General features: G+C 67.3%; 63 protein-coding genes and 2 pseudogenes (1 of these 65 only partly in view). 58 read left to right on the top strand and 7 right to left on the bottom strand.

Going from position 1 to position 55,521, the window contains the following annotated elements; all coding sequences use genetic code 11:
• From VI480_RS01585 to VI480_RS15490, 34 genes and pseudogenes are all read left to right on the top strand, one after another.
• Positions 1 to 356: the 3' portion of an NADP-dependent oxidoreductase gene (locus VI480_RS01585; protein WP_323671065.1), read on the top strand. Its footprint begins 520 nt before the window's first position; only the last 356 of its 876 coding nucleotides appear in the window; its start codon lies beyond the left edge, outside the window; the stop codon is at positions 354 to 356.
• Positions 357 to 413: 57 nt separating this feature from the next.
• Positions 414 to 1,379 (top strand): sterol desaturase family protein, encoded by a 966-nt coding sequence (locus VI480_RS01580; protein ID WP_323671055.1) that lies wholly within the window; start codon positions 414 to 416, stop codon positions 1,377 to 1,379.
• Positions 1,376 to 3,085, top strand: coding sequence for a GH3 auxin-responsive promoter family protein (locus VI480_RS01575; RefSeq protein WP_323671054.1), 1,710 nt, complete (start codon positions 1,376 to 1,378; stop codon positions 3,083 to 3,085). Before VI480_RS01580 ends, VI480_RS01575 begins: the two co-directional genes overlap by 4 nt.
• A gap of 23 nt (positions 3,086 to 3,108) precedes the next feature.
• The gene (locus tag VI480_RS01570) at positions 3,109 to 4,239 is read left to right on the top strand and encodes a mandelate racemase/muconate lactonizing enzyme family protein (protein WP_323671053.1); all 1,131 of its coding nucleotides are present in this window, start codon (positions 3,109 to 3,111) and stop codon (positions 4,237 to 4,239) included.
• Positions 4,236 to 4,694 carry a hypothetical protein gene (locus tag VI480_RS01565; RefSeq protein WP_323671052.1) on the top strand — a complete coding sequence of 153 codons (459 nt, stop codon included), beginning with the start codon at positions 4,236 to 4,238 and terminating at the stop codon, positions 4,692 to 4,694. The genes VI480_RS01570 and VI480_RS01565 overlap by 4 nt, the downstream gene beginning before the upstream one ends.
• A 241-nt stretch (positions 4,695 to 4,935) precedes the next feature.
• A complete protein-coding gene (gene rplC, locus VI480_RS01560) occupies positions 4,936 to 5,610 on the top strand; it encodes a 50S ribosomal protein L3 (protein ID WP_323671051.1) in 675 nt (224 codons plus the stop codon).
• An 11-nt stretch (positions 5,611 to 5,621) separates the two neighbouring features.
• On the top strand, positions 5,622 to 6,284 hold the full coding sequence (gene rplD, locus VI480_RS01555; RefSeq protein ID WP_323671050.1) for a 50S ribosomal protein L4: 663 nt from the start codon (positions 5,622 to 5,624) through the stop codon (positions 6,282 to 6,284).
• Positions 6,281 to 6,571 (top strand): 50S ribosomal protein L23, encoded by a 291-nt coding sequence (gene rplW / locus VI480_RS01550; RefSeq protein ID WP_323671049.1) that lies wholly within the window; start codon positions 6,281 to 6,283, stop codon positions 6,569 to 6,571. The genes rplD and rplW overlap by 4 nt, the downstream gene beginning before the upstream one ends.
• Positions 6,572 to 6,581: 10 nt before the next feature.
• Positions 6,582 to 7,418, top strand: coding sequence for a 50S ribosomal protein L2 (rplB, locus tag VI480_RS01545; protein ID WP_323671048.1), 837 nt, complete (start codon positions 6,582 to 6,584; stop codon positions 7,416 to 7,418).
• Between the two features lie 4 nt (positions 7,419 to 7,422).
• Positions 7,423 to 7,701, top strand: coding sequence for a 30S ribosomal protein S19 (rpsS, locus tag VI480_RS01540; RefSeq protein WP_323671047.1), 279 nt, complete (start codon positions 7,423 to 7,425; stop codon positions 7,699 to 7,701).
• Between the two features lie 126 nt (positions 7,702 to 7,827).
• Positions 7,828 to 8,460, top strand: coding sequence for a 50S ribosomal protein L22 (rplV, locus tag VI480_RS15500; protein WP_416246616.1), 633 nt, complete (start codon positions 7,828 to 7,830; stop codon positions 8,458 to 8,460).
• 2 nt (positions 8,461 to 8,462) lie between these two features.
• Positions 8,463 to 9,350: a 30S ribosomal protein S3 gene (rpsC, locus tag VI480_RS01530; RefSeq protein WP_416246615.1), complete on the top strand. Its 888-nt coding sequence runs from the start codon at positions 8,463 to 8,465 to the stop codon at positions 9,348 to 9,350.
• The gene (gene rplP / locus VI480_RS01525; protein WP_323671046.1) at positions 9,350 to 9,766 is read left to right on the top strand and encodes a 50S ribosomal protein L16; all 417 of its coding nucleotides are present in this window, start codon (positions 9,350 to 9,352) and stop codon (positions 9,764 to 9,766) included. The genes rpsC and rplP overlap by 1 nt, the downstream gene beginning before the upstream one ends.
• Positions 9,766 to 10,122 (top strand): 50S ribosomal protein L29, encoded by a 357-nt coding sequence (gene rpmC / locus VI480_RS15495; RefSeq protein WP_416246614.1) that lies wholly within the window; start codon positions 9,766 to 9,768, stop codon positions 10,120 to 10,122. Before rplP ends, rpmC begins: the two co-directional genes overlap by 1 nt.
• The gene (gene rpsQ / locus VI480_RS01515) at positions 10,119 to 10,388 is read left to right on the top strand and encodes a 30S ribosomal protein S17 (protein WP_323671045.1); all 270 of its coding nucleotides are present in this window, start codon (positions 10,119 to 10,121) and stop codon (positions 10,386 to 10,388) included. Before rpmC ends, rpsQ begins: the two co-directional genes overlap by 4 nt.
• Positions 10,389 to 10,406: 18 nt before the next feature.
• Positions 10,407 to 10,775 (top strand): 50S ribosomal protein L14, encoded by a 369-nt coding sequence (rplN, locus tag VI480_RS01510; protein ID WP_323671044.1) that lies wholly within the window; start codon positions 10,407 to 10,409, stop codon positions 10,773 to 10,775.
• 43 nt (positions 10,776 to 10,818) lie between these two features.
• Positions 10,819 to 11,127 carry a 50S ribosomal protein L24 gene (gene rplX, locus VI480_RS01505; protein ID WP_416246619.1) on the top strand — a complete coding sequence of 103 codons (309 nt, stop codon included), beginning with the start codon at positions 10,819 to 10,821 and terminating at the stop codon, positions 11,125 to 11,127.
• On the top strand, positions 11,124 to 11,759 hold the full coding sequence (gene rplE, locus VI480_RS01500; protein ID WP_416246613.1) for a 50S ribosomal protein L5: 636 nt from the start codon (positions 11,124 to 11,126) through the stop codon (positions 11,757 to 11,759). The genes rplX and rplE overlap by 4 nt, the downstream gene beginning before the upstream one ends.
• Positions 11,760 to 11,804: 45 nt before the next feature.
• Positions 11,805 to 11,990, top strand: coding sequence for a type Z 30S ribosomal protein S14 (locus VI480_RS01495; protein WP_323671042.1), 186 nt, complete (start codon positions 11,805 to 11,807; stop codon positions 11,988 to 11,990).
• Between the two features lie 13 nt (positions 11,991 to 12,003).
• Positions 12,004 to 12,408, top strand: a complete 405-nt coding sequence (gene rpsH / locus VI480_RS01490) for a 30S ribosomal protein S8 (protein ID WP_323671041.1) — start codon at positions 12,004 to 12,006, stop codon at positions 12,406 to 12,408.
• Positions 12,409 to 12,417: 9 nt separating this feature from the next.
• Complete coding sequence (gene rplF, locus VI480_RS01485) at positions 12,418 to 12,999, top strand: 50S ribosomal protein L6 (protein WP_323671040.1); 582 nt, start codon at positions 12,418 to 12,420, stop codon at positions 12,997 to 12,999.
• Positions 12,996 to 13,349, top strand: a complete 354-nt coding sequence (gene rplR / locus VI480_RS01480; RefSeq protein WP_323671039.1) for a 50S ribosomal protein L18 — start codon at positions 12,996 to 12,998, stop codon at positions 13,347 to 13,349. The genes rplF and rplR overlap by 4 nt, the downstream gene beginning before the upstream one ends.
• A gap of 10 nt (positions 13,350 to 13,359) precedes the next feature.
• Positions 13,360 to 14,052: a 30S ribosomal protein S5 gene (gene rpsE / locus VI480_RS01475; protein WP_416246612.1), complete on the top strand. Its 693-nt coding sequence runs from the start codon at positions 13,360 to 13,362 to the stop codon at positions 14,050 to 14,052.
• Complete coding sequence (gene rpmD / locus VI480_RS01470; RefSeq protein ID WP_323671038.1) at positions 14,049 to 14,321, top strand: 50S ribosomal protein L30; 273 nt, start codon at positions 14,049 to 14,051, stop codon at positions 14,319 to 14,321. The genes rpsE and rpmD overlap by 4 nt, the downstream gene beginning before the upstream one ends.
• The gene (rplO, locus tag VI480_RS01465; protein WP_416246611.1) at positions 14,305 to 14,796 is read left to right on the top strand and encodes a 50S ribosomal protein L15; all 492 of its coding nucleotides are present in this window, start codon (positions 14,305 to 14,307) and stop codon (positions 14,794 to 14,796) included. The genes rpmD and rplO overlap by 17 nt, the downstream gene beginning before the upstream one ends.
• 9 nt (positions 14,797 to 14,805) lie before the next feature.
• Entirely contained in the window at positions 14,806 to 16,134 is a 1,329-nt protein-coding gene (secY, locus tag VI480_RS01460; RefSeq protein WP_323671037.1) for a preprotein translocase subunit SecY, read from the top strand.
• Positions 16,134 to 16,694: an adenylate kinase gene (locus VI480_RS01455; RefSeq protein WP_323671036.1), complete on the top strand. Its 561-nt coding sequence runs from the start codon at positions 16,134 to 16,136 to the stop codon at positions 16,692 to 16,694. The genes secY and VI480_RS01455 overlap by 1 nt, the downstream gene beginning before the upstream one ends.
• A 106-nt stretch (positions 16,695 to 16,800) precedes the next feature.
• Positions 16,801 to 16,914, top strand: coding sequence for a 50S ribosomal protein L36 (gene rpmJ, locus VI480_RS01450; protein WP_323671035.1), 114 nt, complete (start codon positions 16,801 to 16,803; stop codon positions 16,912 to 16,914).
• Between the two features lie 18 nt (positions 16,915 to 16,932).
• On the top strand, positions 16,933 to 17,310 hold the full coding sequence (gene rpsM / locus VI480_RS01445) for a 30S ribosomal protein S13 (RefSeq protein ID WP_323671034.1): 378 nt from the start codon (positions 16,933 to 16,935) through the stop codon (positions 17,308 to 17,310).
• A gap of 25 nt (positions 17,311 to 17,335) precedes the next feature.
• Complete coding sequence (gene rpsK, locus VI480_RS01440) at positions 17,336 to 17,728, top strand: 30S ribosomal protein S11 (protein WP_323671033.1); 393 nt, start codon at positions 17,336 to 17,338, stop codon at positions 17,726 to 17,728.
• Position 17,729: 1 nt separating this feature from the next.
• Positions 17,730 to 18,347, top strand: coding sequence for a 30S ribosomal protein S4 (gene rpsD, locus VI480_RS01435; protein WP_323671032.1), 618 nt, complete (start codon positions 17,730 to 17,732; stop codon positions 18,345 to 18,347).
• Between the two features lie 59 nt (positions 18,348 to 18,406).
• Entirely contained in the window at positions 18,407 to 19,420 is a 1,014-nt protein-coding gene (locus VI480_RS01430; protein WP_416246618.1) for a DNA-directed RNA polymerase subunit alpha, read from the top strand.
• Positions 19,421 to 19,422: 2 nt separating this feature from the next.
• Positions 19,423 to 19,773, top strand: a pseudogene (gene rplQ, locus VI480_RS01425) (50S ribosomal protein L17); the annotation flags it as partial.
• Positions 19,774 to 19,796: 23 nt separating this feature from the next.
• A complete protein-coding gene (locus VI480_RS15490; RefSeq protein ID WP_416246617.1) occupies positions 19,797 to 20,498 on the top strand; it encodes an RraA family protein in 702 nt (233 codons plus the stop codon).
• Between the two features lie 33 nt (positions 20,499 to 20,531).
• Here the strand turns inward: VI480_RS15490 and VI480_RS15485 are convergent.
• From VI480_RS15485 to VI480_RS01410, 3 genes and pseudogenes are all read right to left on the bottom strand, one after another.
• Positions 20,532 to 21,368 (bottom strand): annotated as a pseudogene (locus VI480_RS15485) (acyl-ACP desaturase); the annotation flags it as partial.
• Between the two features lie 140 nt (positions 21,369 to 21,508).
• Positions 21,509 to 21,913 (bottom strand): type II toxin-antitoxin system VapC family toxin, encoded by a 405-nt coding sequence (locus tag VI480_RS01415; RefSeq protein ID WP_323671061.1) that lies wholly within the window; start codon positions 21,911 to 21,913, stop codon positions 21,509 to 21,511.
• The gene (locus tag VI480_RS01410) at positions 21,913 to 22,137 is read right to left on the bottom strand and encodes a CopG family transcriptional regulator (RefSeq protein WP_323671028.1); all 225 of its coding nucleotides are present in this window, start codon (positions 22,135 to 22,137) and stop codon (positions 21,913 to 21,915) included. The genes VI480_RS01415 and VI480_RS01410 overlap by 1 nt, the downstream gene beginning before the upstream one ends.
• A gap of 278 nt (positions 22,138 to 22,415) precedes the next feature.
• On the opposite strand from VI480_RS01410, the gene VI480_RS01405 reads away from it, so the two are divergent.
• From VI480_RS01405 to VI480_RS01370, 8 genes are all read left to right on the top strand, one after another.
• A complete protein-coding gene (locus VI480_RS01405; protein WP_323671027.1) occupies positions 22,416 to 22,643 on the top strand; it encodes a CopG family transcriptional regulator in 228 nt (75 codons plus the stop codon).
• Complete coding sequence (locus tag VI480_RS01400; RefSeq protein ID WP_323671026.1) at positions 22,627 to 22,908, top strand: type II toxin-antitoxin system RelE/ParE family toxin; 282 nt, start codon at positions 22,627 to 22,629, stop codon at positions 22,906 to 22,908. The genes VI480_RS01405 and VI480_RS01400 overlap by 17 nt, the downstream gene beginning before the upstream one ends.
• A gap of 67 nt (positions 22,909 to 22,975) precedes the next feature.
• Positions 22,976 to 23,920 (top strand): DUF6361 family protein, encoded by a 945-nt coding sequence (locus VI480_RS01395; RefSeq protein WP_323671060.1) that lies wholly within the window; start codon positions 22,976 to 22,978, stop codon positions 23,918 to 23,920.
• Entirely contained in the window at positions 23,908 to 24,360 is a 453-nt protein-coding gene (locus VI480_RS01390) for a hypothetical protein (protein ID WP_323671025.1), read from the top strand. The genes VI480_RS01395 and VI480_RS01390 overlap by 13 nt, the downstream gene beginning before the upstream one ends.
• The gene (locus VI480_RS01385) at positions 24,357 to 26,495 is read left to right on the top strand and encodes a hypothetical protein (protein WP_323671024.1); all 2,139 of its coding nucleotides are present in this window, start codon (positions 24,357 to 24,359) and stop codon (positions 26,493 to 26,495) included. Before VI480_RS01390 ends, VI480_RS01385 begins: the two co-directional genes overlap by 4 nt.
• Positions 26,492 to 30,811 carry a helicase-related protein gene (locus tag VI480_RS01380; RefSeq protein ID WP_323671023.1) on the top strand — a complete coding sequence of 1,440 codons (4,320 nt, stop codon included), beginning with the start codon at positions 26,492 to 26,494 and terminating at the stop codon, positions 30,809 to 30,811. Before VI480_RS01385 ends, VI480_RS01380 begins: the two co-directional genes overlap by 4 nt.
• Positions 30,812 to 30,986: 175 nt before the next feature.
• Positions 30,987 to 31,253, top strand: coding sequence for a hypothetical protein (locus VI480_RS01375; protein WP_323671022.1), 267 nt, complete (start codon positions 30,987 to 30,989; stop codon positions 31,251 to 31,253).
• Entirely contained in the window at positions 31,250 to 31,672 is a 423-nt protein-coding gene (locus VI480_RS01370; RefSeq protein ID WP_323671021.1) for a hypothetical protein, read from the top strand. The genes VI480_RS01375 and VI480_RS01370 overlap by 4 nt, the downstream gene beginning before the upstream one ends.
• A gap of 24 nt (positions 31,673 to 31,696) precedes the next feature.
• On the opposite strand, the gene VI480_RS01365 is transcribed toward VI480_RS01370, so the two are convergent.
• The gene (locus VI480_RS01365) at positions 31,697 to 32,335 is read right to left on the bottom strand and encodes a superoxide dismutase (RefSeq protein ID WP_323671020.1); all 639 of its coding nucleotides are present in this window, start codon (positions 32,333 to 32,335) and stop codon (positions 31,697 to 31,699) included.
• A gap of 70 nt (positions 32,336 to 32,405) precedes the next feature.
• Between VI480_RS01365 and VI480_RS01360 the strand changes: the two genes are divergently transcribed.
• A complete protein-coding gene (locus tag VI480_RS01360; protein ID WP_323671019.1) occupies positions 32,406 to 32,798 on the top strand; it encodes a hypothetical protein in 393 nt (130 codons plus the stop codon).
• A 97-nt stretch (positions 32,799 to 32,895) separates the two neighbouring features.
• The gene (locus VI480_RS01355; RefSeq protein ID WP_323671018.1) at positions 32,896 to 35,925 is read left to right on the top strand and encodes a M16 family metallopeptidase; all 3,030 of its coding nucleotides are present in this window, start codon (positions 32,896 to 32,898) and stop codon (positions 35,923 to 35,925) included.
• 37 nt (positions 35,926 to 35,962) lie between these two features.
• Here the strand turns inward: VI480_RS01355 and truA are convergent, their stop codons facing one another.
• Positions 35,963 to 36,820 carry a tRNA pseudouridine(38-40) synthase TruA gene (truA, locus tag VI480_RS01350; RefSeq protein ID WP_323671017.1) on the bottom strand — a complete coding sequence of 286 codons (858 nt, stop codon included), beginning with the start codon at positions 36,818 to 36,820 and terminating at the stop codon, positions 35,963 to 35,965.
• An 88-nt stretch (positions 36,821 to 36,908) separates the two neighbouring features.
• On the opposite strand from truA, the gene VI480_RS01345 reads away from it, so the two are divergent.
• The 12 genes from VI480_RS01345 (at position 36,909) to tsaD (ending at position 50,924) form a co-directional block, all read left to right on the top strand.
• Positions 36,909 to 38,630, top strand: a complete 1,722-nt coding sequence (locus tag VI480_RS01345; protein WP_323671016.1) for an N-acyl-D-amino-acid deacylase family protein — start codon at positions 36,909 to 36,911, stop codon at positions 38,628 to 38,630.
• A 117-nt stretch (positions 38,631 to 38,747) separates the two neighbouring features.
• Positions 38,748 to 39,194, top strand: a complete 447-nt coding sequence (gene rplM, locus VI480_RS01340; protein WP_416246610.1) for a 50S ribosomal protein L13 — start codon at positions 38,748 to 38,750, stop codon at positions 39,192 to 39,194.
• A 59-nt stretch (positions 39,195 to 39,253) separates the two neighbouring features.
• Positions 39,254 to 39,646, top strand: coding sequence for a 30S ribosomal protein S9 (rpsI, locus tag VI480_RS01335; RefSeq protein ID WP_323671014.1), 393 nt, complete (start codon positions 39,254 to 39,256; stop codon positions 39,644 to 39,646).
• A 90-nt stretch (positions 39,647 to 39,736) separates the two neighbouring features.
• A complete protein-coding gene (locus VI480_RS01330) occupies positions 39,737 to 41,185 on the top strand; it encodes a hypothetical protein (protein ID WP_323671013.1) in 1,449 nt (482 codons plus the stop codon).
• 55 nt (positions 41,186 to 41,240) lie between these two features.
• Positions 41,241 to 44,930: an SIS domain-containing protein gene (locus VI480_RS01325; RefSeq protein WP_323671012.1), complete on the top strand. Its 3,690-nt coding sequence runs from the start codon at positions 41,241 to 41,243 to the stop codon at positions 44,928 to 44,930.
• A 12-nt stretch (positions 44,931 to 44,942) separates the two neighbouring features.
• Positions 44,943 to 45,311, top strand: a complete 369-nt coding sequence (locus tag VI480_RS01320) for a holo-ACP synthase (protein WP_323671011.1) — start codon at positions 44,943 to 44,945, stop codon at positions 45,309 to 45,311.
• A gap of 15 nt (positions 45,312 to 45,326) precedes the next feature.
• Complete coding sequence (locus VI480_RS01315; protein WP_323671010.1) at positions 45,327 to 46,781, top strand: NAD(P)H-hydrate dehydratase; 1,455 nt, start codon at positions 45,327 to 45,329, stop codon at positions 46,779 to 46,781.
• On the top strand, positions 46,778 to 47,989 hold the full coding sequence (gene alr, locus VI480_RS01310) for an alanine racemase (protein ID WP_323671009.1): 1,212 nt from the start codon (positions 46,778 to 46,780) through the stop codon (positions 47,987 to 47,989). The genes VI480_RS01315 and alr overlap by 4 nt, the downstream gene beginning before the upstream one ends.
• Positions 47,990 to 48,001: 12 nt before the next feature.
• The gene (gene tsaE / locus VI480_RS01305) at positions 48,002 to 48,505 is read left to right on the top strand and encodes a tRNA (adenosine(37)-N6)-threonylcarbamoyltransferase complex ATPase subunit type 1 TsaE (RefSeq protein ID WP_323671008.1); all 504 of its coding nucleotides are present in this window, start codon (positions 48,002 to 48,004) and stop codon (positions 48,503 to 48,505) included.
• Between the two features lie 57 nt (positions 48,506 to 48,562).
• Positions 48,563 to 49,261 carry a tRNA (adenosine(37)-N6)-threonylcarbamoyltransferase complex dimerization subunit type 1 TsaB gene (gene tsaB, locus VI480_RS01300; protein WP_323671007.1) on the top strand — a complete coding sequence of 233 codons (699 nt, stop codon included), beginning with the start codon at positions 48,563 to 48,565 and terminating at the stop codon, positions 49,259 to 49,261.
• On the top strand, positions 49,258 to 49,920 hold the full coding sequence (gene rimI / locus VI480_RS01295; RefSeq protein ID WP_323671006.1) for a ribosomal protein S18-alanine N-acetyltransferase: 663 nt from the start codon (positions 49,258 to 49,260) through the stop codon (positions 49,918 to 49,920). The genes tsaB and rimI overlap by 4 nt, the downstream gene beginning before the upstream one ends.
• Positions 49,917 to 50,924, top strand: coding sequence for a tRNA (adenosine(37)-N6)-threonylcarbamoyltransferase complex transferase subunit TsaD (gene tsaD / locus VI480_RS01290; protein WP_323671005.1), 1,008 nt, complete (start codon positions 49,917 to 49,919; stop codon positions 50,922 to 50,924). The genes rimI and tsaD overlap by 4 nt, the downstream gene beginning before the upstream one ends.
• Positions 50,925 to 51,050: 126 nt before the next feature.
• On the opposite strand, the gene VI480_RS01285 is transcribed toward tsaD, so the two are convergent.
• The gene (locus VI480_RS01285) at positions 51,051 to 51,542 is read right to left on the bottom strand and encodes a hypothetical protein (protein WP_323671004.1); all 492 of its coding nucleotides are present in this window, start codon (positions 51,540 to 51,542) and stop codon (positions 51,051 to 51,053) included.
• 91 nt (positions 51,543 to 51,633) lie between these two features.
• Positions 51,634 to 53,238: an ATP-binding protein gene (locus VI480_RS01280; protein WP_323671003.1), complete on the bottom strand. Its 1,605-nt coding sequence runs from the start codon at positions 53,236 to 53,238 to the stop codon at positions 51,634 to 51,636.
• A 243-nt stretch (positions 53,239 to 53,481) separates the two neighbouring features.
• Between VI480_RS01280 and groES the strand changes: the two genes are divergently transcribed.
• Positions 53,482 to 53,772, top strand: coding sequence for a co-chaperone GroES (gene groES, locus VI480_RS01275; RefSeq protein WP_323671002.1), 291 nt, complete (start codon positions 53,482 to 53,484; stop codon positions 53,770 to 53,772).
• 34 nt (positions 53,773 to 53,806) lie between these two features.
• The gene (gene groL / locus VI480_RS01270; RefSeq protein ID WP_323671001.1) at positions 53,807 to 55,456 is read left to right on the top strand and encodes a chaperonin GroEL; all 1,650 of its coding nucleotides are present in this window, start codon (positions 53,807 to 53,809) and stop codon (positions 55,454 to 55,456) included.
• Positions 55,457 to 55,521: the final 65 nt, after the last annotated feature.

Here is a 55,521-nt window from a genome sequence, read left to right as displayed (position 1 = left end):
ACTTCGACAACACGGGCGGCGAGATCCTCGGCTCGGCACTCTTCCGCATGGCCACGTTCGGCCGCATCGTGTGCTGCGGAGCGGTCTCGGCCTACGACACCGCCAGCCCCGATCCCAGTCCGCGAGGCATCCCGGGCTTGCTGGTGAACAACCAGGTGCGCATGCAGGGCTTCCTCGTGTTCTCTTACACCGGCCGCTACGAGGAGGCCCGCGCCCAGATGCGCGAGTGGATCGACGCGGGCTCGCTCGTGCCTCGCCATGTCACCTACGACGGGCTCGATGCTGCGGGCGGCGCCTTCGTCGACCTGCTTGCCGGACGCACCGTCGGCACCACCATCGTCCGCCTCGGCGACTGAACGCTCGCGCTCGGCTGTTTCATCGGACTCCAGCGCACCGAAACATAGGCTCGGCTCATGACGGCCGCCGATCCGCCCGAGCGAATTGAGGCCGAGCATCTGTCCCACTACCCGGAGCGGCCTACCGCAGCCGGCAGGTTGGCCGTCCGGCTCTCGTATCCGGCCGTGATCCTGTTGGGAGTCGGCATCTACGCAGTCGCAGGGTCGCTGGGGATGGCGGCCGTGACGGCGTCATACGTCGCCGTGCTCGTTGGGGCGGGGCTGGTCACGCTGCACGAGATCGCTCTGCCCTGCCGCACCGAATGGCGCCCCCAGGGTGCCGACGTACGAGCCGATGTGGCGTTCATGGTGGCCGTCCAAGTGGTGCTGCCGCTGCTGCTCTCGCTGGCAGCGACGGCGGCATTTGCCGGATGGCTGCGCGAGGGCGACCTGACCCTCGGGGGCCTGTGGCCGCACAGCTGGCCCGTCGCGCTGCAAGCGGCGTTGATGATGGCCGTGGCCGACTTCTTCCGCTACTGGCTGCACCGGGCGTTCCATGGCTCGGCCTTCATGTGGCGCTGGCACGCCGTGCACCACTCGCCGCACCGGCTGTACTGGCTGAACGTCGGCCGCTTCCACCCAGGGGAGAAAGCGGTCCAGTTCTGCGTCGACGCGTTGCCGTTTGTGCTGGTGGGCGTGGGAAGCGAAGTGCTCGCGGTCTATTTCGTGTTCTACGCGCTGAACGGCTTCTACCAGCACTCCAACTGCGATGTTCGCCTCGGGTGGCTCAACTACCTCATCAGCGGACCGGAACTGCACCGCTGGCATCACTCGGAACTGCCGGCGGAGTCGGATCACAACTTCGGCAACAACCTCATCATCTGGGACGTGCTGTTCGGCACCCGGTACCTTCCCGCCGACGCGGCGGTCGGGCGGCTCGGTCTGCTGAACCGCGACTACCCGGCAGGCTTCCTGGCCCAGATGCGCACCCCCTTGATTCGAGGACTCGACAAGCGAGCAGCCGGAACGGCGACGCCGTTGTGACGGGCAGATCGGCGACCGACGGCCTCAGCTATCGACTGCTACGGGCCGGGCTGGCCGCGGCCAGCGGGCGCACCTACCGCGGGCTCGTGCGTGCGTGCGCCGATCCGGGGGCGGTTCAGGATCAGGTGCTGCAGCGCATCCTCTCCGATAACGCCGGCTCGGTGTTCGGCACTGATCACCGCTTCGGCTCGATCGCCGGCTTCGAGGACTACCGCCGTGCCGTGCCGGTGCAGACCTACGAAGTCCTGAGGGAGGCGATCGAGCGGCAGGAAGCCACCGGCCAGCGGTGCCTCACTGCCGAGCAGCCGGTCTATTACAACCAGACCAGCGGCACCGTCGCCGAGCCGAAGAACATCCCGCTCACCAAGGCCGGCCTCGCCCGCATCCAGCGCTTGCAGCGACTCGCGGCCTACGCGCTGTCGCGGCGCACCGCCGCGCTTGGCGGCAAGGTGTTCGCCGTGACCGGTGCCGCGCACGAGGGCACCATGCCAGCAGGCACGCCGTACGGCTCAGCGTCAGGGCTGCTGTACGCGAGCCAGGGCAAGCTCCTGCGGCGCCGGTACGTGCTGCCAGCGCCGGTGTCGGACATCGCCGACTACGACGCCCGCTACTTGGCCATGGCGGTGCTGGGCGCCGCTGACGGCTCCGTGACCACGATGGCGACGGCCAACCCCTCGACGTTCATCCGGCTGATGGACGTGCTCAATGACTCGGCCGACGTGGTGCTCGACGCAGTGGCCGCCGGGCGGCTGCCCGCTGGCTGCAACGTGCCTGGGCGCGACGACCAGCTCGGACTCCGCGCAGACCCGAAGCGAGCGGCGGCGCTCGGTCGACGCCTGGAGGCCGCAGGTCGACTCACCTATGCCGACATCTGGAGCGACCTGCGTGCGGTCGTGACGTGGACCGGGGGGAGCTGCGGCTTGGCGATTGAGCGTCTCCAGCCGATGCTGACACTCGACTGCCCGGTCTTCGAGCTCGGCTATCTCGCCAGCGAGGTCAGCGGCACCGTCAACATCGATCCCATCGAAGGCTCCTGCGTCGCGACCCTGCAGGACAACTTCTTTGAGTTCGCAGAACGCGATGGGTGGGAGGCCGCTGCTGACGATGCCGACCGTGGCGAGCAGACCTGCACGCTTGCCGATCTCGAGGCCGGCCGCGACTACTACGTCATCGTGACCACGGCCGACGGTCTGTACCGCTACGACATGAACGACATCGTGCGGGTGACGGGCTTCGTTGACCGCACACCGGTCCTGTCGTTCGTCCAGAAGGGCAAGGGCGTCACGAGCATTACGGGCGAGAAGCTCTACGAATTCCAAATGATGTCGGCCGTGACCGCCGCGGTCGCCGAGTTCGGCACGGTGGCACCGTTCTTCATCATGCTGGCCGACGTCGCAGAGTCCCGCTACACGCTCAATGTGGAGCTGGCGAGCACACCGGCTGGCCCACAGGGGGTCGAACTTGCCGGCGCACTGTCAAGCAGTGTCGAAGAAGCACTGCGGCAGGCCAATGTCGAGTACGACCAGAAACGAGCCAGCGGCCGGCTGGCGGCGTTGCGCGTCCGGTTCCTCGCAGCGGGCACGGGCGATGAATTCAGGCGCCAGCGCGTCGCAGACGGTCAGCGCGACGTGCAGTTCAAGTACCTCCGGCTGCAATACAGCGCCGATTGCTCGTTCCGCTTCGACGACTTCGCAGCTCCGGCCTGAGCGAGCTTGGCCGAGGTGCATGCGTGCAGATACGCCGCCTGAAGACGTTCGCCTTCCCCGTGCCGTTCAAGCGCGTCTTCCGGCATGCCGCTGCCAGCCGCCGCCACGCCGAGAACCTCATCGTGGCGGCCCACGGCGACGACGGCATGATCGGCTACGGCGAAGGGTGCCCACGGCTGTACGTGACCGGGGAAACCGTCGGGGGTTGCGCCGCCTTCGTCAGCCAGCACGCCGCGTCATTCTGCGCGGAAGTCGGGAGCGTGGACGACTTGCGTTCCTGGATCGACGCCCATAGCGACGCCATCGACGAGAACCCGGCCGCGTTCTGCGCGATGGAGCTTGCCGCCCTCGACCTGCTGGGAAAGGTGGGCGGCTGCAATATCGAGCAGTTGCTGGGTGTTGCTTCTGGCCCGCGCGACGTGGCCTATACCGCTGTCCTGGGCGACATGCCGCTGCTGCTGTACCGATGGCAGCTGCGCGGATTTCGTGTTCGGGGCTTCACCGACTTCAAGGTGAAGCTCTCGGGTTCGCTGCGGCGTGACCGCGCCAAGCTGGTCCCATTCGTTTCCCGGGGGTCGAGCCCGGCGACGGTTCGCCTCGATGTGAACAACCTCTGGGAGACGCCCGAGCAGTGCGCAGTGCACTTGGATGCACTGGGCGACATCGCATTCGCCGTCGAGGAACCGTTGCAGGCGGGTGATGTCGACGGGTGCATGCGCGTCGCGCAGCAATGCCGGGTGAAGATCATCGCCGACGAGAGCTTGCGGTTCGCCCGGCAGCTCGAAGCGCTGGCGGAGCCGTCGGCGTGGATCGTGAACGTGCGCGTGTCGAAGATGGGCGGGATCGTCAGGTCGCTGGACGTGGTGGCTGCTGCCGCGCGCGCCGGCATTGACGTCATCGTCGGATGCCAGGTGGGAGAGACGAGCCTGCTCACCCGGGCGGCGCTCGCCGTGATCGCGAGCGCCCCGGGTGCCGTTGTGGGGGCCGAGGGCGCCTTCGGGACGCATCTGCTGGCCCGTGATCTCACCGATCGGACGATCATGTGGGGCTACGGGGGAATGCTGCGCGGACGCGATGTGCCTGATCGCAGCGGCGGCGGGCTTGGTCTGCGGCTCGATCCCGCAGCCGTCCTGGTGCCGCTGGAGGACACGTGAGCGACATCCGATTTGCTGCGGCAAGCCTTGTATTCGGCCTGGCATTCCTGGCCCGCGTCGCGGGCCAAGCAGTACAGCGCCGGTGGGACGTGGCCTTCCTGCCCTCCCAAGACGCCTGGCAGGGCAGCAGCCTGCCGTTCCCGGCGCTGTTCGCGGCCCAAGTGGTGATCTTGATGATCATCGCAACCGCGACGCTGCGAATGCGAGCTGGCCGGAACCTCTTCGGGCGGCGCTGGGTACGACCAGTTGCTTGGTTCGGCGTCCTGTACTTCGCTGCAATGGCGGCGCGTTTGGCAGTCGGACTCCTCGGCGATGCTGGGGCGTTCGGCGACGAGGGCATCGCTGCAGGGAAGTGGTTCACTGCCTACCTGCCGACGGCATTCCACCTGGTCCTGGCGAGCGAAGTGATGCTGTTCGCGGCCTATCAACGAGGGCGCCCCCGGCCCGCTGGTTGAACGGGCGCAAGGTTGGGGCGGTCGTGGGGGATCGGTAGCCTGCTTCATTCGCGGCGCGGACTTCCTGCGTCGAACTGACGTCCGGCAAGGCCGGATGCCTCCCCGCAATGGGTCGGGTGTTCGGAACCGGTCGGCACAACCTCCAGAACCGCTCCGCCGGCACAGCCGTGCGGAGCGTTCGCATGGCGGCCCGCTGGGCGGGCAGCGAGATGCACGGCGAAAGCACGAGAGAGACGCGCACATGGCCAACAGGGCGCTTGTCGCCACCAAGGTCGGCATGACACAGCTCTGGGATGACGACAACAGCGTCGTCCCGGTCACAGTGCTGCGCGTCGACGACTGCCGGGTCACCCAGGTGCGCACCAACGAGCAAGACGGCTATACCGCGGTGCAGGTCACCTACGGTCACCGCGAGGCGCGCAAGGTCAACAAGCCCACGAACGGCCACTACGAGCGAGCCGGGATCGACCCTGGCCTGAGGCTCGTAGAGCTGCGGCTCGACGATGTGAGCGAAGTATCGGTCGGCACCGAATTGGGTGCCGACCTTTTCAGTCCCGGAGAGCTTGTCGATGTGACAGCCACCTCCAAGGGCAAGGGTTTCGCCGGCACCATGAAGCGGCACAACTTCTCAGGCCAGCGCGCCAGCCATGGCGCGCACCGGGTCCACCGGGCCCCCGGCGCCATCGGCGCCTGCGCCACCCCCTCACGGGTGTTCAAGGGCACCCGCATGGCCGGGCGCATGGGCGGGGAGAAGGTCACCACGCTCAACCTCGCGGTTGTCGAGGCCGACGCCGAGCGGGGCCTGCTGCTGGTGCGTGGCTCCGTCCCCGGGCCCAAGGGCGGCACGGTCGTCGTCCGCAACGCAGTCAAAGCGCCGGAAGGCGCGTCAAACAGCACAGCATCGGCTGAGGTCTGAGGTCGATTCTGATGCCGCTCACGCTCGACGTTCGCACCCCCGACGGCGGCACTGCCGGCACCGTGGAGCTCGACGAGGCCATCTTCGGCATCGAGCCGAACATGGCGGCGCTGCACCAGGCCGTCACGGCCCAGCGCGCCGCCCGCCGGAGCGGGTCTCACAGCACCCTCACCCGTGCCGAGGTACGCGGCGGCGGCGCGAAGCCGTGGCGGCAGAAGGGCACCGGCCGGGCTCGCCACGGTTCGATCCGGTCGCCGCAGTGGGTCGGCGGCGGCGTGGCGCACGGTCCCAAGCCGCGCGACTACCGCCAGAAGGTGAACCGCAAGACCGTGCGGCTGGCGCTTCGCTCCGCTCTCAGCGACCGGGCTCGCAGCGAACGCGTCATGGTCATTGACGAGTGGAATTTTGCGCAGCCGCGCACGAAAGACGCCATCGCAGTGCTCGAGAACCTGTCCCTCTCCGGACAGGTTCTGCTGGTTCTGGGCGACAGCACGGCACACCAGACGGCCGATCGCAGTTTCCGCAACCTTCCGTCGGTGCACTCGGTCAGCGCAGCCGAGCTGAACGCCTACGACATCCTGCGCTCGGACTGGCTGGTCTTCACCCGCGACACGCTGCCCACCAGCACCGGGCCAGCCACGAACGGCGCAGCGAGCGAGGGGGATGACCAGTGAAGGATCCCCGCGATGTGCTGATCGCTCCTGTCATCTCGGAGAAGTCGTATGACTTCCTCGAAGAGGGCATCTACGTGTTCCGCGTCCACCCGTCTGCAAGCAAGCCAGAGATCCGCCAAGCGGTCGAGGAGATCTTCGACGTCAAGGTCGCCAAGGTCAACACGCTGAATCGCAAGGGCAAGAAGCGGCGCAACCGGCGCAACAACACCGTCGGCAAGCGGCCGGACACCAAACGGGCCATCGTCACCCTCGTCGAGGGCGACTCGATCCAGATCTTCAATTCCTAGGCGGGGCGTCATGGGCATTCGAGTACGCAAGCCGACCAGTCCCGGCCGAAGGTTCCAGACAGTTTCGGATTTTGCCGACATCACCGCGACCAAGCCCGAGCGCTCGCTCATTGCCAAGCAGCACTCCACCGGCGGCCGCAACAACCACGGCCGCAAGACCTCTCGTCACCGTGGCGGCGGTCACAAGCAGCGCTACCGGGTGGTCGACTTCCGGCGCAACAAGGACGGTGTGCCCGCCACGGTCGCCACCATCGAGTACGACCCCAATCGCAACGCGCGCATCGCGTTGCTGCACTATCACGACGGCGAGAAGCGCTACATCCTGGCGCCGGCAGGGCTGGAGGTGGGCGACAAGCTCGCCAACGGAGCCCAGGCGGAGGTGCGTGTCGGCAACGCCATGCCGCTGCGGTACGTGCCGGTCGGAACCACCGTGCACAACGTGGAGCTCAAGCCGGGCGCCGGCGGCCGCATGGCCCGTTCGGCCGGCGCCAGCGTGCAGCTCGTGGCCAAGGAGGGTGCGTACGCCACCTTGCGCCTGCCGTCCACCGAGATGCGCCGGGTGCCGATCGACTGCCGCGCCACCATCGGCTCGGTGGGCAACGCCGAGGCCGACCTCATCAAGATCGGCAAGGCCGGCCGGAACCGTTACAAGGGCGTACGGCCCCAGACCCGCGGCGTGGCCATGAACCCAGTCGACCATCCCCTCGGCGGCGGTGAGGGCAAGTCGTCGGGCGGGCGTCACCCGGTGTCGCCGTGGGGCAAGCCCGAAGGCCGCACCCGCTCCAAGAACCGCAAGTCCAACGACCTCATCGTCCGCCGCCGCCGGACGCGCGGGTCCCGGAGGTAGAGCGATGCCGCGCAGTCTCAAGAAGGGCCCGTTCGTCGACGACCACCTGCTCTCGAAGGTGGATGAACTCAACGAGAGCGGCGAGCGCAAGGTCATCAAGACGTGGAGCCGGCGCTCCACGATCATCCCCGAGATGATCGGTCACACCATCGCGGTTCACGATGGGCGCAAGCACCTGCCGGTGTACGTGACCGAGTCGATGGTGGGTCACAAGCTCGGCGAGTTCGCCCCGACGCGGACGTTCAAGTTCCACGCCGGCCAGGAGCGCGGAGGCAGGCGATGAGCGGGTTCGTCACAACGCAGACGTTCGAGCCTCGCGCCGGACGAGAGCAAGGCAGCAGGCGATGAGCGGGTTCGTCACAACGCAGACGTTCGAGCCTCGCGCCGGACGAGAGCAAGGCAGCAGGCGATGAGCGGGTTGATCGACCTCGACGTCATCGCAGGCGCGAAGGCGACGCACAAGTACGCACGCCTGTCCGCGTCGAAGGCGCGGGTGGTGCTCAACCTCATCCGCGACGAAGACTTGGCGCTCGCCCGCGACCGCCTGCGCTTCTGCGAGCGCGGCGCCGCCGAGGTGGTGTCCAAGGTGCTTGAGAGTGCAGTGGCCAATGCCACCAACAACGAGCAGCTCGACGCCGACGAGCTGTATGTGGCCGAGTGCTGGGCCGACGAGGGTCCGGTGCTCAAGCGCTGGCGCCCGAGGGCACGGGGCCGGGCCACGCGCATCTTCAAGCAGACCAGTCACATCACGGTGATCGTGGCGCAGCTCAGCCCGGAGGAACTCGAGATGCGCGAGGCCCGGCTGGCCGCTTCGGGTTCGCAAACTGCTGCAGCCGCCCGCGCCGCCCGCGTGGCCGCCAGCCGCGCAACCACCGACACCGGCGAGGCTGACGAGTCGGCGCCAGACGACGCTGACGACATCGTCGCGACAGCCGATGAGGCTGCCGAAGCGGCGATCGACGACACCGGCGAGGCCATTGCTGCCGAGGTCGATGCCGCCGACCCCGAAGAAGACGTTGCCGACCCAGAGGAACGGAACTGATCATGGGTCAGAAGGTCAACCCGTACGGCTTCCGCTTGGGAATCACCACCGACTGGAAGTCCCGTTGGTACGCCGACAAGGAGTATCAGGACTATCTCATCGAGGACTGGAAGATCCGCGACTTCCTGCGGACTGAGCTGCCGCATGCCGCGATCAGCCGTATCGAGGTGGAGCGAACCCGGGATCGCCTGCGCGTCGACGTGCATACGGCCCGGCCGGGCATCGTCATCGGCCGCAGGGGGAGCGAGGCCGATCGGCTCCGCACGAAGCTCGGCAAGATCTCGGGCAACCCCAAGGTCCAGTTGAACATCCAGGAGATCAAGCAGCCCGAGCTCGAGGCAGCGCTCATCGCTCAGGGTGTCGCGGATCAGCTCGCTGGCCGCGTCGCTTTCCGGCGGGCCATGAAGCGCGCCGTGCAGAACGCTCAGAAGGCCGGTGCGCTCGGCATCCGGGTGCAGTGCTCAGGCCGGCTCGGCGGCTCGGAGATGGCACGCACCGAGTGGTACCGCGAAGGCCGGGTGCCGCTGCACACACTGCGCGCCGACATCGACTACGGCTTCCGCGAAGCCCGCACCACGGCGGGTCGCATCGGCGTGAAGGTGTGGCTCTACAAGGGCGACATCCTTCCCTACAAGGTGTCCTCCGACGAGCGAATTCACCGTGAGGCGGCCATGGCCACTGGCCAGACGTCAGGCGACGGCGCACCTCCCGGAGGCGTCGTCTCCTCGGCCGGTCGCCGGGGCGATCTCGAGGATCTGCCCGAAGAACCCGTCCCGCTGCTGCGCGAGGCCGATCCCGAATTCGAGCGCCTGCTTGAAGAGGAGGAGCAGATCGAGCGGGCTACGCGCGATCAGTCCCAGACGCCCAACTTCAGGCCGGGAGACGACTGATGCTGATGCCTCGCAAGGTCAAGCACCGCAAGGCGCATCGCGGTCGCATGAAGGGCCGCACCAAGGGCGGCACAGCCGTGCACTTCGGCGACTACGGCATCCAGGCGCTGGAGCCCGGCTGGATCACGGCCCGCCAGATCGAAGCGGCCCGCATTGCCATGACCCGTCACGTCAAGCGCGGCGGGAAGGTCTGGATCAACATCTTCCCCGACAAGCCCGTGACCGCAAAGCCTGCGGAGACCCGCATGGGCTCGGGCAAGGGCAATCCGGAGAAGTGGGTGGCCGTGGTGAAGCCCGGCCGTGTGATGTTCGAGCTGGGCGGCGTGAACGCCGAGCTGGCCCGGGGCGCCATGGAACGCGCCATACAGAAGCTGCCCATCCGCGCACGGGTGATCTCCCGAGAGGAGGCCATCTGATGGCGAAGGCCGCGACGCTCCGGACCTTGTCGGACGATCAGCTGCTCGACGAACTGGACAGTGCCAAGAAGGAGCTGTTCAACCTGCGCTTCGCATTCGCGACCGGGCAGCTCGACAACTCCGCGCAGGTGGCCGCCACCAAGCGCGATATCGCCCGCATTCACACCGTGCTGCGCGAGCGTGAGATTGCAGCGGCCGATGTGCTGTTGGGCCCATCGGGTGGCCCCGTGCAGGGCTCGGCCGCTGATCTGGCCGGTGCCTTGCAGGGCTCGGCCACTGATCTGGCCGGCTCGTCGGATGACCCAGAGCAGGGCTCGGCCGCGAGCAGCGCAGCTTCCACAGGAGATCCGTCATGAGCACCGAGACTGTCGAGCGCAACCGGCGCAAGGTGCGCGAGGGCATCGTCACCTCCACCAAGATGGACCGCACGGCGGTCGTCTCGGTGACCGAGCGTGTGCGCCACCCCCGCTACTTCAAGACCGTTCAGCGCACCAAGAAGCTGTACGTCCACGACCCCGCTGGAGACACGCGTCCGGGCGACCGGGTGCGTGTCATGGAAACCCGGCCGATCTCGAAGACCAAGCGCTGGCGCCTGGTGGAGATCATCGAACGGGCCCGATGAGGTGAAGGCAGCGAGGTCATGATCCAGCAAGAGTCCCGACTCAAAGTCGCCGACAACTCCGGCGCCCGCGAGGTGCTGTGCATTCGCGTGCTCGGCGGCACGGGTCGGCGCTATGCCTCGATCGGCGACGTGTTCATCGCCACTGTGAAGGACGCCATCCCGGGCGCTGCCGTGCGCAAGGGCGAGGTGGTGCGCTGCGTCGTGGTGCGCACGCGCAAGCAGCGCAGGCGCCCCGACGGCAGCTATATCCGCTTCGACGAGAACGCCGCCGTGCTCGTCGACGACAACCGCCAGCCGCGTGGCACCCGCATCTTCGGCCCCGTCGGCCGCGAGCTGCGCGACAAACGCTTCATGCGCATCGTGTCGCTCGCCCCGGAAGTTCTGTGATGGGGGTGACGTGATGGCACGCCAGAAGAACCAGCTGCCGCGGCTGCGAGTCCGCAAAGGCGACACCGTGCGCGTGATCTCCGGCCCTGACAAGGGCCGGGAAGGCGAAGTCGTGTCGGTGGATCTGGCGCGCCGCCGCCTCACGGTGGAAGGCGTGAACGTGGGGCACAAGCACCAGAAGCCCTCCCAGCAGAACCAGGAGGGCCAGATCATCGACTACCTGCTGCCGATCGACGTGTCGAATGTGTCGGTGGTGTGCCCGCGAACGGGCCAGCCCGGCCGGGTCGGTTTCCGCTTCGAGGGCGGCCGCAAGGTGCGTTACCACCGTGTCTCGGGGGAGGAGCTGCCATGAGCGTGACCGAGGCCCAGACCGATGCCCAGACCGATGCCGCCTCCCTCGCTCCGTCCGACACCGGCGGCAACGAGCGGCCCGAGCCCCGGATGAAAGTGCTCTACCGCGACACCGTCCGCGCGCAACTGCGGGACGAGCTCGGGCTCGCGAACGTGATGCAGGTGCCCACGCTGACGAAGATCAGCGTGAACATGGGCGTCGGCGCTGCGCTGACGAACCGGGGCCTGCTCGAGGGCGCCATCGACGACCTCAGCCGCATCTGCGGTCAGCGGCCGGCGATCACCCGGGCGAAGCAGTCGATCGCAGGGTTCAAGCTGCGCGAGGGCAACGCGATCGGTGCCCGCGTCACCATGCGCCGTGACCGGATGTGGGAGTTCTACGACCGTCTCGTGTCGTTGGCCATCCCTCGTATCCGCGACTTCCGGGGTCTCTCGCCGCGCAGCTTTGACGGCCACGGCAACTACACGTTCGGCCTCACCGAACAGCTGGTCTTTCCCGAGATCGACTACGACAGCGTCAACCAGATCCGCGGCATGGACATCACCCTCGTGACGTCAGCCGTCGACGACGAGGGCGGACGTGCCCTGCTGGTTGCGCTCGGCTTTCCATTCCGCCAGAACCCAACGACCTAGCGCCCGGCTATTTCACCAGGCCCCTATTCAACAAAGGCAGTACCGATGGCCAAGAAGGCACTCGTCAACAAGCAGCAGCGCACCCCCAAATTCAAGGTGCGCGCCTACACGCGCTGCCGCGTGTGCGGCCGACCGCGGTCGGTATACCGCAAGTTCGGGCTGTGCCGAGTGTGCCTGCGAGAGATGGTCCATGCCGGCGAGGTGCCCGGCGTGACGAAGGCCAGCTGGTGAGGGAGGTGCGCACATGTCGATGACCGACCCCATTGCGGACATGCTCACCCGCATTCGCAACGCCAACATGGTGTTCAAAGACGAGGTGGCCATGCCGTCCTCCAAGCAGAAGGAGCGCCTGGCGGCGATCCTCAAGCGCGAGGGCTACGTGAGCGACTACCAGGTGAGCGACGGCACCGACAGCCCCGCCCGGACGCTCACCATCAACCTGAAGTACACCGGTGACCGGGACCGCACCATCTCGGGGCTGCAGCGCATCTCCAAGCCCGGGTTGCGGGTGTACACCAAGTCCGACAAGGTTCCCCGCGTGCTCGGCGGCCTCGGCATAGCCGTGCTGTCAACGAGCCGGGGCCTGATGACCGATCGCGAAGCTCGCCGCAACCGCATGGGCGGCGAGATCCTCTGTTACGTCTGGTAGGAGGCGGCGATGTCACGCGTGGGCAAGACGCCCATCTCGATTCCCGACGGGGTGACGGTGACGGCCGAACCAGCCCCCGATGTCGCCGGTTCCGTGGCTGGCGACGTGGTGACCGTCCGCGGACCGGGAGGCGAGCTCCAGCGGGAGTTGGCCGCGGGCATCCGTGTGCGCGTCGACGACCCGGAAGGCGGCGGCCAGGTCGTCGTGGAGCGCGCCGATGACAGCCGCTCGCAGCGGTCGCTGCACGGCCTGAGCCGGGCACTGGTCGCCAACATGGTGCAGGGGGTGTCGCAGGGCTTCTCCAAGGAACTGCAGATTGTCGGCGTGGGATACCGCGCAGCAGCCCGCGGGTCATCGGCACTCGAGCTGTCGCTGGGATTCAGTCACACCGTGCCGGTGACGGCACCCGACGGCATCAGCTTCGAGGTGCCGAACCAGACGTCCATCATCGTGAAGGGCATCGACAAGCAGCTCGTCGGGCAGGTCGCGGCCAACATCCGTGCGCTGCGCAAGCCCGAGCCCTACAAGGGCAAGGGCATCCGCTACGTCGACGAGCGCGTGCTGCGCAAAGCCGGAAAGGCGGCGAAGTGAGTGCTCCCACGAAGGCGGCCCGGCGTGATCGGCGCCGCCGTCGCGTCCGCAAGAAGATCGCCGGCACCGCAGCGCGCCCGCGCCTGGCAGTGCACCGGTCCAACCGGCATATCAGCGCCCAACTCATCGACGACGACGCACGCCGCACACTGGCTGCTGCGTCGTCGCGCGAAGCCGGAGTGACCGGTGGCGGCAACATCGCGTCCGCCGGCGAGATCGGTCGGCTCATCGCCGAGCGGGCTCAGGCGGCTGGCACCACCACGGTCACCTTCGACCGGGGCGGGAACCGCTATCACGGCCGCGTCGCGGCCCTTGCAGATGCTGCCCGTGCGGGCGGCCTGGAGTTCTGAGGGAGGACTCGTGACAGACGCACCAACCTCACAGCCCGGCCCTTCTCAACCGCGCAGCGGCAATGAGGCCGGCGGCGGCAACGAACGCGAGCGGGGCGGCCGTCGCCCGCGCGATCGCCAATTCGACAACCCCCGCAACAGCGGCGACGACGGTCTGCGTGAATCGCGGGTCATCGACATCAACCGTGTGGCCAAGGTGGTCAAGGGCGGTCGCCGCTTCTCGTTCTCCGCACTCGTGGTGATCGGCGACGGCGCGGGCCGGGTCGGCCTGGGTTACGGCAAGGCCAAAGAAGTGCCGTTGGCGATCCAGAAGGGCACCGAAGAGGCCCGCAAGAGCCTGTTCGAGGTCCCTCTGGCCGGCTCCACCATCGTCCATCCCGTGCTGGGAGTGATGGGTGCCGGCAAGGTGCTGCTGCAGCCGGCGGCGCCCGGTACCGGCGTCATTGCCGGCGGCGCCGCCAGGGCGATCCTCGAGGAGGCAGGCATCAGCGATGTGCTGGCCAAGTCGCTCGGCTCCTCCAATCACATCAACGTCGCCCGAGCCACGATCGCGGGCTTGGCGGCCCTCAAGCGTCCTGACGAGGTGGCCAAGCTGCGCGGGCTGTCGCCCGAGGAGTGCATCCCCGCCGGTCTGCTCGAGGCATACCGCGAGACAGAGCGCACGCGCAAGCTGAGCGATGCCTCCGCAGGGGCCCCGTCATGAGCGCGCCGAGTTCGAACCAGCCCATTTCGAGTCAGCACGGCACCGGCCAGATCCTGGTGACCCAGGTCCGATCGGGCATCGGGGCGAAGCCCAAGGCGCGCGGTGCGCTGCGGGCGCTTGGGCTGGGCAAGATCGGCCGCAGCCATACCCTGCCGGATCGACCCGAGATCCGCGGCATGCTGCGCAAGGTGCGCCATCTGATCGCCGTCGAGAATGTTGCAGGCGAATCCGTCACAGCTCAGGAGGTCAGCGATGCTGAGACTGCATGATCTGGCCCCGCCGCCGGGATCGAAGCGCAAGCGCAGGCGGGTAGCGCGCGGCACCAGCGGCAAGGGCGGCAAGACAGCAGGCCGCGGCACCAAGGGCACTCGCGCCCGCGGCACCGTTCCCGTCTGGTACGAGGGCGGCCAGCTGCCGCTGCAGGTCCGCATTCCCAAGCGCAAGGGCTTCAAGAACCCGTTTCGTGTCGAGTATCAGCCGGTCAATCTCGACACCCTCGAAGACTGCGGTCTCGACGAGATCACGCCCGCCGAGCTTCTGGCCCGCGGCTTGGTGTCCAAGGGTGCCATGGTCAAGATCCTCGGGCGTGGCGAGATCACCCGATCCGTCGCGGTGAAAGCCCACGCCGTGTCCGGCTCGGCCCGCGCAGCCATCGAGAGTGCCGGTGGGAGCATCGAGATCCTGCCGCCCACCTTCGGCGGCCCCCGGCCACCCGCCCGGGGCAACCAGCACACCAATCGCTAGGGGCTCGTCGTGCTCGGCCACATGCGCAACATCTTCCGGATCGCAGATCTGCGCCGGAAGATCATGTTCACGCTGTTCATCATTGCGGCGTACAGGCTGGGCTCCCAGGTGCCGGTGCCGGGCATCGACTTCGACGCCATCGTGTCGCTGCGCGAGCAGGCCAGCTCGACCGGCGGCGTGCTGGCGCTGCTGAACCTGTTCTCGGGCGGCGCGCTCACCAACTTCGCGATCTTCGCGTTGGGGATCATGCCGTACATCACGGCGTCGATCATCATTCAGATCCTCACCGTCGCGATCCCGCGCTTTGAGCAGCTCCAGCAGCAGGGTGCGGTAGGGCAGCGGAAGCTGACGCAGTACACCCGCTACCTGACGCTGGGCATCGCCTTCGTGCAGGCCACGGGCATCACGTTCATCTTCGGGCGGGGCCAGGGCACCGCCTTGGGCAACACCGCCGGTGTCATCGTCATCCCCGACTTCACGTTCAATCGCGTGGCGCTGGTGATCCTGTCGCTGACGGCGGGCACGGCGCTGCTCATGTGGATGGGCGAGCTGATCAGCCAGCGCGGCGTGGGCAATGGCATGTCGCTGCTGATCTTTGCCTCGGTCGTGTCCACGATCCCCTTCGACGGGGCCCGCCTGCTGGCGGTGCAAGGCACGGTGTACCTGGCGGCGGCGATCATCGTGGCCACGGGAATGATGGTGGCCATCATCTTCATCGAGCAGGGCCAGCGTCGCATCCCGGTGCAGTTCTCCCGTCGGCAGGTGGGCCGCAGGCTCTACGGCGGGCAGAACACCTACATCCCGCTGAAGGTCAACCAGTCGGGCGTGATCCCGGTGATCTTCGCCAGTTCGATCCTGTTCCTGCCGGTTCTGCTGTCGAATGTGGCGAACTGGGGCTGGCTGCAGACCGCTGTCGACGAGTACCTGACCCAGCCCGACAACATCGCCTACATCCTGTTCTTCGGCGGGCTGATTGTGGGCTTCGCCTACTTCTATACGGCGATCACGTTCGACCCGGTGCGCCAAGCCGACAACATCCGAAAGCAGGGCGGCTTCATTCCCGGCATCCGGCCCGGGCCGCAGACCGAGCGGTATCTGGCCAAGGTGCTGAACCGCATCACGCTGCCGGGCGCTCTGTTCATTGCCATGGTGGCGCTGCTGCCCAGCGTGCTGTTGTCGCTGACCAGTGACCTCGATGCTCTGGGCAGCGGCGGTGCCGGTGCAGCCATTGGATTCGGCGGTGTGTCGATCCTGATTGCCTCGGGTGTGGCGCTGGAGACGATGAAGCAGGTCGACAGCCAGTTGCTGATGCGCAACTACGAAGGGTTCCTGGCCTGATGAGCACGCGACGGCTGGTCATCCTGGGCAAGCAGGGAGCTGGCAAGGGCACCCAGTGCGAGCTGCTGGTGGAGCGCTACGGCATCGCCCACATCTCGACAGGCGACATGCTGCGCGCCGCCGTCGCTGCGGGCACCGAGCTGGGCCGGCAGGCCAAGGCAGTGATGGACGCTGGCGACCTGGTCAGCGACGAGCTGATCCTGGGCATCGTCGCTGAGCGGCTCACCGAACCGGATACCGCTGCCGGTTTCCTGCTCGACGGCTTCCCTCGCACTGAGGCCCAGGCCGACGGTCTGTTCGCGCTGCTGGCGCCGAACACGGTGGACCGGGCGATCGACCTGGATGTGCCCGACGAGGTGGTGACCCAGCGGATGCTGGAGCGGGGCCGGGCCGACGACACGCCGGAGGCGATCTCCCGGCGCCTGGAGCTGTACGAAGCCGAGACAGCGCCGCTGCGGAAGCTGTTCGCTGACCAGGGAGTGCTGGTCTCCGTGGACGGCCTCGGAACCCCCGCCGAGGTCCATGGACGCATCGTGGCCGCCATCGAGACGGCACCGTGAGTTCTTGTTGGCGGCCATGGCGGCCGCACGAACAGCCCAGCGGCCGCCATCGAGGCGGCACCGTGACCCCTATACTTGCTCGCTCGTCTACAGCGCAGGTCACCCGATGAAAGTCCGTCCGAGCGTCAAGAAGATCTGCGACAAATGCCGCGTCATCCGCCGTCACGGGCGGATCCGGGTGATCTGTGAGAACCCGCGACACAAGCAGCGGCAAGGCTGAGACAGGAGTTCCGTATCGATGGCCCGAATCGCCGGCGTCGACATACCGCGTGAGAAGCGCGTGGAGATCGCGCTCACCTACATCTACGGCATCGGTCGTTCGGCCAGCCAGCAGATCTGCGAAGACCTGAACATTGCCGAGCGCACGCGCGTGCGTGACCTGACCGATGCCGAGGTGGCCCGTATCCGCAACCACATCGATGCCAACCTGGCCGTCGAGGGAGACCTGCGGCGCGATGTCGCCCAGGACGTCAAGCGCAAGATCGAGATCGGCTGCTACCAGGGCGTCCGTCACCGCCGCGGGCTTCCGGTACGGGGCCAGCGCACGCATACGAACGCACGCACCCGCAAGGGTCCGCGCAAGACCGTCGCGGGCAAGAAGAAGGTACGCAAGTGACCGGACGCACGAGAGGCGGGCGCAAGTGAACCAGCAGCAGCCTCGCCGCGGGAGGCGCAGGGAGCGCAAGAACGTCGGCGACGGCGTGGCGCACATCAAGAGCTCGTTCAACAACACGATCATCACGTTCACCGACCTGCAAGGCAATGTGGTGTCGTGGGCATCGGCCGGCAACGCCGGCTTCAAGGGCTCCCGCAAGTCGACGCCGTTCGCCGCGCAGCAGGCCGCCGAGCAGGCCTCCGAGCGCGCCATGGAGCATGGCGTGCGCCGGGTGCATGTGCATGTGAAGGGTCCCGGCTCGGGCCGCGAGACCGCGATCCGCTCCATCCAGAATTCCGGCATCGAGATCAAGGGCATCCGCGACATGACGCCGGTGCCGCACAACGGCTGTCGCCCCCCGAAGCGACGGAGGGTCTGAGATGTCGCGCTACACCGGTCCCAAGGCGCGCGTCTCGCGGCGGCTCAATACCAATATCTGGGGCACCGAGGGCGAGACGAAGGCGCTCGACCGGCGTCCCTACCCGCCCGGCGAGCACGGCCGCGGCCGGCGACGCAGCCAGAATTCGGAGTTCTTGCTGCAGCTGCAGGAGAAGCAGAAGTGCCGCTTCACCTACGGGATGACCGAGCGGCAGTTCCGCAACGCCTACGAAGAGGCTGCCCGCCAGCGCGGGGTCACCGGCGAGAACCTGCTGCGGCTGCTCGAGCTGCGGTTGGACAACATCGTCTACCGGGCCGGCTGGGCGGCGACTCGCCCGCAGGCTCGCCAATTCGTGAGCCACGGCCACATCGACGTCAACGGACGCCGGGTGAACATTCCCAGCTTTCGGGCCCGCAAGGATGACGTAGTCGAGTTGCGGACGAAGGCCCGTGAGATCGTCACCATCCGCTGGAATCTCGATGTGCTGGACCGCACTCCGCCCCCGTGGCTGGAGGCGAGCGACGGAGGCCAGCGGGTCACCGTGCGCGAACTGCCGATCCGATCCCAGATCGAGATCCCGGTTCGCGAGCAGCTCATCGTCGAGCTCTACAGCAAATAGTCCTGTCAACATCTGCCGCCCACGAAGGGGTGAACGTGTCCATCTCCGACACCTTGGTCATGCACCGACCGACGATCGACATCCTCGGCGAGCCCGAGGGCAACCGCCAGCGCTTCGCTATCGGCCCGCTGGAGCCCGGTTTCGGGCACACGCTGGGCAACTCGCTGCGCCGCACGCTGCTGTCGTCGATTCCCGGCGCAGCGATCACCCAGGTGCGCTTCGACGACGCGCTGCACGAGTTCACGACCATCGAGGGCGTCGTCGAAGACGTCACCGACATCATCCTGAATCTCAAGGACGTGGTGCTGAGGTGCCACATCGACGAGCCCGTGGCGGTGCGCCTCGATGAGCGGGGCGTGGGTCCGGTACTGGCCGGGCACGTTGACTGGGGCATCGATGTCGAATGCCTGACGCCCGACCTGCACATCGCGACGCTCGGCGAGGGCGCTCGCCTGGCGATGGACCTCACTGTCGAGCGTGGCTGGGGCTATGCGGCGCCCGAGAGCGAGCGTGCCGGCAGCACGATCGGCGTGATCCTCGTGGACGCGCTGTTCAGCCCGGTGCGGCGTGTGGCGGTGGAAGTCGAGCCGGTGCGCGTGGAGCAGTCCACTGACTTCGACCGGCTCGTGCTCGACATCGAGACCGATGGCGCGATGACGCCGCGCGAAGCGCTGTCGTCGGCGGGCGACACCCTGTGCCGGCTGATGCTCATGATCGCCGAGCTGTCGCCGGAGCCCTTGGGCCTTGACATCGCCGAGGTGGCGGTCGGCGGCGGCCGGACCAGCGATCTCGAACGTCCCATCGAAGACTTGGGCCTGTCCGAGCGCGCCCGCAACTGCCTCAAGCGTGTGCAGTTCAACACCATCGGCGAGCTGCTCGACCAGTCGGTGGACGAACTCATGACCGTTCCGAACTTCGGCCAGAAGTCGCTCGACGAGGTCATCGAGAAGCTCGACGAGCGGGGTCTGGCGCTGCGTGGCATGAGCCCGTCATCGGGGGCTGAGTCTGAGGGCGAGACCGAGAGCGATGCCGAGGGCGACGTCGAGCAGGCCACCCCAGCGGCGGTCAGCTGATCATGCCCACGCCCACGAAGGGCCGACGCCTCGGCGGCAGCGCCAGTCACCAGCGCTCCATGCTCGCCAACCTGGCGGCGTCGTTGTTCGCTGCGGAAGCCATCGAGACCACTGAGGCCAAGGCCAAGGCGCTGCGGCCGTACGCCGAGAAGCTCATCACGAAGGCGCGCAAGGGCGGTCTGGCACGGCATCGCCAGATCATCGCCAGCCTCAACGGCGACCAGGAGATGGCCCAGAAGCTGATCGACGAGATCGGCCCCCGCTACGAGGGACGTCCGGGTGGCTACACGCGCATCTTGAAGCTCGGACCGCGCCGGGGCGACAACGCCCCCATGGCGCTCATCGAGTTGGTCTGACTCCCTCCTCGCTCACGGACATGACCGCCGATCCGCTGAATGCCGCGGTGCTTGACGCTCTGCGTGCGCTCGACACCCCGACGATCTGCAACGCGCTCGAGATCGTTGCGCCGCACCGCCGGGCCTACGGCTACACCACTTCGCCGCTGGTCTGCCCCGATCCCGAGACCGTCATGGTCGGCTACGCCCGCACGGCCACAATCCGAGCAGCGGCACCGTCGGGCCGAAGCGGTGACGCCGATCTCGCGATGCGGGTCGGCTACTACCGCCACATGGCCGAAGGCCCCCGCCCTGCCGTCACCGTCATCGAGGACATTGATGCGTCGCCGGGTTACGGCGCTTGGTGGGGCGAGGTCAACAGCAGCATCCACTCCGGGCTGGGTTCGCTCGGCGTCATCACCAACGGGTCCATCCGGGATCTGGACGACTGGGCGCCGGGCTTCGGCGCGCTGGCCGGCTCTATCGGTCCCTCGCACGCGTGGGTGCACGTAGTCGAGTTCGCGGTACCGGTGACCGTGCACGGCATGTCGGTGCAGCCCGGCGAGCTCATCCACGCCGACCGTCACGGTGCGGTCGTGGTGCCGGTCGACGTCGCTGCCGACGTGTCCGCGGCAGCCGCCAAGATCGCCGCCGCTGAGCGAGTCCTCATCGACGCTGCCCGCAGCGAGGACTTCTCTATCGACCGGTTGACCGCCTTGCTCGACCCCAAGGGCGACCACTAGTCCTTCGCCGGTCCGCGCGGCTGTGAGCGCCATGAGCCGATCGCGGGCCGCCTCGGCTATGCCCGAGAGCTCGGTCAATCCCGGCAGATTCCAGTCGCGCAGCACGACGGGCTGCAGGATCTGGTCGTGGTGGATGGCCAGGTCATAGATCCCGGCTTCGGCGATGATGCGCGAGTGGGTGTCGAAATCGGTGATGCCCACTCCGGGCATGGCGAAGCTCTTGACTTGGTTGGCGATGGCCACCACCGCGCTGGAGGGGTCCATCTCGACCGCGGCACTCATCACGTCTCGGTAGAACAGGAAATGCAGGTTCTCATCAAAGGCGACCCGCCGCATGATGGCCTTGCCGGCGGGGTCGTCGATGTGGCGCCCGGTGTTGAAGTGCGCGATGCGGGTGGCCAACTCCTGCAGCGTCACGTAGGCAAGGCCTTCCAGCAGGCTCGGCGGCTGGGGCACTTGCCCGCACTGCACCTGCGCCATGCGCGCCCGCTCCAGTGCTACGGGGTCCAGAGCGCGGGTGACCGACAGGTAGTCGTAGATGACCCGGCCGTGCCGTCCCTCTTCCGCCGTCCAGCGGCGAACCCATTCGCCCCATGCGCCCTCACGGCCGAACAGCCGCTCGCTGTCCCGGAAGTAGTACGGCAAGTTCTCCTCGGTGAGCACATTCACGAACAGGGCGCTGCGAGCCTCAGGGGTGAGGTTGGCTTCCTCAGGTGACCATTCGTAGTCGGGCGCGAAGTCTTCGCCCCGGCTCCAGGGCACGAGCGCGTGGGGGTGCCATTCCTTGGTCTGCCCAAGGTGGCGCGCGAGGAGTCGCTCAACCTCTGGCTCCAGATCGGCGAGCGTCCGAGTATCGGCCTCTACCGGCATCGGACACCGCCAATCACCATGAGCGGCTCAGCCTAACGACCGTTGCTTCGGGCCAAGACCGCGCGAGCCGTTGTCCATGAGCCCCGGCGGCCACGTCAGCGATAGCACTCGGCGCGAGAGAGATCAGTGGTCGGTACCGGTCAGGGCAGGATCGTGAGCCATTCGCAGTGGTTTGGGCGAACGACGCCGAAGTGCCGTCGGTCGAGAGTGGCCACCTCGGTTGCGCCAAGCCGTTCGGCCGTGGCGATGACCGACGCGTCGACCGTGCCCAGCGGGAGGTCTCGGTAGGCGTGGGCCAGTTCGGCGATGCGCAGCCAGTCGCTCGCTGCTACGGGCTCCGCGATCAGATCGCCGGAAGCGAGATCGCCCAAGAACCGAACTTCGGCCTGAGAACCCAAGCGGGCGCCAACCAGATAGGCGACCTCGGTGACGACCAAGGTCGGCACGATGAGCGGTCCCCGATGCAGTGACAGCAACTCCGCGCACGCCGTGTGATGCCGATCGTCTGCGTCGATGTAGGCGTACAGCGGACCCGCATCGACGATCAGTGCAATGTCGGCACCTCGCTGGCGAGGATCTCTTCGATGCGCTCAGAGATGTCGGAGCGGCCGCTGCGACCGGCCGCGGTCGCACCCAGTCGCCGACGCGGGCCGAGGTGATGCTCGATGGCCTCGCGCGTCAGATCTGAGATGGTGATGTTGCGCCGAGCGGCCTCGTGGCGAAGGCGGGCGTCGAGCTCGGATGGGAGCTTGACGGTGGTCCGATTCATGTATGCCAGCATACCTAGCGGACCGCGGTTGTGCCGACGGCCACTGGCTCGGTGGCGAGAGGTGAGTTTTCAGGTGGGCTGTCAGCTGCAGCAGCCCCATCCCACGTTTCCGCGAAGGCTTGACTTCCTGACTCGGCAGTCGATCTGAGGTGCCGCGCACACCTCGCCGACAGTGCCGCTGCCAGGTCGTCGCGGGGCTCACCACCGCCGCCCGGTGACATTGGCGGGATATGGTGAATACAAGTAGTCACCTGCCGCCGTCGTGGGGAGTGATCGACATGCCGACATCGATTCGACTTGAACCTGATGTGGAAGAACGACTGAGTTTCTTGGCCTCGCAGACTGGACGCACCAAGGCGTTCTACCTGCGGGAGATCATCGATCGCGGTCTTGAGGACATCGAGGACTACTACTTGGCGGCAGACGTGCTTGAACGGCTTCGCAAGGGTCAAGAGAAAACCCATGCTGCCGACGACGTGAGGAAGGAACTTGGCTTGGCGGATTGACTACACCGACACGGCCATGCGTCAGATGCGCAAGCTCGACAAGCCGTCGGCGCGTCGGATCATGGACTACATGGACGAACGCGTCGGGTCAGGAGATCCGCGACGCACCGGTCGCATGCTCAGCGGGCCCTTGGGCAGGCTGTGGCGGTACCGCGTGGCCGATTTCCGGGTGATCTGCGACATTCAAGACGACGCCCTGCGTGTGCTGGTGGTCACGGTGGCGAGGCGGGACAAGGCTTACAGACAGTGGGCAGGGCGGCCATAGGCTCGCCGCTCGTGAGCATGTCGCCGACCGCCTCCGGTGGTGCCGGAACGAGACTGCACCGGTGAGCATGTTGACAGAGATTGCCTGGCTCGACCGCGATACGGCAGCGCAGGAGCAGGTGACGCGACTGCTGTCGACCTTCGAGGAACCCCGAACGCTCGACTCGCTCGGTCTCGGCGTCATCCGCGACGCGCTCGCTGACGAGATCGCTCCCGGCGTCTCCACGGCGCAGACCCGCCTGCGCTACTTCCTGTTCATACCTTGGATATTCGAGCGGGTCGCCGTCGAGTCGAGCCGCACGCCATTCCAGCGTCGACTGCGCGATGCCGAGGTCACGCTGATCGACCGGCTGGCTCACTTGGGTTCGCGGCAAGGCGTCATCGGATTGCGGTCGCGCGTCGCCTTGCGAACGATGCCCAGCGCGTTGTACTGGAGCGGCTTGGGGGCGTGGGAGATTCGGAAGTTCGACGGATCGGTCAGGCAGGCCGCCGCGAGCGTCAGCAGTGCCTCGAGACTCTGGGTTCACACTGATGACGACGGGAACCGGCTCGAGACAGGCCCGCGGCTGTGGTGCGAGTTGCCGCCGCCACCCGACGGGCTCTTGGAGCACAAGGAGTGCTTGGACCTGTCGATTGCCGAGGCCGAGTGGCTGGTGGATCGGCTGCGATCGGCTGCGGTGACGCGAGATTCGCTGCTTCGGCATGCAGCCGACTACGCCGACCAAGCCCGTCGCTCCGGCGAGGCAGCGAAGGTTCAGGCGTGGACGACGCCGTGGGCCATGCCTGAGGACTTGCCTATGCACACGCTCAATGATCGCAACCGCATCGCGCTGCGCCACGCTCGATGTGTGTCCGAGGTCACCGAGGGTCCGCGGTCACCGAGGGTCCGCGGATCCTCTACAACATCATGCTGGCCGAGCACGCCTCGCAGTCCCACGCCAAAGGTGACAACGGCGCGCGGGGCACCGCCGACGAGGCGGAATCGAAACGCGAAGACTGGATGGCATTGCTGAATGAGCGGGCTGGACTGGTCAGCGAGTCGAAGACTGCGAAGCGGCTGACCGAATGGCATCGCAGCCTCGCCGATCCTGACCCCGCCGAAGGCTTCTGGGCGTACCTGGAGCATCTGCGAGGGCGGCCGGCCAGTCGCCATCTGCAGCAGTTCGTACACGAGATGGCCCGACAGGTCTCGACATCGCCGGAGGCATTCGACAACGAGACGACCCGCTGGCACATCAAGCAGCGCGAGCGCAAGCTGAAGGGTGGCCGGGTTCGATTGGGCCAAGCCGCTCACGCATCGGGGCCGCTGAAGGCATGGATCGACCGCGGCATGCCGTTCACTGGCGGTGCCTTCGATTTTCGCTGGAATCAGGTAACCAGCTATCTGGCCGATCTTGCCAATGCGGGACAGCCCGGTTCGTGTCTGGCCATCGACGACGGGCGCGACCGATGACATTGCTGCCCGACCAACGGATGCTGCTGTCCGATGCGCTGACTCCGCCGGAAGGCTTCGAGTTCGAGGCAGCCATGGCGGTCACCTACAGCCTTGATCTGCGGGCGCTGCTGGCGGCGCCATTGGCCCTGAGCCGCGGCGGCGCTGCCGATGCAGGCGTTGCCGCAGTGGACGCGGCAATGGCATCACCCGGCGCGGCTGTACAGACGCCGGTGGGTCTGACGGCGTCGCTGAGACGCTGCGCCGACAAGCTGACCGTCTTCGCCCAAGTTGGTCACGTAGCCGCTCCTGTCGCCTCCCATCCCGTGCTCAGCTTCCTCGAAGACTGTGTGATCGGCGTCAGCGCCCCGAGAGGTGGGGTGGTACACGCCAAGGCCTGGGTGCTGCGGTACCGGTCGAGCGGCAATCCGGCTGCCGTGGCCGATAGTCGGTGCCTGCGGGTCTTGATCAGCAGCCGAAATCTGACTTGGGATCGCAGCTGGGACACTGTCGTCCGGTTCGATGCCTCCCTCGACGATGCGGCCCAGGAACGTGCTTCTGACCCCAGTTCGATCTGGCTGGATCCCTTGGCGGACATCTTCGAGAGTCTCCTGGCGCAAGCCGAATCGGGCAGCCGGGCCATACCGCCCGAGCGCGCCGAAGCGCACCGCGAGCGTGTCGCGTCCCTCTGTCGAGACCTGCGGGACGCGAAATTCGCTTGTCCGGATGGCTTCGATCGGGGCGAGATGCACGCGTTGGGACTCGCCGCCGACGAACTCCGCGGCAGCGACCGGGCGTTCTTTCGGCCATTTCCCGACGACGCCAGCCGTGCGCTGGTGATATCGCCGTTCGTACGCAGGGGCTTCTTCGACAACGTGTTGCCAGGCAGCGCCGCCGAACTGGTCGCCCGCGAGCAGGAACTCCGGGACTTGGCCATCGAATGCCTGCGCGCCGACGGCCACCTTGACAAGACGTGGGTGTTCGACGGGACCGGGGGCGATGAGTCCGACGATGCGGGCGAAGGCGCCGATGACGACGGTTCGCGCGCTGGCCCCGATGACGACTCCTCCGACGATCCGACTGCCCCAGCCACGCAGGAAACCTCATCGCCGTCGCTGCGCGACCTGCACGCCAAGCTGTACCTGTTCGACCGGCAGCGCCAGGGCCGTCAGGGCCTGCGCTCGTCGCTGTTTCTCGGCTCCGCCAATGCCACCAACTCGGCATTCAGCCGCAACGTCGAACTGCTGCTGCAACTCGACGGGCCGACCGGCAAGGTCGGCATCGACGCGCTGGTCGGCTCGCCGCACGCTGACCGTACTGGCGAGGTCGCACTGCGCGACCTGTTCACACCCTACGAGCCGCCAGGTGACCCACAGCCCAACCCGGGCTCAGGCTTCGACACCGACGCCGAATGCCGTCACCTGGCGACGAAGCTGGCACTCACCGCCGAGGTGAGCCAGTCGGGGGACCGGGTGACGCTGCGCATTCGCAGTGCCGACCCGGTGTCGCTCAGCGACGGGCATGGGGCAGGTGGTGGCCCCGTGAGCGGCGGCGCGAGGTGCGACGAATCCGGCCAAGTCGCCGACTGGTCGATCACCGGGCGACCGCTGAGCCCGGTACCGCCGCGAACGCTGCAGATCGGCACTCCGCTGGACCTCACGTTCGAGGTCGGGCTGGCTGATGTGAGCCGGTGGTTTCGCGTCGAAGTCACCGCGCCAGACGGCACGAGCAAGGCGACACTGCTGCCGGTCGAGATCGTGGCGGCGCCCGCCGACTTTGAGGCTGCACGCGACACGGCGATCATGCGCAGCCTGATCGGCACCAATGGCCGACTCATGGAGTATCTCGCGGAGATGCTGCGCTCCGGTCAGCAGCCGATCACAGAAGGACAATTCGAGGTCCCGGCTAACCCCGCAACGTCCATCGAATCCCACGACTCCGCCCGCGAGACACGTCGGGCGGCGGCTGCGACCGCGCCAGTCCTCGAAGCCATGCTGCGAACCCTGCGCATCGATCCCGAGCGTCTGCGCGAGCTGCGTCCGTTGGTGGATTCATTCGCCGGGCAAGGATCGCAGGAGCCTTCTCCCGATGGCCTGTTCCAGCGATTCATGGCCGTGTGGCGAACGGCGATGGAGGCACAGGACAGTCACCCATGAGCAGTGCCGGCATCGTCGATGTCGAGGTCGAACTTGACAAGCTGCGCGACTTCCAGCGTCGCACCGCCGAGTACGCGTTCCGTCGCATGTTCGAAGACGACGACTGCACCACAAGGTTCCTCGTGGCCGACGAGGTGGGCTTGGGCAAGACCTTCGTCGCCAAAGGCGTCGTCGCGCAGGTGCTCGACAAGCTCGGCAGCATCGGCGACAAGCGTCACGACATCGTCTACATCTGCTCCAACGCGGCGATAGCGCGTCAGAACATCCGCAAGCTCGTGCCCTCGAGCATTTCGAGCACCCAGCGCGTGGACAGGCTGTCGATGCTGCTGCACCCTGACTACCAGCCAGGCTCAGGTGCCGATGCCAAGGTCAACCTTGTCGCTCTGACGCCGGCAACCTCATTCAAGATGGGCAACCGCAGCGGGCGTATCGAGGAGAGAGTGCTGGCCGCTGCACTGCTGTCTGCACTCTGGAATTCCGCGCCGCTCGCCACAGCCGCTGCTCGTCGCATCTTCTGGCACCCGGTCAAGGGCGCCGAGCGCCAGAAGCAGCTCCACAGGCAGGCCAAGGATCTCCTCGACAAGCTCAACGCGCGAGCGTCGAGCCGTGCCAGGAAGGGCTTCGCGACAGAAGTTCGCAGGACCAACGCGCGCCGCAAGCGAGAGGGACAGCCGTCGCTCAAGGTGGCGTTCAATCGACTCGTCGAGCAGTCGCCGAAGCGCAGCGACGGCAAGCTGACATCCGAGGCCAACGAGTCCCGCCTGAAGTTCATCCGAGACGTCCGCCACGCCATGGCGCGAGCCGGTATCTCGTTGCTGAATCCCGACTTGGTGATCCTCGACGAGTTTCAACGCTTCAAGGACTTGCTGGATCCGGACGAAGAGCATCAGTCCGAGGTAACGGAGCATGCGCAGGCGTTCTTTTCTCACCGCGACGACAGTGATCCCGACAAGGACGACAAGTACCGGCAAGTGCGCTGCCTGCTGTTGTCGGCTACGCCCTACAAGTCGTATTCGACGGCCGACGAGTCCGACGATCACTACGAAGACTTCGTCGACACCTGCAGGTTTCTATTCGACGACGAGAACAGGACGGAGGAGGTCAAGCACCTGCTGGGCGACCTGCGCAGATCGCTGCGCAGCGTCGGCGACGCGGCCCGCCGACAGCTCGACTTGAGCCGCGGTGACGGCAGCGGCGGCACGACCCTGGGTGCCGCTGGGGAGGCCCTCGACGATGCCCGCGGCAACGACACCGCGGTCCGCGAGGGCACTGACAGTCTGCTGAAGACTGCGCTTGCAGCAGCACATCAGCAGTGCGAGGAGCTGTCGAATCGCCTGAGCCAGGTCATGTCGCGTACCGAGCGCCTCGCGGCGACACCGGACCGCTCTGGGATGCTCGCTGAGCGCGAGGCCGAGAGCGAGTTGCTGCCCGACGACATTCGGGCCTACGTGCAACTCGGCTCGATAGCTGATCAATTGCGCCTCACCGCTGGACCAGCGGTCAAGGGTCAGGCTGTGCATCGGATCACCGATCCGATGGAGTTCTGGAAATCGAGTCCCTACACGCTCAACTTCATGGGTCGCGACGACTATGCCATCAAGCGGGCATTTCGAGAACAGGCCGAGTGCGGCGACTTGGCCGGTTTCGACGCAGGCGGCGCGGCCATGCTCGACTGGGGCGATGTCGAGGGCTACGAGGCGATCGATCCTTGCAATCCGCGGTTGCGCTGGCTGATCGAAGACCTTGACCGCCGCGACGCGTTCGAGGTGCTGTGGATACCGCCGTCGCTCCCGTACTACCGGGCCGGCACCTCCTACGACTCCGCTCTCCACTCGACCGACGCCGGGACAGGTGCCGGCGAGGAGGCAAGCGCTGGCTTGACAGGGCTGACCAAGCGGCTCGTCTTCTCGGCATGGCGTGTCGTGCCGCGGGCGGTGTCCAGCCTTGTGAGCTACGAGGCTGAGCGTCGGACGATCGGCGAAGTGCGAGGCTCAACCGCGGGCGATGTCAGTGCCGACCGGACGGTTCGTGACGGCGCGGTGAAGTACACCTCCGAGCGAGCTCGGCACGGCGGCGGAAATCTGACACTGACTCGCCGGAGCATCGAGAGTTCTCGGGGCGCGGATGCCGAGGAACACACGCGGGAAACCCGTGCGGCAGCCATGAGCTCGCTGCAGTTCATGCTCCCGTCGCCTGCGCTCGCCGAATTGGGCGATCCCCGCATCGGCACCGGTGGACGCTTCACCGGCCCGGCGAGACCCTTGGCTGATCTGCGAGCACAGGTGGCGGAACGGATCGCCGGGGAGCTTCGACCGCTGCTCGCCGCCGAAGAGCAAGCCGCGCTGGACCGCTCGCTGGCGCACGCAATGGGCGCTCCTGCAGGGGACGGCAGCCTGACACCGGCACGTCGTGGCGACATGCAGTGGTACTGGCTGGCGCCGCTGCTGCTCGACGTGGCCAGATCCCCGGACCGCTTCGGTCCATGGTCTTGGTGGTCTGCTGATGACCTCGTCGAGTCGGTCGTCTCCGACGAGGAGGCCGGCTCGCGCCGCAACGCGCGCAGCACGGGCGAGCACGACGCGGTTGCCGATCACGTCAATCGGGCCTGGAAGCTGCTGATCGCTGAACTGCATCGGCGTCAACACCATGGCGAGGCAGGAGGTGAGGCAAGAACGGACACAACCGCCGACAACGCGGGTCCGAGCACCCGATCCGACGGACGTCGGTCGGGGCTGAAGCATCGTCTGGAGAGCGCGCTGCGGGACGCGGGCGCCGACCAGGATGAGATGACCGAGTGGTTCGCTGTGCCAATGAGCGAGGCTGATCGACTCGGTGAACTTCCCGAAGATCTGGTGGCAGTCCTCACCGACTTTGCCATCGGCGGCCCCGCGATATGCGCGCTGCGCTCGCTTGCTGCGGTGCTGGGAGGTGCCTCGGACACTTCGGCGGCCGCGAGCACCCCGCTGGCTGCTCCTGCCATGCTGGCTGCGGCTGCGCACATCGGTGCCGCGTTCCGGTCCTTGTTCAACAGTCCAGAGGCAGCGGCCTTGGTGAACCGGTCTGCCGAAGCGGGCGGGTCCGAGTCGGACTCACCCGCATGGCCGTACTGGCGCAAGGCGGTCGCGCACTGCGTCGGCGGTCATCTTGGAGCGCTGCTCGATGAGCACACTCATGTGCTTCGTGACTGGCTCGGGCACCTGGCGCCTCTGCGGGCGCCAAGGACAGAAAGCGAAAAGCGGGTTGGTGCTCAGCCCGACGAAGGCGGCTGCATTGATGCTGCGCACAGCGATCCCGAGGGTGCCGAACGCGGCTGGGCAGGGCGTCTGTGTGCGAGCTGTCCTCGCGCAGCGGAGAGGAGACGCCGCAAGCGCGGTCAGGACTCGGGCAACGACGGCGAGCACTGCGTCCATCGCGCCGTGTGCGACGTATCCGCGAAGATCGCTGCGGCCCTGCGCATCCAGACCTCGACGATCACCATCGACACACCGGCCAAGCGATCGGACGGCCGGATCGTGACCAGCGACGACGGCAAGGCCCGACGTGGGCGTGCCAAGAAGGCCTCGCACACCATGAGGCACCGATTTGCCGTCGCCTACGGTACGCAACAGACCGACGACAGCGGCGCGCAGCGGGACGAGCACGTCTCGGCGGCATTCAATTCTCCGTTCTGGCCTTTCGTGCTGACGTCAACTTCGGTTGGCCAAGAGGGCCTCGACTTCCATCTGTGGTGCCACGCAGTCGTGCACTGGAACCTGCCGTCCAATCCTGTGGATCTGGAGCAGCGCGAAGGCCGCGTGCATCGCTACAAGAACCACGCTGTGCGCCGCAATCTGGCCAGCGCGTTGGGCACGACGGCGATCGCCGACACTGCGGTCGGCGAAGACGTCTGGGAGCGCCTGTTCCAGTTGGGATCGAGCGGACGGGACGAGATGGTGCCCTGCTGGGTGTACCCCGGCCGGGCGGACGATGACAGAGTTGTCGGCGCGGACACCGATCCGGCGAAGCGAGATGCTGTCGAGACGGTCCAGACCATGGGCCGCGAAGCAAGTGTCGCGTCCGACGAGGCCCCGCCTGCTGCTGTGGCGCGAATCGAGCGATGGGTGCCGATGCTGCCTCTGAGCTGCGAGGAGACCCAGCTTGCCCGGCTCCGGCGAATGCTGGGGGCCTACCGATTGGCCATCGGCCAGCCCCGGCAAGAGGAGTTGCTGGAGTACCTGAGTCGCGCAGGCGCACTCGATGACGAGATCGACTCGTGGCTCGCGAGCGAGCTCGCCAAGGTTCGCATCGACCTCACGCCACCGCCTCGCCCCGACTGAGCACGTCCCCCAGCACGTCGCGCCGACGACGTAGCCGATGCGGCGAGGCGTCGACGTATCCGTAGGTCGATTGCGATGCCGTCGGGAGACTTCGCGCCGCTGACACTCGCCGGGCCGGTGAGCTTGTGACACCCCCTGCGTACTGTGCGTCTCACATCCTGAGAGACGGAGAGACATGAGTCCACCAGCGAGTGACGAGTTGGACAGCGAGTTGATCGATGCCGACAAGAAGGGCTGGGGCGGCAGGCAGGTTCGCGCCATGACCTACCCCTCGTCCGACGGAGACGACGAATCACGGCAGATCGAAGGGCGGCTCGTCGTGCTGCCCATGACCAGCTTCGACGACGAACTCCTCGGGTACAGCTACAGCATCGACGGCTGGTCCGTGATGATGGACTCGATCCAAGAGATCACGCCCGAGAGCACGGGGTCATTGGCGTGACGGTGGCAGCTCAGGAGATGTGGGACCGCATCTTTGCATCCGGTCATCCATTGCCGTCTGGCGGACCCGACTGCGTTCTGATCCCCATGACACAGCCGGAGCTTGCCGAGTCTGATATTGAGCAGCGATTCAGGATTGCTGAGCTGGGCTTCGATTCGTTGATGCAGGCCGACCAGGCAGACCGAGACGGTGCTGTGGCTGAACTGTCGCGGTTGCTGAACAGCGTCGACACCGAGACTGCTGACGCGGTCACTGCGAGAGAAGCGTCGCTGTACGCGTTCCTGAGCCTCGGGTCACCTGCTGAGGCTGTGCGCAAAGAGGCCGAGGAGTTCTTCGCTCGCGTCAGAAATGCAGCCCAGAACGCAGCCGATCACCAGCCTGATGGCCGAGGGAATGAGGGTCACCGGCTGCCCGCCTGAAGTCGGCAATGGGCGGGTCTCGACCTACGCATGGGCGCGAAGGGCTGCGGCGTAGTTGGCCGAGGCGAATTCCCAGTTGATCAGGTGCTCGACGAACGCGTCCACGTACGCCGCCCGTGCGTTCTGATAGTCGAGGTAATAGGCGTGCTCCCACACGTCGATCACCAGCAGCGGTACCAGCTGGGACCCGGTCGCGGCTGCGCTGGCGATCGGCGTGCTGGCATCGTCGGTCTGGACGATCCGCAGCGAGCTCGCGCCGTCGCCGTCGGGGGTGTCGAAGACCAGCCAGCCCCAGCCCGAGGCGAAGTTGCCGACCGCTCCGGCTGCGAACTCGGCCCGGAACGCGTCCACGCTGCCGAAGCTCGCGGCCAGTGCTGCTGAGAGATCGCTGTCGGGCTCACCGCCGCCGCCAGGCGACATCGATTGCCAGTAGAAGTTGTGGTTCCAGGTTTGAGCCGCAGCGTTGAACAAGCCGCCTGCTGGCAGTGAGCGAACGAGGTCCTCCAGTGAACGGCCCTCGTCTGGTGTGCCTGCAATCCTGTCGTTCACCGTGTTGACATAGCCGGCGTGGTGCTTGCCGTAGTGGAAGCTGATGGTCCGCTCGCTGATGTGCGGCGCCAGACCGTCAGGAGCGTACGGAAGGTCGGGAAGGTGAATCGTCATCTGAGCACCACGCGGTCGAACGCCCGGGCGATTATGCCAGCCCAAGCCGGAACTTCAGCGTCGCCCAGGCGTGCAGCCCGCGGCCGGGGCGTTCTCGCCCGGCGATATGGTGCGGCAAGTGCGGATGGTGGGCATCTACGACGCAGACGGAACGTTGACTGGCGAACTCAGATACGCCCTCGCCAAGCTGACAGGGCGCGCCAGCTGCGCCCTGTGTGACATCACTCATGGTTGGAACCCGTTCGGCTCACGCTCATGGAAGCAGGCCTGCTCATCCTCGCCAGTCGAACTCGATCTGGTTCATCGCGACAAGGCCACGGCCGCTCAGCTCGTCGCCGCGTCGGCGTTGCCTGCCGTTCTGGTCGACACAGGCGAAGGCTGGCGCGAGGCCATGACGACAACCGAAATTGAGGCGTGTGCTGGGTCGCCGGAACGGCTCTTGGAGCGACTTCGAGCACTCTGAGTCTGGGTGTGCATTCATCTTTCGCCTGGGGTCTCTGGCCGGTGATTCACGGGTACCGTGCTGTGTCGCATCCGCCGGTCGAAAGGTGAGTCCTTCGATGAATCCAGCCCCATGGCGCCGACTTCTCGCACTGCTCTTTGCAGCCGCTCTGGTGGCAGCAGCTTGCGCTCCCGACGACAACGACGCGATCGCCGAGCCCGACGAGTCCGAAGAGGAGGCGGCCGAAGTCCACGACGACGCGGAACCCGTTGAGGCTGTCGACGACTCCGACCCTGCGGACGAGCCCGAGCCGGTGGCAGAGACGGAACCGGACGCCGGGCCAGCGCCTGCAGACGAGGCCGTTGCCGAGTCCATCGGTGACCCCGTTGATCTCGGCGCGTTCAATGATTACGACCCGACCGACCCCGATGCCACCCCGCTGCCAGTTGATCCCGATGTCCTGATCGGCGAGCTTCCCAATGGGCTGACCTACTACGTGCGCTCGAATGACTCACCCGGCAGTGCAGTGATGATGCATTTAGTGGTCAACGCAGGCGGTGTGCTCGATCCCGACGGCGCCGAGGGTGCGGCTCATTTCTTGGAACACATGATGTTCAACGGAACCGAGCTCTACTCCAAGAACGAGCTCACCCAGGTGCTGCGCGACTTCGGCACCGACTTCGGGCCCGATCTGAACGCCTACACCAGCCCCGACGAGACCGTCTACATCCTCGACTTCAAGCTCGACCACCCGGGGGCGCTGGGCTTGGGATTCACGGTGCTGTCGGAGTGGGCGTCAGCGGCCACGCTCCTGCCCGACGATGTCGATGCCGAGCGAGGCATCATCCTTGACGAATACCGCCTCCGTGACGAGTCGGCGTCGGGCCGCATCGGCAACTTCCTCGACGCGATCTACTACTCGGGCACGGTCTATGAGGGCATGCTCATCGGCGGCAGCGAGCAGTCCAACTCTTCGATGACCGCAGAGACCCTGCGGGACTTCTACGACACCTGGTACCGGCCAGGCAACATGGCCGTGGTGGTGGTGGGAGACCGGCCCGCCACCGAGCTGGAATCGCTGGTGGAGTTCTACTTCGATGACTTGGCCGCGCGCACGCCTTCGGCGCCGCCGCAGCCCGACCGCTCCGCCTTCATCGCGGACTTCGTCGACGAGCCGGTGACCGATGTGGTCACGCACCCCGACCACGGCCCCGTCTACATCTCGCTGGACTGGCAGCTGCCCGCCTGGCCACAGGGCACGGTCGGCGGCGAGCGCTTATTGCTGCTGGAAGACCTCATTGCCCGTATGCTCGACATCCGTCTCGATGCCGCTCATCGAGCGGGCCTGATGGCTCAGGCCACCGAGCCGCACTTCAGTTCGTTCGCTGCCGCCCGCGGACTGCGCCTCTACGGCACCAACTATCAGGGCCCAGACCTCAGCCAAGCCACTACCGACTACATCTCCGTCGTCGAGGGTGCGGCGCACTTCGGCTTCACTCAAGCCGAGCTCGAGCAGGCCGTGAGCGCGTTCCGGACGACGCTTGAGTTTGCGCTGGAGAGCGAGGAAACCCGTCAGGACCGGGAGTACTCGTTCGCTTACGCGGAGCACTTCCTGAGCGGTGCCGATATCTCGTCGACGCCCGAGCGGGTGGCTCGGCTGAGCGCGCTGCTCGACAGCTACACGATCGAAGAAGCCACCGCACACCTGCGCTGGGTGCTCGACGCCGCGCCGCCGCTCGTCGTGTCCATCGGTCCCGACCCGTCAGCGGTCCCGACCGCAGAAGAGCTCCTCGCAGCCGTCGAAGCGGCTGTGCCGTTGGCCCCGCCCCCCGCAGAGGAGGCGGTCGAGACGCTGATGGCGCGGCCCGATCCCGTCGCCCCGTCACAAGAGTCGGCGTTGGCCCTGTTCGCCGATGCCTACGAGTGGGAGTTCCCCAACGGTGCGCGTGTCGCTTTCGTGCCTTCGGACATCGCCGCCGGCGAAGTAAATGTTGTCGCCGAGGGCTTGGGCGGCTGGTCGTCGCTGTCGGTGGGCGACTCGGCCTTGGTGCGGCACGCTGTCGGCGCGGTCACTTCCAGCGGCGTCGGCGACGCGACAGCCACCCAGCTCGACGAGTACCTGGCCACGACCACGGCGCGGGTGAGCCCGTTCATCGCCGAGCATTCCGAAGGGTTCTCCGGCGCTGCCGGGGCGGACGACCTCGAAGCGCTCTTCGCGCTGCTGCATCTGCACGTCACCGAGCCGCGCATCACCGAGGTGGCGGTCAACGAGCAGATCCAAGTGATGCAGACCCGTCTGGCGAACGCCGAGACCTTCCCGCAGTGGATCTCCGAGCTGGCACTGCTGGAAGCGCAGTACCAAGGCAGCCCCTGGTACCAGTTCATCGCCACCCAAGAGCAGATCGACGCCACCACCGCAGACTCGTTGCTCGGCCTCTACCAGGCCCGGCTGAGCGATGTGGACGATCTGCTGGTGGCCGTTGTCGGCGACATCGACCGGGCCACCGTGGCGGACTTGGCGGCGCGCTACATCGGCACGCTGCCCGCCGGCCCCGATGACACGTTCACCGACCACAACCCCGGCTTCCCGTCGGGCGTCCAGCGCGTCACGATCCCGGTCGAGGCCGACTCGGGCTCGGCGGGTCTCGACATGGTGTTCGGCGCCTCCACGGCGCTCACCACCAGGAGCCTCGTCCTCGCTGACGTGGCATCGGCGGTCATCGATGACCTGCTGGTCGGTCGGGTGCGCGAGGAACTAGGCGACACCTACTCGGTCGGCTCGTCGATCTCACCCGACGACGCCACAGGCCGATGGACAGCACGCATCAGCGCCACCGGGCCGTCAGACGGACTCGACGCGAGCCACGCCGCGATCATCGACACGGTGGCGGAGCTGATTGCCAACGGTCCCGCCGACCGTGACCTCCAGCAGGCCATCTCGGTGACGCGGGACAACTACGTGCTCGAGTCGAACTCTGCGATCATCAACCCGCTCCTGCGGCGCCACCACGCCGATGACGGCAATGTCGGCACGCCCGAACAGCGGCGGGCAGTCCTCGAGCAGATCACGGCGGCCGAGGTGCAAGAGCACATCGCGCTATGGTTCAACCTCGACAACCGCATCGAGGTGTTCCGCTCCGAGCAGTAGCAGCCCAGACGGCTGTCGCCGCCGTGCCGATTGTCGATTACCTGTCTGCGTAGCGGACGGCGACGAGCGTCAGCCCGTGCGGCGGCGCGATGGCCGCTGCCGCGTCCCGGCTGCGTGCAGCCAATACACCGAGCACATCGCGGGCTGCCCGGTCGCCGCGCCCCACCGCCACGCATTGGCCGACGATGGCCCGCACCATCTGGTGACAGAAGGCGTTGGCCTCGATCTCGAAGAGCAACTGGGCGCCCTCGGCCGACCAACGCGCCCTCGACACGGTGCGCACCAGCGAGGCGTCGGGACGATCCTTCGGCCGGCGGCAGAACGAAGTGAAGTCGTGCTCGCCCACGAAGTGACCAGCGGCGGCATTCATCTGACCGATGTCGAGCGGAGCCGCAACGTGCCATTCGAGGTCGGCACAGCGGGGATCGGGATGGGCAGCGTTGCGGACGCGGTATTCATACGCCCGGGCGGTGGCCGAGTGACGTGCGTCGAAACTGTCCTCAGCGAGTGACGCCGCTGTCACGGCGATCTCCGGGTTCAGCAGGCGGTTCAACGAGGACGCCAGCCTCTCGAGCCGGCCACGTTCGCCGACGTTGTCCGACTGGCCTTCCGGCTGGTTGTCGTCGTTTCGGCTTCCGGTGATCCGACGGAGCCCCTCGCCGCCGATGCGAAACGACACCACCTGTGCCGTGGCATGCACGCCCGCGTCAGTGCGGCCAGCCACCGTCAGCACGGGCGCTTCGCCAAAGAGGCGTTCGAGCGCAGCGCTCACCTCGCCGGCCACCGTGCGAACGCCCTCATTGGCTGCGAAGCCGCGAAAGCCGGTGCCCCGGTAGGCCAGATCCAGCCGCACCGTCCGCTGCACGGAACTCTCAGCAGCCTCATGTTCGTTCACCGCTGGCACGGTAACTTCGCTGGGAGCGGTGCGGGCACGGTCACATGCCGGCAGAGCTGCACCGCTGACTCACAGGGGGACACTGCAGATGCTCGATATCAGGATTGCGGGCGGCACGATCATCGACGGCACCGGTGCGCCGCGCACCGAGGGCGACATCGGCATCCGCGACGGCCGCATCGTGGCCGTCGGCAACGAAGCCACTGCGGCGGCGGGGCCTGCCGAGCGCACGATCGATGCGTCCGGCAGGGTGGTCGCACCCGGCTTCGTCGACATCCACACCCACTTCGACGCGCAGGTCTTCTGGGACACCACCCTGTCCCCGTCACCTCTGCATGGTGTCACCACGGTCATCGGCGGCAACTGCGGCTTCACGATCGCCCCGCTCGAGCCCGACCACGGCGACTACCTGATGCGGATGCTGGCCCGGGTGGAGGGCATGCCGCTCGAATCGCTGCAAGAGGGCGTCCCGTGGGACTGGAGAAGCTTCGGCGAGTATCTCGACTCGATCGACGGCACGCTGATGCCCAACGCGGGGTTCCTGGTGGGACACTGCGCGCTGCGGCGGATCGTGATGGGGGAGCGCTCGGTGGGCCACGAGGCCACGCCCGACGAGCTCGAGGCCATGAAGCAGCTGCTGGCCGAGAGCATCGCCTCGGGCGGGCTGGGCTTCAGCTCGTCGTGGGCCAAGACGCACAACGACGCCGCCGGCGAGGCGGTGCCTTCGCGCCACGCCTCCACCACTGAGCTCATCGAGCTGTGCTCGGTGCTGCGGTCGAGTCCGGCGGTGGCTCTCGAGTTCATCCCGACCATCGAGCGCTTCGACACCGACGTGTACCAGCTGCTTGCCGACATGTCAGTGGCGGCGGACCGGCCGCTCAACTGGAACGTGATCTTCGCCAACGGCCGGCATCGAGATGTCATCGCCCAGAAGCTCGAAGCCAGCAACTTCGCCGCTCGCCAGGGCGGGCGTGTGGTGGCGCTGACCGCCCCGATGCCAGCGGTCAGCCGCCTGTGCTTCGAGAGCGGATTCCTGCTCGACACGCTGCACGGCTGGGCCGAGCCCATGGCGCTGCCGCCGGCAGAGAAGATGCAGCTGCTGGCCGACCCGCAGCGCCGTGCCGAGCTGAACGATCTCGCCCAGCTGCCGAGCGCATTCCGGGGCGTGGCCCGCTGGGAGCGTCTCACGGTTGGCGAGGTCACCAAGCCCGAGCTCACGCACTTCGAAGGTCGCACGATCGGCGAGATTGCCGACGAGCAGGGCATCACCCCGTGGGAGGCGCTGTGCGATTTAGTGGTTGCCGATGATCTCAAGACCGGTCTCTACCCGCGTGCCGCTGGCGACGACGACGACAGCTGGGCACTGCGCCAGGAGCTGTGGAACGACGACCGCTGCGTGATCGGCGCATCGGACGCGGGTGCGCATCTCGACTTCCTGGCCACGTTCAACTACTCGACCTACCTGCTGGCCGCAGCCCGTGACCGCCAGATGCTCGAGCTGGAAGATGCCGTACACAAGCTCACCGACGTTCCCGCCCGCCTGTACGGCCTCGCGGACCGCGGTCGTTTGGCGGAGGGCTGCCATGCCGATGTCGTGGTCTTCGACCCTGACGGGGTGGCGCCGAAGCCGATCGAGGTGCGCGAGGACCTGCCCGGCGGCGCATGGCGGCTCTACGGCGAGGCCGACGGCATCGACACGGTGCTGATCAACGGCCAGGTCGCCGTCAGCGGCGGCGAGTTCACCGATGCGCGACCGGGAACCCTGTTGCGGGCCGGGCGCGACACGGTGCCGGTGGCAGCGATCGGCTGACACTTCGAAACAGCACCTGTAGCGGTACTGCGACTGCTGGTGCCCTGCAGCGTGGTGGCTGCTGCCCGGTAGCCTCTTGGAGTCTGTCTCGCAGTCGACCCCATGCGGAGTTCCAGCGTGCGCACCTATGCCCCCAAAGCATCTGAGATCGAACGCTCGTGGTTCGTCGTCGATGCCGAGGGCATGGTGCTGGGCCGCATGGCGACCGAGGTCGCCAAGATCCTGCGCGGCAAGCACAAGCCCACCTTCGCCCCCTATATCGACGGCGGTGACCACGTCGTTGTGGTGAATGCCGACAAGGTGGTGCTGACCGGTGACAAGGCCACGAACAAGCTCGTGCACCGCCACTCGGGTTACCCCGGCGGTTTGCACAGCGAGAAATACGGCGACCTGCTGGCCCGCCGGCCGGCCGACGCGGTACGGCGCACCATTCGCGGCATGCTGCCGCACAACCGTCTGGGCCGCGCTCAGCTGCGCAAGCTGAAGGTGTACGCCGGGCCCGACCATCCCCATGCCGCTCAGCAGCCCCAGCCGCTGCCGCTGCCTCACGCCCTGGCGCGCTGAGGCACGGTTCCGCACGCTGTAGCCGATACGCCATACCCGACGAGAAAGACCTCGAATTCGTGCCCGTTCCGCTGACGCAGACCACTGGCCGCCGCAAGCGTGCCGTCGCCCGGGTGAGGTTCGTGCCCGGCAGCGGCAACATCTCGGTAAATGGTCGCCCGTTCGACGAGTACTTCACCTCGTCGGTGCACCGCATGGAGATCACCGAGCCGCTGCGACTCACCGAAGCCGCCGCGAGCTATGACGTCAGCGCCACGGTGGACGGTGGCGGGGTGGCAGGTCAGGCCGGCGCGTTGCGCCTGGGCATTGCCCGCTCGCTGCTGGTGCTCGATCCTGAGGTGCGGCCGACGCTGAAGTCGGCCGGCCTGCTGCATCGCGACGACCGCAAGAAGGAATCCAAGAAGTACGGCCTCAAGAAGGCCCGCAAGGCGCCCCAGTACTCCAAGCGCTAACCCGGCGTGGAACCCACCTCGGAGGCTGAGCCGAACGGCGAAGCCGTGGCCCGAGCGGCCCGTGAGCGAAGCGAACAAGAGCGGTAAGCAATGAGTGCTCACGCGGGTCGCCTCGCGAACAGCCACGTCTTCTTCGGAACCGACGGCGTTCGAGGGCGGGCCTTCGACGAGATCGACGAGGTGGTCGCGCACGCGCTGGGGCGCGCTGCGAACCGGGCGCTTCTTGCAGGCAATGAGGCTGCGCGCTGGTCGGTTGGCCGCGACACACGCGAGTCGGGTCCCGCGCTGGCACGGGCGCTCGTTGCTGGCCTGCGAGCGACCGGGGCTGAGGTCATCGACCTCGGCATCGCGCCCACCCCCGTTGTGGCATTTGCAGCCCAGCGCCTCGACACGGCGGGCGCCGTGGTTTCGGCGTCCCACAATCCGTGGCACGACAATGGCGTCAAGCTGTTCGCAGCGGGCGGTACCAAGCTCAGCGATGCCGAGCAGGCCGCCGTCGCCCAGTGTCTCGACGAACTGCGGCTGACGCACGGCGACCGACCGTCCGCGGCAGAGATCGCACGTCGGCTGGATGCTGCGCCCGCTGCCGGCGCGGTTGGAGCTCAGGCGGCGTCGCCGAATGAGCTGGACCGAGTGCTGGATGCCTATGAGCACTCGCTGCGTGCCGCCGTCGACGGCCGCACGCTCGACGGTCTGCACCTCGTGGTGGACGGCGCGAACGGCGCCAGCGCATCGCTCGCACCTGCAGCGCTGCAGCGGCTGGGGGCGCAGGTCACCGCACTGTTCTGCGAGCCCGACGGACGCAATATCAACGACGGCTGCGGATCGGTGAACCCTGGAACGCTCGGGGCGGCGGTGCTCGACGTCGGCGCAGATCTGGGCGTCGCATTCGACGGCGACGGCGACCGGATGATTGCGGTGGACTGCGAGGGGCAGGTCATCGACGGTGATCGCCAGATGGCACTGTTCGCCGTTGACCTGGCTGAGCGGGACCTGCTCGCGGGCGACACGCTGGTCGCGACGGTCATGTCCAACATGGGGCTGCGCCGGGCCATGTCCGAGGCCGGCATCGAAGTGGTCACCACCGCAGTGGGGGACCGTGCGGTGCTCGAGGCACTGGAGGCGGGCGGACACTGTCTCGGCGGCGAGCAGTCAGGCCACGTGGTCTTCCGACATGAGGCCACCACCGGCGACGGGTTGCGCAGCGCCGTGCACCTTGCCGACCTTGTTGCCCGGCGGGCAGCCGGCGATTCGGCGCTCACAAGCGCTGAGCTTTCCTTGCAGGCGATGCAGGTTGCCCCGCAGGTGCTCCGCAATGTGCCCGCGGACCCGGGACCGCTCGCCGATGCAACTCAGCGTGCGGTCGACAACATCGCCGCTGGGGCAGGTCCGGATGTGCGCGTGCTGGTGCGTGCCAGCGGCACCGAACCGGTCATCCGCATCATGGTCGAAGCCCCGACCGAGCGCGAGGCAATGGATCTGTCGGACCGTCTCACCGACGTGATCGTCGAGGGCGTCGGCGCGGCCGGCACCGCCTAGTCACGAATCCGGCTCCGCCTCGGGGGGCCGTCGGGTGCTCGGTACCCTCGCTGTTGTGTGCGGGATTGTGGCCGTCGTCGGCCGCCGCGACGACCGAGTTGCGCTGGAGGCCTCCGCCGTCATCCCGCGGCTGCACGAAGCCGCCGACCTGCTCGCCGCCGCAGCGTCTGGGGGCAGCTTCGACACTCCCTTTGACGGCGGCGACCCCCTCGAGCGGTTGGAAGCCGCCGCCACGGTGCTGCGAGACGCCGACGAAGCGCTGCGATCATTGCCTGGAGTCCGCCTGCTGGTATCCGACCCTAAGTGCGTGCTCGACATCGAGACCGCCTTGGCGACGGTGGAAGCGCTCGTCGACGACATCAACAGGGCCGTTGATGCGGGCGACGTGCTGCCCGGTCACGAGGGCGCCCGAATCGAGCGCATCAATGCCTGCCTGAGCGAGTTAGCCGACCACGCCTTCGCATTGCGCCGAGACCGTCTGCGGATGGCGCGCGAAGTAGTCGGACTCTGGGGTGCCACGCCGCCGGCAGCAGCCGTGGGCGGACTCTGGTCGATCCAGGTGGCGCTGTCCGCGCTCGACCGTCTCGAGGTTCGAGGGCGGGACTCGGCCGGGCTGCAGGTATTCGTTCACGGAGCGCGCCTCGACGCCGAGACCGGCAGTGCCGGTGGCGGGCACGGTGGACGGCTCACTGACCCGCTCTTCGGTGCCGGTGCGGCGCGGGATACCGGCAATGGGCTGGCGTTCGTGTACAAGACCGCATCGGAAATCGGAGAGCTCGGTGACAACACGGCCACCCTGAGATCGCAGATGCGCCAGGACAGCCTGCTGCGCTGGGCTCTGTGTGCCGACGGTGCCGAGACGGTCGTGCTGGGCCACACGCGCTGGGCCAGCATCGGCATCGTTTCGGTGCCCAACACGCACCCTCTTGACGCGTGGAGTGGTTCGATTGGCGGCGATGTTCCGCACATCGCCGCTGTGCTCAACGGTGACGTGGACAATTACGCCGACCTGATCGCGCAGCGACGTCTTCAGATTGCGCCCGAAATCACCACCGACGCCAAGGTCATCCCGACGATGCTGCGCCAGGCACTCGCTGCAAGCTCGAACGGCGCGCGCTCCACCGGTAGTTCAGTGCAGCTTCGGCAAGCCTTCGCTGGATCAGAACAGCTTCGGCAAGCCTTCGCTGATGCCGTCAGCAGCTTCGAGGGCTCGGTGGCGATAGCGGCGCATGTCTCCGCGATGCCCGATGTGGCGGCGCTGGCGCTGCGGGGGAGCGGGCAGGCGCTGTACGTGGGTGCGACAGGCCCGTCGTATGTCGTCGCCAGCGAGCCGTACGGTTTGGTGGAGGAATGCCGCCAGTACGTCCGCCTCGATGGGGAGACCCCGTCCGATCCGGCGAATCCCGTGGGCAGCCGCGGCCAGATCATGCTGGTCGGTGCGCCCACTGGCGCGATAGCCGAGCTCACCGCGCTGCGGCGCTGCTCCTACGACGGTTCGGAGTTGCCCGTCGAAGCCAGTGACATCGTCACCGCCGAGGTCACCACCCGTGACATCGACCGGGGCGAACACCCGCACTTCCTGCTGAAGGAGATCGGCGAGGCCCCCCGGTCGCTCCGGGCCACATTGCGTGGCCGCATCGACACAGCCACATTGCGTGGCCGCATAGACACGGCCACAGCCGGCCCGCTGCGCCACGCGCGACTTGGAACCGACGCCCTGCCTGCCGATGTCCGGTCCCGGCTGCGCGACGGTTCCATCCGCCGCATCGTTGCCATCGGCCAGGGCACGGCGGCCGCCGCAGCGTCGTCATTGCCGCATTTCTTCGAGACCGTCCTGGCGCCATCGCGCACGCTGCGCAGCGTTGAGGTGACGGCGCCCCTGGCCACCGAGTTCAGCGGCTTCGGCCTGCACGCCGACCTGTCCGACACGCTCGTCGTGGCTGTCAGCCAGTCCGGCACCACCACCGACACCAACCGCACGGTCGATCTCGCTCGCGCCCGTGGTGCGGCCGTGATCGCCATCGTCAACCGGCGCGGCAGTGACCTGACCGACCGAGCCGACGGTGTGCTCTATACCTCCGACGGCCGCGACGTGGAGATGTCGGTGGCGTCCACCAAGGCCTTCTACGCGCAGGTCGCGGCGTGCGCACTGCTCGCTTCGGCCATCGCTGCCGACATCCGCCCCGACGACGCCGTGACGACCGGCGCCATCAGCGACCTGCTCGGCGCGCTGGGCAAGCTGCCCGCCGCACTCGAAACCGTGCTCGCATCGCACGACGAGATCGCCCGGATCGCGCGGCGCCACGTGGGCGCCCACCGCCACTGGGCCGTGGTGGGCAATGGCGCCAACCGGATCGCGTCCCGTGAGATTCGCATCAAGCTGTCCGAGGTCTGCTACCACGCCGTAGCCGAGGACGGGACCGAGGACAAGAAGCACATCGACCTCTCGTGCGAGCCGCTCATCTGGGTGTGCGCGACGGGCCTCACCGGCTCTGTCGCCGACGACGCCGCGAAGGAGGTGGCGATCTACCGGGCGCACCGGGCAACTCCGATCGTGGTGGCCTCGGCCGGCACCGGCCGCTTTGACGCCGCGGCGGAGCTGCTGGAGGTTCCCGCCGTGCATCCGGCAGTGGACTTCATGCTGGCCACGGCCGCGGGTCACTTGTACGGCTACGAGGCGGCGCTGACGATCGACGCACTGGCCGATCCGCTGCGCGAGATGCGCGCCAGCACAGAATCGCTGCTCGCGGTTGCCGGCAGCGACGGGTCATTGCCGGCGGCCCGCGGCCGCGCTGACGCATCGTCCGCGGCCTCCGGCCGCGAGGGGGATCTGCTGGCCGTGCTGGCCGAGCGCCTGCGCGCTCCGGCCAATCGCTTCCGCGACGGCGTGCGTGCAGGCAGCTACGACGGGCACCTGCGAGCAGGCACCGCAGCTCGCCTCGGAGCGGTGCTGCGCTACGCAGTGGGCATGACGCCGCTGGAGATGTACCAGGCGGACATCGGCAAGGTGGGGCTGCCCTCGGTTGTGATCGACGACTTCACCGATGCTCTGAATATCGCCATCGACGAGCTGACCCGGCCGGTCGACACCATCAAGCACCAGGCCAAGACCGTCACCGTGGGCATCTCGCGTGCGGATGAGACGCTGCTCGACTCGATGCTGGTGGCGGCAGCGCTCGAAGCCGGTGCGCCGAGGGATCGGCTGTCGTACGCGGCCTTGCGCACGCTGGCCGCGCTCGACCCGGCAGTGGCTGAAGTCACCGGCTGGTCGCGATACCGCATCGAGGGCCAAGTGGCATCGGCCAGCGGCCCGGAGATAACGATCTGGCTGACTGATCGCGGCGGCACGGCGCTCGGCGTCGAATCGCGCACGGTGACCAACCCGCAGCTGCGTGGCAGCAAGCACCGTGCTGCCTACGAGCGCGAGGTCACGGTGGCCCGTGGCAGCGACGGCCGCACGGTGCTCCACATTCCCGAAACCAAGGACGGAACGACCACCGGACTCACACTGCTCCACTGCCGTTTCGTCGAGCGATTGCGCGCGCCAGCGATGCGGGCGGTGCTGATGGGCTACCGCGGCCGCTACGGGGCGCTGGCCGACGCGGTCACCGAGACGCTGCCATGGTTCCGCGACGATCTGCTCGGCACGCTCGATGTCTTCGATCTGCTGACCCGACCGGTGTATGTGCTCGCCGAGCATTGGCTGGGCGCCGCCATCCCGCCGGGCGATGAACCCGGTGAGTAGGACCGTCGGCAGATGAGCACCTCGATCGGGCTCGACATGGTGGACGTCCAGCGATTCGCCGCAGTGCTCGAGCGACGCAGCGGCATGCGCACCCGCCTGTTCACCCCCGCCGAGCTCGCTTACGCCATGGGGACGGTCGATCCCGACACCCGCCTCGCCGCCAGATTTGCTGCGAAGGAGGCGGTGATGAAAGTGCTGGGCATCGGTTTGGGGGCGTGCAAGTTCCGCGACATCGAAGTGGCACGCCATCCCGGGGGCCGACCCGAACTGGTGCTCCGGGGCCTCGCGGCCGAACGGGCGGCGGCGGCCGGCCTGTCTGAATGGCAGGTGACGCTCACCCACACCGATTCGGTGGCAGCCGCCATGGTGCTGGCGCAATAGGCCTGGAGCGACACGGTGATCCCGATTGTGACGCCGGCCGAGATGGCGGCAATCGACGCGGCCGCGCCCGAAGGCACCGATGTGTTGGTTGCGCGTGCCGGCGCAGCCGTCGCTATCGCAGCCCGACGGATGATGGGCGGCACCTACGGGCGGCGGGTGCTCGTGGCCGCCGGCAAGGGCAACAACGGCGCGGACGGGCGAGTCGCAGCGACGGCGCTGGAGCGATGGGGCGTGCGCTGCCGAGTCGTGACGCCACCCGAGGCACTGGAGCTTGTCTGCACGGCCAATCTCGGGGCGCCCACGTCAGCGGCGTGGGACCTCGTCATCGACGCGGCGTACGGAACCGGGCTGCGCGGGTCGTGGGGTGCGGACACAGCACCGGCAGCACCCGTGCTGGCGGTCGACATCCCCTCCGGTATCGACGCGCTGACCGGTGAGGACCACGGCTGCTGGCCCGCAGCAATGACCGTGACCTTCGGCGCGCTGAAGCCGGGCCTGTTGCTGCATCCCGGCGCGGTTGCCGCTGGCGAGGTGGAGCTCGCCCCGATCGGGCTCGACGCCAGCGGGGCGATGTCGTGGCTCGTGACCGATGCCGATGCTGATGTCGCATTGCCGGCGGCTGAGCCGGCGGCCCACAAGTGGCGCCGGGCCGTGCGGGTCATTGCAGGCTCGCCCCAGATGCGCGGCGCCGGACATCTCGTGTGCGCGGCCGCCCAGCAATCGGGCGCCGGCATGGTGGTGGTCAGCTCGCCGGGCTTGCGAGCGGCCGATGTCGCTCGACCGTCTGAGGCGGTGGCGCTCGACCTCCGGCCAGGGCAATGGGCCGGGCCCGCGCTCGAGGACATCAAGCGCTTCGACGCGGCCGTCATCGGACCGGGGATCGGCACCGACCCCGCTGCCTTGGCCCAGACAGCTCGCTTCATTGCCGACTGTCCGGTACCGCTGGTTGTCGACGCCGATGGCCTCACGGCACTCGCGGACCATCCTGAGTGCCTGCATGAGCGGACAGCGCCGACCGTCCTCACGCCTCACGACGGGGAGTTCGCCAAGCTCACAGGCGGTCCGCCAGCGGCCGACCGCTTCGAGGCAGTGCGCCGGGCAGCGGAAGAATTCAATGCTGTTGTTCTCCTGAAAGGACCGACGACGCTCGTCGCCGCCCGAGCTGCCCGAGACGCTGGCATGGCCGTCGTGCTGGCGGCCGCTTCAGGGACGGCTCGCTTGGCGACGGCTGGATCGGGAGACGTGCTCTCAGGCGTGATTGCGGCGGTCCTGTCCGCCGGCGCGACCGAGCCGAACGCCGTGCTGTCGCAGACCGCCGCCGCTGCGCACTGGCACGGTTGCACTGCCACCTTCGGCGGTCACGACCCCGGATCAGCCCTCACGCCGCTGACCGCGATGCACCAGGTCGAGCTGTTGGGGGTGGTACGAACCGGCCTCACCGCCTCCAGTTCCGAAACGAGCGGCACATGACCGACGCATCGCAGATGCGGCTGCCCGCACTCGACGCATCACAGATGCGTCCTACCTGGTGCGACATTGATCTCGACGCGCTCGACCGCAACTTGGCAGCGATCCGCCGACACGTCGGGGGGGCCGAGGTGGTGCCAGTGGTCAAGGCCAACGCCTACGGCCACGGCATCGCGCAGATCGGGCTGGCGCTGCAGGCTGCCGGGGTGTCGTGCGTGAGCGTCGCCTATGTCGAGGAAGCGCTGGCGCTGCGCAGCGCCGGACTGACCATCGACATCCATGTGCTCGGTGGTGCCGTCGAGCGCCAGATCCCGCTGTTCCTCGCCCACGATCTGATCCTCACGGCGCCGTCGATTGACAAACTGCGCCAGATCGACCAAGCAGCCGTCGCTGCAGGCACCACCGCCCGGGCGCATCTCAAGATCGACACCGGCATGGAGCGCATCGGCGTTCACCACTACAACGCCGAGGGGCTGTTCTCCGAAGCGCTTCGCTGCCGCTCGGTCCGCGTCGAGGGCGTGTTCAGCCACTTCGCCAACGCTGACAGTGGTGATCTGTCCGATGCGCGCAGTCAGCTCGAGCGCTTCAGCGAGGCACTGGGCTTCTACGAACGACATTCGCTGCCCACGCCCGTCCGGCACATGGCGGCGTCCGCGGCCATTGCCCGCCTGCCCGAGGCCCACCTCGACCGTGTCCGTCCGGGCATCGTGCTGTACGGCGTGGCTCCCAAACCCGAGATCGCAGCCGCCCTGCCGACCGAACCGGTGCTGAGCTGGCACAGCGAGGTCGTCTATTTCAAGGTGGTGCCCCGCGGTGCATCCGTCGGTTACGGCAGCACGTGGACCGCAGACCGCCAGACCCGGGTGATCACCCTGCCCGTGGGGTACGCCGACGGCTACGCCCGCTCCCTGGGCACAGGTCCGCAGCAGGGGCCAGCGCAGGGACCGGCGAACGTGCTCATCGACGGTGCGCCGCACCCCGTGGTGGGCCATGTCTGCATGGATCAGACGATGGTCAACCTCGGCGATGGCAGCGCCTACAACGGCGACCGGGTCACTCTCGTCGGCCGCCAGGGCGACGAGCGTGTCACCATCACCGATCTGGCCGATTGGTCCGGTCGTAGCCCCTACGAAGTGCTCACCGGAATCTCGCTGCGCGTCCCCCGCGTCTACCGCCGGGCAGAGGCGCTGGGCTGCGGCTCAGCACGCTAGACAAGCTCCGTTATGCGGTTCCGCACCACGAGCGCCGACGGGACGCGAGCTGTCGCTGCGGCGCTGGCCCCGCTCTTGCGCCCTGGCGATGTGCTGCTGCTGTCGGGCGACCTGGGTGCTGGCAAAACGGTGTTCACGCAGGGGCTGGCGGCGGCTCTCGGGGTAGTTGAGCCGGTGACCAGCCCCACATTCACGCTCGCGCAGAGCTACCAGGGCCGCATGAGGTTGCACCACCTCGACGTGTACCGGCTGGACAACCTCGGCGAGGTGCTCGATCTGGATCTGCCCGAACTGCTCGACGACGATGCCGTGGTGTGCGTGGAGTGGGGCGAGGTGGTGATCGGCGAGCTGCCACGCGATTTCCTGCGCGTGCGCATCCGGCTGGCCGACCCCGGCGAGTCGCCCGACATCCGCATCTTCGAGGCCGACCTCATTGGTCCGAGCTGGCACGACCGCGCCGACTCGCTCGCCGCAGCGTGGCACTTCGCCGACAGCTTCCCGGTGCCGCCGTGTTAGCTCACCGCTGCGCGGAGGCAGCGCAGTGCTAGTGCACCGCTGCGCGGAGGCAGCGCAGTGCTAGTTCTCGGCATCGAGACAGCGACGCCGCAGGTCGGCGTGGCCATCGGCGGGCACGAGGGCATCATCGCCTCGTTTCACACCACCCGCGACCGGCGCCATGCCGAGACGCTCGCGCCGGCCATCCGGTTCCTCTGCGAGCAGGCGCAGATGAAGCTGTCGCAAATCGGCCTGGTGGCCGTCGATGTCGGCCCGGGCCTGTTCACCGGCTTGCGGGTGGGCTTGGCGACTGCGAAGTCCATTGCGCATGCCTGCCGCGTCCCGATGATCGGCGTCTCCAGCCTCGACCTCACGGCGTTCCCGGCACGGTTCAGCGATCGGCTCATCGTCTCCACCGTCGACGCTCGCCGGGGAGAGATCTTCTACGCCACCTACCGGCGGGCGCCCGGGGGGATCCAGCTCATGAGCCCGCCCGCAGTGGATCAGCCCACCGACGTGGCCGCGCAGCTGATGGCGACGGGTGCCGAAACGCTGATCGTCGGCGACGGTGCCGAGCGCTACGCCGAGGTTCTCGGCGACGTTCGGGGAGCCGAGATCGGCCGGGAGGGGCTACGCCATCCCAATGCTGGAGCGCTGGTGGAGCTGGCGCACGCCCGGGCGCTGCGCGAGGAGTTCGTCAGCCCGTCCGAAATAGCGCCGATGTACCTGCGCGCCCCCGACGCCCGCATCAACTGGCAGCAGCGGGAGCGGTCGTGAGCATTCATGCGTCACCGAACGTCGCGGTCCCTGCCGGGAGCCGGCCTCCCGCCGCCCCGCCACCCGTCATCGTCCCGATGCGCCGCAAGCATCTGCGCGAGATCCGCCGAATCGACAAGCTGGTGTACCCGAGGCCCTGGTCGATGGCCCTGTACCTGGACGAATTGCAGCGGGCCGGCGAGCGGGTATACCGCGTGGCCTGCACGCCGGGCCCCGACGGCCGACCGACCGGCGTCATCGGCTACGGCGGCTTCATGATCGTGGCCGGCGAAGGGCACATCACCTCGGTGGCGGTGCATCCTCACTGCCAGGGTCAGCGCGTGGGCGCACGGCTGATGCTGGAGCTGCACCGCGAGGCCCGGCGCATCGATGGGCTGGAAGCGCTGACGCTGGAAGTGCGTTCCTCCAACACTGCGGCGCAGCGGCTCTACCGCTGGTTCGGCTATGCGCCCGTCGGCAGTCGCAAGAACTACTACCGGGGCGGCCCTGGCGGAAAGCGAGAGGACGCGTTGGTGATGTGGTGCCACGACATCGACAGTCGCTCGCACGGCGAACGCCTGGACGCCATTGCCACGGCCCTCGGCATTGCCGAGGGCGCATCGAGCACGGCCCTCGGCGTTGCCGAGGGCGCAATGAACACAGCCATGGGGGTGCAATGACGACCGTCCTCGGCATCGAGACCTCCTGCGACGAGACGGCCGCAGCGGTCGTGGACGACGGCCGCGACGTGCGCTCCAGCATCGTCAGCAGCCAGGTGGATCTCCACGCCCGCTACGGCGGTGTGGTTCCCGAGATCGCCGGCCGCGCCCACGAAGCCCTCATCACGCCTGTCGTGGCCGAGGCACTAGTGGAGGCCGGTGCCGCCGACAGCGACATCGATGTCGTGGCGGCTACGTGTGGTCCCGGATTGGTTGGCAGTCTGCTCGTGGGGGTAGCCGCTGCCAAGGCGCTGGCGCTGGTGTGGGACGTTCCCTACATCGGCATCAACCACCACGAGGCCCACCTGTATGCGGCGCTGCTCGACGAGCACGACGCCGAGGTGCAGTTCCCGCTCGTCACGCTGCTGGTCTCAGGCGGGCACACGATGCTGATCTCGTTCGAGGGCCATGGCCGCTACCGCCTGCTGGGCGCCACCCGCGACGATGCCGCCGGGGAGGCCTTCGACAAGGTGGCCCGCTACCTGGGACTCGGCTACCCGGGCGGTCCCGTCATCGACCGGCTGGCATCCGAGGGCGACCCCACTGCGGTCCCGCTCACCAGGGCCATGCTCGACGACGGCTACGACTTCTCGTTCTCGGGAATCAAGACGGCGGTCATCAACTGGGTTCGGGCCCATCCCGAGGTCACCGCCGCCGACGTTGCGGCGTCGTTCCAGGCCTGCGTGACCGACGTGCTCACGCACAAAGCCCGCAGAGCAGCCCATGAGGTCGGGGCGGCGGGCATCTGCCTGGCCGGCGGCGTGGCAGCCAACAGCACCTTGCGTGAAAGAACGCTCGACATCTGCACCGAAGACGGCTTCAATGCCTACTTGCCCAGCCGGGCCATGTGCACCGACAACGCCGCCATGATCGCTGCGACCGCCTGGTACCGGCTGGCCAGCGATGGCCCTTCCGACCTCGACGGCGGCGCCGACCCCAACCTCCGCATCGACTTCCTCAATTGACGCCCATCAGTCGAACTGTTGACGCGCACCGGTCCGATCACATACGCCATTGCCGCAGGGGCAGTTTCAGCCGCCTCCACCCGAGTCGTCAGCCCGCACGCGAGGCTGCACAACCTTTAGGGCCAGTCAGTCCTCGTCGAGGCCGAACTCGGCTAGGACCCTGTCGATGGTGTGCTGATCGGTCAGCTTGCAGGCGGTGTTCCGGTAGGCCTTCAGACCCTTTTCCCAGAATGCGCAATCGATGTTGCGAGCAACAGTCCATTTGACAGGGACGACCCTCTCGTTGATGTTGTCGTTGTCCGAGTTCACCCGATCAGCGAAACACAATGCGAAGCGCTCGACGAAGTCGGGCTGTTCAATCAATAACCGCTCCTCGCCGTCAACGGGCACAGTTTCCTCTCGGAGCCGCCTCGGCGTGCTGGTCACCAAGCCGACGCCGACATACCCGGCACGCGCCACATGGGCGAAGACCTGGTGTCCGGGCTTGAGGTGTCGCAACGGCTTACAATAGCGTTCACCGCCACCGCCGCTCAGGAGGCTGTAGCGACGCGCAAAATCCCATCGCCAGCCGCCCCACTGGTCCTTGTATCCGTGTACGACGCTGTGTCCGAACGCCACGTAGTAGTCCCGGCCGTTCCATGCTTTCGCCGACATCGCTACCTCTCCGTCCGCCGTACAAGGCGACCGAGCCTACGAAACGTGGCCTTGATCAACCGCTGCCGGGTAGTACATAGTGCGAGCCACGCTTGGAGCCTCGAAGTTCGAGCTGACCATGGGCCACCAAGTTTCGGAGCACAGCTACTGCGTCAGATCGAGAGAGTCCCATGACTTCGCGTACTGCTGCATTCGTGATGGGACCCGAGTCGGCCAATTCCAGGATGGCGGACTGTATGCCAAGGCGGTCCAAGCCAACCCAAGCAGGGCGTCGAAGCCCAGGCGCGATGTAGTACCGGGTGCCACGACGCTCACCGTCTTGGATGAGAAAGCCGGCGTCGCGCAGCCTCTGCAGACTCTGGCGCGCCGTCGAGCTATCGGCGTGGAGCAGTGACCGGACACTGGTGTTCGAGAGTTCGACTCCTCGCGCCGCCTCGATTAGCACGCGCCGGTCCTCCGGCTGCAACAAGGTTCGTTGCTCAAGCTCACGCGCCCACGCACGCTCTTCAGGTGAGACTGGACTCTCGATCGGCAGCCGCACCGTGACGTGTCCGGCAGGGTCCTCGGCAAAGGTGGGCTCAGCTCGAAGATCCTCAGCCATTTCCTCCAAGATGACCCGGACGCCGCGGCCCGCGTCTTCTGCAAGGCCGAAAGCGCGTAGTGCGCGGATAATGCGCCGATTGCGCGCGGCATGCGCATGGCGCAGGTTCTCGCTGGTCACGGGCGCAACAAAGCCACCCGGGGACTTCACCGTCACCTCGTGAGGTGTGACCCGTACTTCTACTGCAGATCCTGCGAGTTGGTAGTCGCGGTGAGCGACGGCGTTGGCGATCACCTCTCGCAGCGCCCTGACCGGGAGGCGCCGAAGCTCGTGACGCTTGCGTCCGAGCACCACGAGATCGAAACCCAGTTCGTTGTCGAGCCACGCAGTCGTCTCATCGACCTGCTGGGCAGGGGTGCCTGCAAACGACCTACGGAGGTCGTGTTCGCCATCAGGATTGGGAAAGCGAAAGACCTCTACGAAGCACTTGCCGAACTCGCTCGATGCCTGCGGCACCAAGAAGAGAGCGCCGGCCTTGGTGAGCACCGCCTCGCCGGACCGACGTACGAGCATCCCTCGCTCTTCGAGCGCATCGGCCAAGATGGGATCGTCGAGTCCGGCATCGACATCGAAAGCCTCGCAGAGCTGCCTGAGCAGACTCGGATCGGCCATGGCAATCGACCACTCCGAGGGGCTGCTGTCGAAGCTGTCATGTGTGCGCTCTGTCACCAATTCGACGAGAGTTGCGCCCGTCAATGGAAGGTTCTGCTTGCCCCGGCGGATCAGAGCGGCGCCATCCGATGTCTGTGCGAGCCCTTGCAGCCGCCGTCCGATCGAGAGGACGGTGATCAGCACGTTCCCGACGGTCAGGGAGCGGATTTTGATCGGGCCGGGCGATTCGACATCGTTGATGATCTCCCACAGCGTCTTCTCCAGACCTGCATCCAGCGGCTTGCCTGTCGGTTGGCCGCTGTCGTTGACGCCGAGCAGCAGCACACCCCCGTCGGCGTTGGAAAACGCGACAATCGCCCGCTGGATCTCCTTGCGGCTGACGCCTGCCTTCCATTCCACGTAGTTGCTCTCGTTCGGAAACTCTGTTCTGAACTGTTCGGTCGTCATCAACAACTGCTGTGTCGGCCTCTCGGGGTGAAATGACAGATATGAACTGTTTGTCATTGATCTGAACTTATCCCACTCGTTCTTTCATAAGCAACATAATTTGCAATTGTGCTAGCGCGAGGTTGTGGCCGCTTACGTGTGCTCGTATCGTTAGCACTCGCCCGGTGAGAGTGCTAAGTGCCGCCGGGCAGTTCCATGACACGCCCCAGACAGGGCACAGCGCCACAGGAGGCACTTCCGACCATGAACCTGAAGCCACTTGAGGACCGCATCGTCGTGCGTCCGAGCGACGCCGAGGAGACCACCGCCAGCGGCCTGGTCATCCCCGACACCGCCAAGGAAAAGCCCCAGCAGGGCGAGGTACTTGCGGTCGGCCCCGGCAAGCGTTCCGACCAGTCGGGCGACATCATCCAGATGGATGTCGGCGTCGGCGACACCGTCGTCTACAGCAAGTACGGCGGCACCGAGATCACCGTGGGCGGCGAGGACCTGCTCATCCTGAGCGCCCGCGACGTCCTGGCCATCGTGGCCTGACGCTGACCGCGCCGACAAGAAAGAGAACCAACACATGCCGAAGATCCTGAAGTTCAGCGAGGAGGCCCGGCGCGGCCTCGAAGCTGGCGTCAACAAGCTGGCCGATGCGGTCAAGGTGACGTTGGGGCCCAAGGGCCGCAATGTCGTGCTCGAGAAGTCATTCGGGGCACCCACGATCACCAATGACGGCGTGAGCATCGCCCGCGAGATCGAGCTGGACGACCCGTTCGAGAACATGGGTGCTCAGCTCGTCAAGGAAGTGGCCACCAAGACCAACGATGTCGCCGGCGACGGCACCACCACCGCCACCGTGCTGGCCCAGGCGATGGTCCGCGAGGGCCTGCGCAACGTGGCCGCCGGTGCCAACCCGATGGAGCTCAAGCGGGGCATCGAGACCGCGGTGGCAGCCGCTGTGGACGAGATGGTCGACATGTCGACCGATGTCTCCGACGACAAGGACAAGATCGCCAGCGTCGCCGGGATCTCCTCAGCCGACACCACGATCGGCGAGACGCTCGCCGAGGCGTTCGACAAGGTCGGCAAGGACGGCGTCATCTCGGTGGAGGAATCCAACACGTTCGGCGTCGACCTCGAATTCACCGAGGGCATGCAGTTCGACAAGGGCTTCCTGTCGCCGTACTTCGTGACCGACCCCGACCGCCAGGAAGCTGTCTTCGACGACCCGTACCTGCTGTTCGTGAACGGCAAGATCGGCGCGGTCGCCGAGATGGTGCCGGTGCTCGAGAAGGTCATGCAGACCGGCAAGGGCTTGGTGATCATCGCCGAGGACGTCGAGGGCGAGGCGCTGGCCACGCTCGTCGTCAACAAGATCCGCGGCACGTTCTCATCGGCAGCCGTGAAGGCACCTGGCTTCGGCGAGCGACGCAAGGCGATGCTGGCCGACATGGCGATCCTGACCGGCGGCGAGGTCATCTCCGAAGAGGTCGGCCTGAAGCTCGACAACACCACCCTCGACCTACTGGGCACCGCCCGCAAGGTGATCATCACCAAGGACGAGACCACGATCGTGGAGGGCGGCGGCGACAGCGGCGACGTCGATGGGCGTGTCGTGCAGATCAAGCGCGAGATCGACGAGACCGACTCCGACTGGGATCGCGAGAAGCTGCAGGAGCGGCTGGCGAAGCTGGCCGGCGGTGTGGCGGTGATCCAGGTCGGCGCGGCCACTGAGGTCGAGCTGAAGGAAAAGAAGCACCGCATCGAGGACGCCGTGTCGGCCACCCGGGCTGCGATCGAAGAAGGCATCGTGCCCGGCGGCGGCACTGCGCTGCTGCGGGCTCGTGCTGCGGTGGCAGCGCTCGACCTCGACGGCGACGAGGCCACCGGGGCTCGCATGGTGCATCGGGCGCTGGAAGGTCCCAGCCGCCAGATTGCGCAGAATGCCGGCTACGAGGGTGCTGTCATCGTGCAGCAGATCGAGCAAGCCGACGGCAACACGGGCTTCAATGCCGACACCGGCAAGTTCGAGGACCTGGTGTCTGCCGGCGTCATCGACCCGGCAAAGGTGACCCGTGCGGCGCTGCAGAATGCAGCGTCGATTGCGGCGCTGCTGCTCACCACCGAGACACTGGTGACCGACAAGCCCGAGGAAGCCGATCCTGCCGCTGCTGCTGCGGCTGCTGCTGCCATGGGCGGCGGCATGGGCGGCATGCCCGGGATGATGTAGCTCCCGCTCCACTCCCTCCCAAACAGGCACAGGGCCGGCGTTCGCGCCGGTCCTGTGTCGTTCTC

The organism is Candidatus Poriferisodalis multihospitum (genome assembly GCF_028283155.1).
Classification (GTDB): domain Bacteria; phylum Actinomycetota; class Acidimicrobiia; order Acidimicrobiales; family Poriferisodalaceae; genus Poriferisodalis; species Poriferisodalis multihospitum.
This window is presented reverse-complemented; position numbering and strand designations above follow the sequence as displayed.

Excerpts from the sequence above, each read along its gene's own strand:
- VI480_RS15490 (WP_416246617.1), top strand. The coding sequence starts at position 19,797 with ATGACCGCCGATCCGCTGAATGCCGCGGTGCTTGACGCTCTGCGTGCG.
- groES (WP_323671002.1), top strand. The coding sequence starts at position 53,482 with ATGAACCTGAAGCCACTTGAGGACCGCATCGTCGTGCGTCCGAGCGAC.
- VI480_RS01430 (WP_416246618.1), top strand. The coding sequence starts at position 18,407 with ATGCACCGACCGACGATCGACATCCTCGGCGAGCCCGAGGGCAACCGC.
- rplV (WP_416246616.1), top strand. The coding sequence starts at position 7,828 with ATGAGCGGGTTGATCGACCTCGACGTCATCGCAGGCGCGAAGGCGACG.
- rplC (WP_323671051.1), top strand. The coding sequence starts at position 4,936 with ATGGCCAACAGGGCGCTTGTCGCCACCAAGGTCGGCATGACACAGCTC.
- rplP (WP_323671046.1), top strand. The coding sequence starts at position 9,350 with ATGCTGATGCCTCGCAAGGTCAAGCACCGCAAGGCGCATCGCGGTCGC.
- rpsH (WP_323671041.1), top strand. The coding sequence starts at position 12,004 with ATGTCGATGACCGACCCCATTGCGGACATGCTCACCCGCATTCGCAAC.
- rplN (WP_323671044.1), top strand. The coding sequence starts at position 10,407 with ATGATCCAGCAAGAGTCCCGACTCAAAGTCGCCGACAACTCCGGCGCC.
- rpsM (WP_323671034.1), top strand. The coding sequence starts at position 16,933 with ATGGCCCGAATCGCCGGCGTCGACATACCGCGTGAGAAGCGCGTGGAG.
- VI480_RS01410 (WP_323671028.1), bottom strand. The coding sequence starts at position 22,137 with ATGAATCGGACCACCGTCAAGCTCCCATCCGAGCTCGACGCCCGCCTT.
- rplF (WP_323671040.1), top strand. The coding sequence starts at position 12,418 with ATGTCACGCGTGGGCAAGACGCCCATCTCGATTCCCGACGGGGTGACG.
- VI480_RS01380 (WP_323671023.1), top strand. The coding sequence starts at position 26,492 with ATGAGCAGTGCCGGCATCGTCGATGTCGAGGTCGAACTTGACAAGCTG.
- VI480_RS01330 (WP_323671013.1), top strand. The coding sequence starts at position 39,737 with ATGAGTGCTCACGCGGGTCGCCTCGCGAACAGCCACGTCTTCTTCGGA.
- VI480_RS01495 (WP_323671042.1), top strand. The coding sequence starts at position 11,805 with ATGGCCAAGAAGGCACTCGTCAACAAGCAGCAGCGCACCCCCAAATTC.
- alr (WP_323671009.1), top strand. The coding sequence starts at position 46,778 with ATGACCGACGCATCGCAGATGCGGCTGCCCGCACTCGACGCATCACAG.
- VI480_RS01355 (WP_323671018.1), top strand. The coding sequence starts at position 32,896 with ATGAATCCAGCCCCATGGCGCCGACTTCTCGCACTGCTCTTTGCAGCC.
- rpsC (WP_416246615.1), top strand. The coding sequence starts at position 8,463 with ATGGGTCAGAAGGTCAACCCGTACGGCTTCCGCTTGGGAATCACCACC.
- VI480_RS01320 (WP_323671011.1), top strand. The coding sequence starts at position 44,943 with ATGAGCACCTCGATCGGGCTCGACATGGTGGACGTCCAGCGATTCGCC.
- VI480_RS01395 (WP_323671060.1), top strand. The coding sequence starts at position 22,976 with ATGTTGACAGAGATTGCCTGGCTCGACCGCGATACGGCAGCGCAGGAG.
- rplE (WP_416246613.1), top strand. The coding sequence starts at position 11,124 with ATGAGCGTGACCGAGGCCCAGACCGATGCCCAGACCGATGCCGCCTCC.
- rplB (WP_323671048.1), top strand. The coding sequence starts at position 6,582 with ATGGGCATTCGAGTACGCAAGCCGACCAGTCCCGGCCGAAGGTTCCAG.
- VI480_RS01390 (WP_323671025.1), top strand. The coding sequence starts at position 23,908 with ATGGCATTGCTGAATGAGCGGGCTGGACTGGTCAGCGAGTCGAAGACT.
- VI480_RS01580 (WP_323671055.1), top strand. The coding sequence starts at position 414 with ATGACGGCCGCCGATCCGCCCGAGCGAATTGAGGCCGAGCATCTGTCC.
- rplO (WP_416246611.1), top strand. The coding sequence starts at position 14,305 with ATGCTGAGACTGCATGATCTGGCCCCGCCGCCGGGATCGAAGCGCAAG.
- rpmJ (WP_323671035.1), top strand. The coding sequence starts at position 16,801 with ATGAAAGTCCGTCCGAGCGTCAAGAAGATCTGCGACAAATGCCGCGTC.
- rpsQ (WP_323671045.1), top strand. The coding sequence starts at position 10,119 with ATGAGCACCGAGACTGTCGAGCGCAACCGGCGCAAGGTGCGCGAGGGC.
- VI480_RS01455 (WP_323671036.1), top strand. The coding sequence starts at position 16,134 with ATGAGCACGCGACGGCTGGTCATCCTGGGCAAGCAGGGAGCTGGCAAG.
- VI480_RS01280 (WP_323671003.1), bottom strand. The coding sequence starts at position 53,238 with ATGACGACCGAACAGTTCAGAACAGAGTTTCCGAACGAGAGCAACTAC.
- VI480_RS01365 (WP_323671020.1), bottom strand. The coding sequence starts at position 32,335 with ATGACGATTCACCTTCCCGACCTTCCGTACGCTCCTGACGGTCTGGCG.
- rplD (WP_323671050.1), top strand. The coding sequence starts at position 5,622 with ATGCCGCTCACGCTCGACGTTCGCACCCCCGACGGCGGCACTGCCGGC.
- tsaE (WP_323671008.1), top strand. The coding sequence starts at position 48,002 with ATGCGGTTCCGCACCACGAGCGCCGACGGGACGCGAGCTGTCGCTGCG.
- rpmD (WP_323671038.1), top strand. The coding sequence starts at position 14,049 with ATGAGCGCGCCGAGTTCGAACCAGCCCATTTCGAGTCAGCACGGCACC.
- VI480_RS01375 (WP_323671022.1), top strand. The coding sequence starts at position 30,987 with ATGAGTCCACCAGCGAGTGACGAGTTGGACAGCGAGTTGATCGATGCC.
- VI480_RS01405 (WP_323671027.1), top strand. The coding sequence starts at position 22,416 with ATGCCGACATCGATTCGACTTGAACCTGATGTGGAAGAACGACTGAGT.
- groL (WP_323671001.1), top strand. The coding sequence starts at position 53,807 with ATGCCGAAGATCCTGAAGTTCAGCGAGGAGGCCCGGCGCGGCCTCGAA.
- rpmC (WP_416246614.1), top strand. The coding sequence starts at position 9,766 with ATGGCGAAGGCCGCGACGCTCCGGACCTTGTCGGACGATCAGCTGCTC.
- rpsD (WP_323671032.1), top strand. The coding sequence starts at position 17,730 with ATGTCGCGCTACACCGGTCCCAAGGCGCGCGTCTCGCGGCGGCTCAAT.
- VI480_RS01345 (WP_323671016.1), top strand. The coding sequence starts at position 36,909 with ATGCTCGATATCAGGATTGCGGGCGGCACGATCATCGACGGCACCGGT.
- tsaD (WP_323671005.1), top strand. The coding sequence starts at position 49,917 with ATGACGACCGTCCTCGGCATCGAGACCTCCTGCGACGAGACGGCCGCA.
- VI480_RS01385 (WP_323671024.1), top strand. The coding sequence starts at position 24,357 with ATGACATTGCTGCCCGACCAACGGATGCTGCTGTCCGATGCGCTGACT.
- rpsS (WP_323671047.1), top strand. The coding sequence starts at position 7,423 with ATGCCGCGCAGTCTCAAGAAGGGCCCGTTCGTCGACGACCACCTGCTC.